Genomic DNA, 56,881 nt, shown 5'->3' with positions numbered 1-56,881 from the left:
GGCGGGCGGGGTCGCGGCGATCCGCGGGGCCGTCATCGACGACGTCAACCTCGCCCGGGCCGTCAAGCGGACCGGCGGCCGCACCTGGCTCGGGCTGGCCGAGCAGGTCGACAGCGTGCGGCCCTACCCGCGGCTGGTGGAACTGTGGCGGATGGTCTCGCGCAGTGCCTACGCCCAGCTGCGGCACTCGCCGCTGCTACTGGCCGGGACGGTCCTGGGGCTGGCCCTGGTCTACCTGGTGCCGGTCGTCGCGCTGGTCGCCGGGGCCGCCGCGGGGTCGACGGCGGTCGCGGCGCTCGGCGGGGCCGCATGGGCGGTGATGGCGGGGACCTTCGCGCCGATGGAGCGGTACTACGGGCGGCCGTGGGCGGAGGCGCTGCTGCTGCCGTTCACCGCGGGCCTCTACCTGATGATGACGGTGGACTCGGCCGTCCAGCACTGGCGCGGCCGAGGAGCGGCCTGGAAGGGCCGCACCTACGGCGGAGAACGCTGAGGCTGGTCAGGGGCTCGGGAACTGCGCAATCCGAACCTGGCCGGCCTGTCAGATACGGCGAAACCAGAACAGGGGCGCGGAGAACTGCGCGCGTCGGGAGAGGCTGACCTCGGGCCCTTCCACTGCGCGCAGTCCCCCGCGCCCCTGATCTGTTGCCGGCCACCACCTGCTGGTGAAGCCGGCCAGAGCGGTCAGGCGGAGAGGCGCTGGGCCTGCTCGGCGACGCGGCGGCCGAGGTGCTCGGCGGTGGCCAGGTCGGACTTGTGCATGGCGTCGGCGCCCTGGTCGCCGTTGGACTGGGCGGCGGCGCCCAGCCAGACGCCGAGGCGGTTGAGGTCGAACTCGGAGGCGGTCGACTTGTTCCAGCCGGGCAGCAGGCCGAGGCTGACCCACACCATGCTGTGCTGGGCGGCGAAGATGGAGAGCGACTGCAGGGCGTGCAGCTTGTCGCCGCTCTTGGCACCGGAGTTGACGAAGCCGGCGGCCAGCTTGTCCTTCCACTGCTGCTGCATCCAGCGTCCGCTGGTCTTCTCGACGAAGGTGCGGAAGGCGGCGGAGACGTCGCCCAGGTAGGTCGGCGAGCCGAAGATGATGGCGTCGGCGGCGTCGAGCTGCGCCCACTGCTCGTCGGTGATCTGGTCGACGGCGATCAGGTGGACGGTGGTGCCGGCGACCTCCTCCGCGCCCTGGCGGACGAACTCGGCCTGCCGGGCGGTGTGGCCGTAGCCGCTGTGGTAGGCGATGGCGACGCTGGTCTCGCGTGACATGCTGTCAGATCCCTTGGATAGAAGGAGGGGCAGAGCGGTCGCCGCGCGCTGCGCCCGCGAACGACCCGACGCTGCGATGCTGCCAGCCGCGGCAACGCCGGGACAACGCCGGATCGACGGGTTCGATCACAGGGAATGACCGACCGGTGGCTCACCGTCCCAGCAGGCGCCGCGCCGTGGGTTTGGTGAACTCGTACCTGGCCATCTGTTCGAGGTCGCGGAGCCAGCGTGCGGGGCCCGGCGGGGCGGCGAGCACTTCGAGGTAGAGCTGTTCGAAGGCGGAGGCGACGCTGTCGAGCGAGAAGCGGCCGACCACCCAGTCGCGTCCCCAGCGGCCGAGTTCGGTGCGGCGGCCGGGGTCGTCGAGGAGGCCGCGGATCTGTTCCGCGAGCGGGCCGGGATCGCGGCTGCCGTCACCGTAGCCGTACATGCAGCGGGAGGCGTGCGGTTCGACGAGCGGACCGGGTTCGTGGAGGGCGGTGTAGCCGGCTGCGCCGTGGACGACGACGGGCTTGGCGAAGGCGAGTCCGCGCAGGGCAGAGCCGCCCATGCCGAGGACGATGTCGGCGGCGTCGTAGGCGGGTCGCGGGTCGGCCAGTTGGCCGGGGACGAGGACGGCCTCGCGGCCGAGGGCGGCGTTGGTCTCGGCGGCGCGCTCGCGGAGCCGCTGCAGGCTGGGGCCGGCGCCGACGACGGCGAGGCGGACCCGGGGATCGTCGAGGGCGCGGACGGCGTCGACGGTGAGTTCGGCCCCGGCGTCCTTCTCCAGGTCGGGCACCAGGCGGGTGACGATGGCGAGCAGCAACTCTTCGTCGTCGATCCCGAGTTCGCGGCGCCAGGCGGCGCCGTCGACCGTGCCGGGGGCGTCGGTGGCGGTGTTGACGGGCGGTTCGACGAGCCGGACGTCGCGGTGGCCGAAGGCCCGGCCGTCGCCCATGAGGGCGCCGAGGCCGAGCACGAGCGGCTGGTGCCGGGGCATGCCGCGCAGCATGCGGATGCCGTAGAAGGTGGTGACGACGGGGATGCGGCCGAGCCGGCCGGGTCCGAAGTAGCCGTTGCGGGCGGCCCGGACCTCCCAGGCGTGGACGAGTTCGCTGCCGTGCCGGTCGGCGAGCTCCTCCAGCCGGCGGCGGACCTCGCGGTGCGGGGTGTCCGGGTCGCCGGCCACCACGACGTCCAGGCCGTGCCCCGCGGCGACGCCGACCAGTGGTGCGTCGCCGGCCACGCCCTGGGCGAAGAGCACCGGGTCGTGGCCGCGGTCGCGCAGGGTGCGGGCGATGTCGACGGCGTTCAGCTGTGCCCCGCCGAGGGTCAGGTTGTTCAGGTGCACGAGCACTCTGACGGGTCTCACGCGGTCACTCCTCCCAGCGGTGCGGGACGAAGACCGGCGCGGCCAGCACCACGGCCCGCGGCGGGGTGTCCAGCACGGGACCGAACACGTCGAACTGGCCGGCGGAGTGCCAGCTCATCAGGGTGCCGCCGTCGGTCTTGCCGATGGAGTAGACGCCCGCCCAGAGCGTGTAGCGGCCGCGGGGCAGCGGCAGGCGGGGGATCACGCAGGCGACGTGGTGGTCGTCGCCGGTGAGCCGGATCTCGTGGCTGATCTGGAAGATCGGGCTGGAGGTGCCCTCGCTGACGCCGAGGTGCAGGGTGGCGTCGCCGCGGTAGTCGCCGCCGAGGGTGAGTTCGACGGTCATCGGCTCGTCGGTGGTGAGGTTCTCCCGGTCCTCGCCGGTGACCTCGTACTTGAGGAGGTGGAGCGGCTCGCCGGAGCGCGCGGAGGCCTCGGACTGGGCCTCGATGGAGTCGCGGTAGCCGGCCAGGGCGTCCTTGATCCCGGCGTCGACCCGGACGGTGCCCTGCTCCAGCCAGACGCCGCGGCGGCAGATCGACTGGACGGCCGGCAGGTCGTGGGAGACGAACACGATGGTGGTGCCCTGTTCGGCGACCTCGCGCATCCGGTCCAGGCAGCGCTGCTGGAAGACGGCGTCGCCGACGGCGAGCACCTCGTCGACGAGCAGGACGTGCGGCTCCAGGTAGGCGGCGACGGCGAAGCCGAGTCGCATCTGCATGCCCGAGGAGTAGAACTTGACCTGCCGGTCGATGGCGCCGCCGAGCCGGGCGAACTCGACGATGTCGTCGAAGCGGGCGGCCACCTCGCGGCGCTTGAGGCCGAGCAGGGCGCCGAACAGGTAGACGTTCTCCCGCCCGGTGAGGTCGGGGTGGATGCCGGCCCGGATCTCGATCAGGGCGCCGATCCGGCCGCGGACGTCGATGATCCCGCCGTACGGGTACATCACCCGGGTCAGCATCTTGAGCAGGGTGGACTTGCCGGAGCCGTTGGAGCCGATCAGGCCGACGGACTCGCCGGGTTCGATGTGCAGGTTGATATCGCGCAGCGCCCAGCGCCAGTCCTCGCCGCGGCCTCCGCGCAGCCGGCGGGCCATCGACTCGACCTTGTCGCGCAGCAGCATCCGCTGCTGGTCGGCCTTGAAGCGCTTCCAGACGTGCTCGGTGCGGATCGTGCCCAGCTCGTACTCACGCGACATCGGCGATCCCCGTTTCCAGCTTCTTGAAGAACAGGTAGCCGCCGACCAGGAAGACCAGCGAGGACACCGCGGCGATCCCGGTGAGCCCGGCGTCGGGGGCCTGGCCGTACAGCAGGGCGCGGCGGTAGCCCTCGATGACGGCGCCGAGCGGGTTGATGCCGCAGTAGATCTCCTGCATCCGGACGGGGATCCGGGCCAGCGGGTAGGCGACCGGGGTGGCGAAGACGCCCATCTGCGTGATGATCGGCAGCAGGTGGCGGACGTCGCGCAGGTAGACCACCGCGACGGAGAGGATCAGCGCCACGCCGTAGGTGAAGGCGAACTGGATCGCGAGCAGCGGCAGCACCCACAGGGCGGTCGCGGCGGGGGCCGTCCAGGTGGCCAGGAAGAGCACACCGAGCACGCCGACGCCGATCAGCATGTCGACGGAGGCGACCAGCATGGTCGCCAGCGGGAAGACCTCGCGCGGGCAGTACACCTTGTTGAGCAGGCTGAGGTTGTTGGCCAGGCTCAGCGCGCCCTGGTTCATGGTGTTGCTGAAGAACTGCCAGACGATCAGGCCGACGTAGGCGAACAGCGGGTAGGACACCCCGCCGGTGTCGATCTTCACGGCGCGGTGGAAGACCAGGGTGAAGATGGCGCAGAGCGCGAGCGGGGTGAGCACCGCCCAGGCGAAGCCGAGCACGGCCTGCTTGTAGCGGGCCCGCAGGTCGCGCTCGGCGAGGGCGCGGACGAGTTCGCGGGCCGCCCAGAGTTCGCGGGCGGTCTGCGCCGGGCGCAGCCGTCGCTTGAAGAGCAGCTCCGGCGGCGGTCCTTCGGGCACGGCGGGCCGGGCCGCCGGCTCCGTTCCGCGCCCGTCGACGACCTGCGCGCTGTGTCCCCCCACGGGCCCCCGCCCTCTCGCATGTGGCTGCCGGTGGGCCGCAGCTCAGCAGGTGCGGCCCGGGCGTCCCACTGTGGCACAAGGTGTGCGCGCCAGGGGCTGGTTCGGTGAAGGTGGATCGGGCAGGGGGCGGGCCGGATCCCGGGCGGGTGCGGGGCGGGTGCCGGGCCGCCGGGTCAGTGGTGTTCGACGAGGGTGTCCATGGCGTCCGGCATCCGTTCGACGCCGCCGGCGCCGGTGGGCGAGGTGCGGCCGGAGCCGACGAGGACGGTGGGGATCTCGGTGATGCGGTTGCGGGCCATCTGCCCGGGGGCGTCGGCGACCAGCCGGTCGACCTCCGGGGAGTGCCAGGCGGCGCGGAAGGCCGCGGGGTCCAGGCCCTGGGCGAGGGCCCAGGCGGCGGCGCCGGACTCGGTGGTGAGGTCCTCGTGGCGCTCACGGACGGCCCGGAAGACCTCGGCCTGCAGCCGGTCGACCGCGCCGAGCCGCTCCAGGGTGTAGTAGAGCCTGGCGTGGCCGAGTTGGCGCTGCTCGTCCGGACCGCCCGGCCAGACGGCGGGCACCCGGCGCAGGACGACGTCGTCGCGGTGCCGGTCCGCCCAGCGCTCCAGCGGCTGCTCGAACTGGGCGCAGTGCTTGCAGCCGTACCAGAAGAACTCGACGGCCTCCTGCCGCTCGGCGGCGGCGGTGCGCTGCGGGTGGCCGGGGTGCAGGGCGTGGGCGCCCTCGCGCGGGGTGTCGGGGGCGGCGGCCGCGGCGGTGGCTCCGGGGGCCATCGCGGCGGTGGCGGCGGTCGCGGCGAGCAGGGCGGTGGCGGTGCGCAGCAGCTTCACGGCGCCAGCCTGGCAGTGACGGGCCGTCAGTCTCCAGCCGGATCCCGGCCGGTGGGGATGGATTCGCCCGATCGGCCGAGCAGTCGGCCGATCGGGCGGTTCGCGGCACAGCCGGCGGGATCAGACCTCGGGGGTCTGCTCGGACTTCGTCAGGGCGGCGGCGTCGGGCGCCTGGGCGGGCCGGGGCAGCGCGGGCGGCTCGGACGGCTCCCCCGCGGGCACCTCGGCGGCGGGCTCCGCGGCCGGGGCGGCCGGAGCGGCGGCGGCAGCGGCCTTGGCACCGGAGTCGAAGAAGCGCAGCAGCTCGACCGGGAAGGGCAGCACCAGGGTGGAGTTCTTCTCCGCGGCGACCTCGACGACGGTCTGCAGCAGGCGCAGTTGCAGGGCGGCCGGGGTGGCGTCCATGACGGTGGCGGCCTCGGCGAGTTTGGCGGCGGCCTGGAACTCGCCGTCGGCGGTGATGATGCGGGCGCGGCGCTCACGGTCGGCCTCGGCCTGGCGGGCCATCGAGCGCTTCATCGAGTCGGGCAGGGCGACGTCCTTGATCTCGACCCGGTCGATGTGCACGCCCCAGCCCACGGCCGGGCTCTCCAGCATGAGTTCGAGGCCTCGGTGCAGGTTCTCCCGGCCGGAGAGCAGGTCGTCGAGCTCGCTCTTGCCGATGATGGAGCGCAGCGAGGTCTGGGCGACCTGGGACATCGCGAACATGTAGTTCTGCACGTCCACGGTGGCCCGGATCGGCTCCACGACGCGGAAGTAGACCACGGCGTCGACCCGCACGGAGACGTTGTCCCGGGTGATGCCCTCCTGGGCGGGCACCGGCATGGTGATGACCTGGACGTTGACCTTGCGCATCCGGTCGACCAGCGGGATCAGCAGCGTCGGGCCGGGGCCGCGGACCTGCCCGCGGACCTGGCCGAGCCGGAAGACCACCCCGCGCTCGTACTGCTGGACGACCCGGACACCGGTGAGCATCCAGAGCAGACCGGCTCCGACGATGATCGCGAGTACTGCCATCGCGCACCTTCCCCCGTCGCGGCGCAGCCGTGCCGGGACCGGGGTGGCCCTGTCGCGCGGTGCGAGCCGCGCAGGCCAGTATGCGCGCACCTGACGGCGGCGGACAGGCGGGGGGCGGATTCGGCGGCGCGTGCCCTCCGGCAGTGCGTCAGGTGCTCCGGGCCGCCCCTGTCCGGACGGTGCGTAAGGCCCCTCCGGACGGCGCGGCGGGCCTGTTCAGACGGTGCGTCGGGGGCGGCGGGCGGTGTCGGCGAGCAGCTGCTGCCAGGCGTCGGCGACCACGGCGAGGTCGAAGCGGTCGAGTGCGTGTCGGCGGGCCGCTGCGCCCAGTGCGCCGTGGGCGTCGGCGAGCAGCTTCTCGACGGCGCCGGCCAGGGCGGCCGGGTCGCCGGGCGGGACGAGGCGGCCCGTGACGCCGTCCAGGAGGACGTCGCGGACCCAGCCGACGTCGGTGGCGACGGCGGGCAGCCCGGCGAGCGCGGCCTCGACCAGGACGCCGGGCACGCCCTCGCTGTCACTGGTGAGCAGCAGGGCGTCGGCCGCCCGGTAGAGCGGTGCCGGGTCGGCGAGCGTGCCGAGGAAGTGCGCCCGGCCTGTGGTGTCGCGGGCGGCCGCCTCGGTGCGCAGCGGTCCGTCGCCGGCCACGGCTAGGTGGACGCCGGGCAGCAGGGCGAGGGCGTCGAGGGCGAGATCGGGGCGCTTCTCGGGGGCGAGGGCGCCGACCCAGGCGAGCAGCGGGCCCTCGGCGGGCAGGCCGAGCGCGGCGCGGGCGGCCTGCCGGTCGGCCTCGCCGGCGCCGGGCGGGTAGCGGTCGGCGGCGCGGCCGTTGGGGATGGTGCGGACGCTGCGGGCGGGCAGCCGGTAGTGGTCGAGCAGGACCTCGCGGGCGCCGTCGGAGATCGCGGCGACGGCGGCGGCGCGGCGCAGCAGCAGGCCGGTGCGGATCCGGCGGACGGGGGAGGACGTCCAGTGCCGCGGGTCGCCGATGTTGACGTAGACGAACGGGGTGCGGCTGCCGAGCAGGGCGGCGGCGCAGGCGGGCAGGGTGGAGGAGCCGTGGGCGACGACCACGTCGGCGCGGCGGGCGGCGCCGCGCAGCGCCCGCAGGGTGGCCGGGTGGTAGCGGCCGGGGCCGAGCGGGTGGGCGTCCTCGGCCCGGGGGGCGTCGGGGTGCGGCTGGAGGGAGCGCAGCTCGGAGCGGTGGCCTCGGTGGAGCAGTTCGGCGTGCAGGTCGCGGGCGAGGTTCTGGGCGCCGCGCCGCCGCGGGTCGGTGACCAGGTGCAGGACGGCGGGGCGCGCGGACTCGGCGGCTGGCATGCCCCGACCCTGGCACAGGCCGCCTGCCGCCCGCAGGCGTTCGAGGTAGCGGGACGGACCTGTCAGGGGCGCGTGGGGGCACCTCCCGGCCGAAGGCTGGGGAGGTGCCCCTGCGCGCCCCTGGGGTCGCGCTCCCGGGCTCGCTGCCCCGTGTCCTGGTGGATTTCCTGGCGGAGGCGGGCCGGGGCTGGGATGCTGAGCGCCTGTCAGGGCGCGGGACGGACGGGAGACCTGCCGCGCCGGTGTTCCCGGGGGGTCGCTGCTGTGCATGTGCTCTATGTGATCGACAGCCTGCACCGCATCGGCGGTGCCGAGCAGGGGCTGGCCGCGATGGCCCCGCACCTGGTCCGTTCGGGCGTGCGCCTGGACGTCGCGTACCTGAAGGACTCACCGGGGGGCTTCCAGCCGGAGCTGGTGGCGGCGGGTGCGCGGGTGTTCGGGGTGCACGGGTCGGGGCGGGCGGGGCGGGCCGCGGCGCTGCGCCGGCTGGTCCGCGAGCACCGGCCGGACCTGGTGCACACCACGCTGTACGAGGCGGACGTACTGGGCCGGGCGGCGGCGCTGGCCGCGGGCACCCCGGTGGTGTCGAGCCTGGTCAACTCCTCGTACGGGCCGGAGCACCTGCACGCGCGCGGGCTGTCGCCGTGGAAGGTGCGGGCGGCGCAGGCGGTGGACGCGGCGACCGCGCAGGGCACCCGGCGCTTCCACGCGCTGACCCGGCACGTCGCCTCGTCGATGGCGCGGCGACTGCGGGTCTCGCCGGACCGGATCGACGTGGTGCCGCGCGGCCGCGACCCGGAGCTGCTCGGGTCGGTGACACCGGAACGGCGGGCGGCGGTGCGGGCCGCGCTCGGGCTGGCGCAGGACACCCCGGTGGTGCTGGCGGCCGCCCGGCAGCAGTACCAGAAGGGGCTGGACGTGCTGGTGGAGGCGTTCGCCGGGGTGCGCCGGCAGGTGCCGGAGGCGGTGCTGCTGCTGGCGGGCGGCCCGGGCGCGGAGACCGCCCGGCTGGAGGAGCTGGCGGCCCGGGCCGGGCAAGTGCGTTTCCTGGGCCCGCGCGGCGACGTGTACGACCTGATGGCGGCCTCGGACGCGTTCGCGGTGCCCTCCCGCTGGGAGGGGCTGGGCAGTGCGGCGATGGAGGCGATGGGGGTCGGGGTGCCGCTGGTGTGCGCGGACGTCCCGGCGCTGCGCGAGACCGTCGGTTCGGAGGACTACGCGCTGCTGGTGCCGCCGGAGCGGCCGGCCGAGCTGGCGGCGGCGCTGGTGTCGGCCCTGGACGACCGGGCGGCGGCCCGGGTGCGGGTGAAGGCGGCCCGGGCGCGGTTCCTCACTTCGTTCACGCTGGCCCAGGTCTGCGGGCAGATGGTCGGCTTCTACGAGCGGTCGCTGCGCCTGGTGCCGGCCGGTCGCTGACGTTGCGCCGGCGGGGCACCGAAGTGCCGCCCTGCACACTGGAGTTGACATGCCACGGAAAGTGGACAAAGCCGCCGCAACCATGGCAGGGCGCGCGGGAGGGCCGAAATGTGCCCCGCCGAGAATCGCCAAAGCGCTTGCGCCGCAGGTCCGGGACGGCAAGCATCGCAGGGGGGAAGCGGGCTGCCGGGGGGTACGGCGATCCGCGCGAGGCATCCGGGCCGGGGCGGCCGGGTGGGCGACGCCGTCAGGGGGCCCGATGTCACAACGACTGCCACGATGCGCCGTCCAGCCGGGCGGTCCGCGCCGGTCGGCCGCGTTACCGGCCGCCGCCACCTGATCGCGTCCGCCCCCGGCCCGCGGCCGGGGCCGCCGCACCCGACCCTGCCGTACCCGGCGGCACCGGGGTCCGCCGAGGCGGGCCGGACCGGTGCGCAGCGTGCCCGCACCACGATCGCGAGGGGATCCAACCGGTGGAACCGGCAAACCACTTCACCGTCCTGCGGCGTTACTGGCGGCTGCTCGTCGGCTGCACCCTCGCCGCACTGGTCATCGGCTTCCTGCTGACGCCGGCGGGCGACGCCGTGGACGACGGCAAGTGGCAGTGCAAGGTGGCGATCACCCCGGTCGCCGGCGCCGGCGAGTCCGTCCGGGCCGATCAGGTGCTCAGCTACGCGCAGGGTTCGGACGTGACCACCACCGCCGCGAAGAAGCTCCACGTCACGGACGTGGCCGCGCTCGCCGCCCGGCGCACCGTGGCCGCGGCCTCCACCCAGATGCTGGTCTTCACCACCACCGGCCCCACCCAGCAGTCCTGCACCGACCTGGCCGCGGCACTGTCCGACGCCACCATCACCGGCTACAGCCAGGAGTCAAAGAAGAGCGCCGACGAGTCGATCAAGCGGCTCCAGGCGCAGGCCGACACCCAGCAGGAGCAAGTCAACAACCTGCAGCACGCCTTCACCAAGGCCGGCTCCGCCGACCAGCCGAAGCTCCAGCCGCAGCTGACCGCCGCGCTCAACGCGCTCACCAAGACGCTCACCGACATCAGCACCCTGCAGAACTACAGCCAGACCGACGCCATCCAGCAGTGGGGCAGCATCGACGCCAAGGAGGCCGGCGGCAGCCTGCTCAGCTCGCCCAGCCGCGGCATGCGGCTCACCCTCGCGGTCGCCCTCGGCCTCGCGCTCGGCATCGTCGCCGCGGTGATGCTCAGCCGGATGGACACCCGGCTGCGCACCCGCAACGCCACCGAGGAGGCGTTCAACCTCCCGGTGATCGGCGAGATCCCGCAGCTCGCCCGGCGGCTGCGCCGGCTGCGGGAGCCGCTGGTGGTGGCCCGCCCGTCCGACCCGGCCGCCGAGGCCTACCGCTCGCTGCGCTCCACCCTGCTGCTCACCGGTCCCGAGTCGCTCTCCGGCCGGCCGGGTGCCGAACCGGCCGGACCGGGCCGCGGCCCCGCACCGGTGATCCTGGTGATGTCCGGGCGCAGCGGCGACGGCCGCACCACCACCGTCGCCAACCTGGCCGCGGCGCTCGCCGAGACCGGCCGGACGGTGCTGGTGCTCGACTGCGACTTCCGACACCCGCAGACCCACCTGCACTTCGGCATCGGCGACGGCCCCGGCATGGCCGAACTCCTCAGCGGCGAGCGGCTGTCCGGGCTGGACGACCTGATCCGGGAGACCGGCACCGAGGGCGTCCGGCTGATCACCGGCGGCAACACCACCGCGTACCCGGCGGCGCTGGTGCTGAGGGCCGGCGAGGTGCTGCGGCGGGCCCGCGAGCACGCCGACGTGGTGCTGATCGACACCTCCCCGCTGCTGCACGCCAACGACGCCTACGACCTCGTCCAGCACGCCGACGCGGTGCTGGTGACGGCGATGGCCGGGAACGTGACGCCGGAGCAGGCCGACCGGGTCTCCGAACTGCTGGCCCGCACCGGTGTACCGGTCGCCGGCGTGGCGCTGCTCGGCACGATCGGCCCCTCCGGCCGCCGGCTGAAGCGGGACGGGCTGCGCACGGGTGCGCTGCTGGTGGGCCGCACCTCCGCCGCCCCGGCACGGTCCGAGGAGGGCCGCCGCTCCCCGGCCGCGGTGCGCGAGGAGTCCCCCGCACGGCCGGAGCCTGCCGAGCGCACCGCACCGCCAGCGCCGGTGGCCGAGGAGCACCACCGGGCGGCGCCCAGCTGGGCCCGCCGGCCCTCCGCCGAGTCGGTGGTGGAGACGACGCTGCAGCTGCGCGAAATCGAGGAGCGGTGAGCGGCCGCAGGCGGGTGCTCTGGCTCGCCAAGGGCCTCGGCCGGGGCGGCGCCGAGCAACTGCTGCTCAACTGCGCCCGGCACGCGGACACCGAGCGGTACGAGATCGAGGTGGCCTACGTGCTGCCGTACAAGGACGCCCTGGTACCCGCGCTGGAGTCGGCCGGGGTACGGGTGCACTGCCTGGGCGGGGCACCGGGCGCGCTCTGGCCGCTGCGGCTGCGCCGGCTGATCGCCGGGCGCCGCTACGACCTGGTGCACTCGCACATGCCGATCCCGGCGGTGGCGGCGCGGCTGGTCGCGGTCGGCCCGCGGACTCCGCGGCTGGTGCACACCGAGCACAACGTCTGGGAGCGCTACCGGACGGCCACCCGGTGGGCCAACGCGCTGACCTACCGGCGCAACGACGCGGTGGTGGCCGTCTCGCACGCGGTGGCGGCGACGATCGCCCGGCGCCGCCCGGACGGGGGCTGGGTCACCGTGGTGCACCACGGCCCGGACCTGGCGGGCGCCCCCGAAGGGCCGGCGGCCCGGGCCGCCGCCCGCGGAGAACTCGGCCTGCCGGCGGATGCGCTGGTGGTCGGCACGGTCGGCAACCTGACGGCCAAGAAGGACCAGGCCACCCTGCTCGCCGCCTTCGGGCTGCTGCGCCGCGAACACCCCTCGGCTGCGCTGGTGCTGATCGGCGCCGGCCCGCTGGAGGCCGAGCTGCGCGCCCGGGCCGGGGCGGGCGTGGTGTTCGCCGGTTCCCGGCCGGACGTGCCCGCCCTGCTGCCCGCCCTGGACGTGTTCACCCTGAGCTCCCGCCAGGAGGGCCTGCCGGTCGCGCTGATGGAGGCGATGACCAGCGGCCTGCCCTCGGTGGTGACGCGGGTCGGCGGGATGCCGGAGGTGGTGGACGACGGCGCCGAGGGGCTGCTGGTGCCACCCGGCGACCCGGCAGCGCTGGCCGCCGCGCTCGGCCGGCTGGCCGCCGACGAGGGGCTGCGCGAGCGCCTCGGCAAGGCCGCCCGGGAGCGGTCCCGGACCTTCGACACGGCCGGGGCGCAGCGCGCGATCGAGCAGGTGTACGCCCGGGTGCTGGCCCGTTGACCGAGACGGTCACCGACCGGCAGTACCCGCCGAGCGAGACGACATGGAGCCGAAGACCCAGATGACCGAGTCAAGCGCCGGGCTGACGTACCGTCCGCTCACGGACGCCGACACGCCCGCCGTGCTGGATCTGCTGACCGCCTCGCTGGCGGGCGGGCCGACCGGCACGCGCAGTGCCGAGTTCTTCGAGTGGAAGCACCGGCGGAACCCGTTCGGAGCGAGTCCGGGCCTGGTCGCCGCGGGCGAGGGCGGGCGGCTGGCCGGGGTGCGGCTGTTCCTGCGCTGGCAGTGGCAGGCCGGTGGGCGACCGGTGCGGGCCGTCCGCCCGGTGGACACCGCGACCCACCCGGAGTTCCAGGGCCGCGGGATCTTCCGCGATCTGACGCTGCGCCTGCTGGAGGAGGTCTCCGGCGACACCGAGCTGGTCTTCAACACACCGAACGGCAACAGCCTGCCGGGCTACCTGAAGATGGGCTGGCGGGAGCTCGGCCGGGTGCCGATCGCCGTCCGGGTGGCCCGGCCGGCGGCGTTCGCGCGCGGCGCACGGGCGGCGCTGGCCCGGCGCGGCGCCGGAGCGGCGGGCCCGCCGGTGTGCTCGCTGCCGACCGCCGGCGACTGGTTCGCCGGCCCGCGCACCGGTCTGGACGAGCTGCTGCGGGAGCGGGCCGCCGCGGACGTCACCGACACCCGGCTGGCCGTCCGGCGCACCGCGGACTTCCTGCGCTGGCGGTACGGCGACGCCCCCGGCCTGGACTACCGGGTGCTCACCTGCCACCGCGGCAACGAGCTGACCGGGGTGGCCTTCGGCCGGCCGCGCCGGCGCGGGCCGCTCGCCGAGTTCACGCTCGCGGACGTGATCGTCCGGCCCGGTGACCGGGGCAGCGCGGCCCGGCTGCTGAGGCGGGCCGCGAAGGCGGGCTGCGACCACGTGGCGGGTCACCTCGCGGCCGGTACCGAGGCCGCCGCGGCCGCCCGGCGCAGCGGTTACCTGACGGCCCCGCGCACCGGGATGGTGCTGGCCGCCCGCTCCCCGTCCGGTCCGCTCACGGCCGGCGGCACCCCGGCCGACTGGCGGTTCAACCTGGGTGACCTGGAGGTCTTCTGATGGCCGCTCCGGCGGTCGGGGCGGCGCGGCCCGCGGTGGCGGCGATGGCCCGGCGGGTGCCCTGGCCGTCCGCGGTGGCCGCCGCGCTGGTGGTCGGCTACGTCACGCTGTTCGTGCTGGCCATGGTGCACACCGGGTACGACACCTGGGGGGCGCTGCTGATCCTGCCCGCGCTGATGGCGATCGGCACGCCGATCCTGGCGCGGGTCGCCGCGGCCAACCCGGAGAAGGACGTCTTCCGGCTGCTGATGCTGGCGATGGCGCTCAAGCTGCTGTGCGCCTTCCCGCGGTACCTGATGGCCTTCGTGCTGTACGGCGGCGCGGCCGACGCCAAGATGTACCACCAGCGGGGCAGTGAGCTGGCGCTGTTCCTGGACACCCACAGCCCGCTCTCCGGGACGTTCCACTACGACCTGGGGATGAAGGTCGCCGGCACGGGCTTCATCATCATCGTGACCGGCGTGGTGTACGCGGTCACCGGTCCGTCGCTGGTCGGCGGCTTCCTGGTGTTCTCCTGGCTGGGCTTCTGGGGCCTGCTGCTGTTCTGGCGGGCGCTGCAGATCGCCTTCCCCGAGGCGGACTCCCGGCGGTACGCGAAGCTGGTGTTCTTCCTGCCGTCGCTGTTGTTCTGGCCGTCCAGCATCGGCAAGGACGCCTGGATGATGTTCTGTCTGGGCCTGACCACCTACGGCGTGGCGCGGCTGCTGGACCGCCGGTTCGGCGCCTTCCTCTGCATCGCGCTGGGCTCGCTGGGCACCGGCATGGTCCGTCCGCACGTCACCGTGCTGGCGGGCGCGGGCCTGACGGTGGCGTACGTGCTGCGCCGGCGGCCGCAGCAGGTGAGCGCGCTGGGGCCGCTGCGCACCGTGCTCACCGTCGTGGTGCTCGGCGTGATGGTGATGCTGATGCTGCAACAGGTGTCGACGTTCTTCGGGACGAGCGGCACCGGCGGCGACAGCGTGAACCAGGTGCTGTCGGAGACCTCGCGGCGCACCTCGCAGGGCGGGTCGGTGATCAATCAGGCGGCGGAGGACGAGTCGCCGCAGTTCAGCCTGAATCCGGCGGGACTGCCGGTGGCGGTGGTCAGCGTGCTGTTCCGGCCGTTCCCGTTCGAGGCGTCGAACGTGCAGAACCTGGTGCAGTCGGTGGAGTGCTTCGCGCTGCTGGTGGTGTTCATCCGCAGCTGGCCGCGGCTGAGCCAGGTGCCGCGGTGGTTCCTGCGCCGGTCCTACATCGCCTTCACGATCGTCTACACCCTGCTGTTCTGCTGGGCGTTCTCGACCATCAACAACATGGGCATCCTGTCGCGCGAGCGCGTGCAGGTGCTGCCGCTGGTGCTGGTGCTGCTCGCCGTCCCGCGTCCGGACGGGGACCGCCCGCGGGTGCGGGCGCACTCCCGGCCGCCGCTGTGGCGGGTGCAGCCCGGCCAGTGGGGCGGCCGGCCCGAACCGCCGCCCGGCGGCGCAGCACGGCCCGAGACCGCACCACCCGACACCGCCGCGGCGGCAACCGGCGCCGCGCGGACACCCGGCACCCGACCGACCCAGGGGGGATCGACCCGACCATGACGACCACCGACCTCGACACGCCCGCCGCCCTCGGCGGCGCCCCGGCCTTCCCCGAGGGACTTCCGCTGACCCGGGTGAAGGTCCCGCACGCCGAGGAGGCGCTGACCCGGATCGCCGCCGTGCTGGAGAGCGGCCAGCTCACCAACGGGCGGACGGTCGCCGAACTGGAGGAGCGGGCCGCCGAGCTGCTGCAGGTGCCGCACGTGGTGGCGGTCTCCAACTGCACGGCCGGCCTGATGCTGGTGCTGCAGGCCGCCGGGGTGGGCGGCGGGCGGCCGGTGCTGATGCCCGGCTTCACCTTCTCGGCAACCGCGCACGCCGCGCACTGGGCGGGCGGCACCCCGCTGTTCGCCGAGGCCCGCGAGCGGGACATCACCCTCGACCCGCAGGACGCGGAGGCCCGCCTGAAGGCCGCCGACCGGCCGGCCGCGCTGATGGCGACCCACGTGTACGGCACGCCCTGCCAGGTGGAGCGGCTCCAGCAGGTCGCGGACGCCGCCGGGGTGCCGCTGGTCTACGACGCCGCACACGGCTTCGGCAGCGCCCGCGGCGGGGTGCCGATCGGCGGGTTCGGGCTGGCCGAGGTGTTCTCGATGAGCCCCACCAAGGTGGCGGTGGCCGGCGAGGGCGGCCTGGTCGCCACCCGGGACGCCTCGCTCGCGGCGACCCTGCGCACGGCCCGCGACTACGGCAACCCGGGCGACTACGACACGCTCTTCCCGGGGCTGAACGCGCGGATGAGCGAGCTGCACGCGGCGGTCGGCCTGGCCTCGCTCACCGGGCTACCCGAGCGGGTGGCGCACCGCGGCGCGCTGGTCGGGGAGTTCGCGGCCGCGGTCGCCGGGCTTCCGGGCCTGCGGCTCGCCCTGCCGGAGCCCGGTGACACCTCGACCTTCAAGGACCTGACGCTGATCGTGGACGCGGCCGCGTTCGGCCTCGGTGCGGCGGAGCTCGGCCGGGCGCTGAAGGCCGAGGGGGTGGACACCCGCCGTTACTTCTTCCCGCCGGTGCACCGCCAGCAGGCCTATGCGCACCTCGGGCAGGCCGGGGCGCTGCCGCTGACGGAGCGGCTGGCCGACTCGGTGCTGACGGTGCCGCTCTGGTCGCACATGGACGCCGCGGCGGTGCGCCGGGTGGCCGGGGCGGTGGTGAAGGTCCAGGGGCGCGCCGAACGGCTCCGGGCGGCCGGGATCTGACGGATCGCCGGCCGTCCCGGCGCGTCGCGGGCGGGCCTGCGGGCCCGTCCGCGGGCCGGTCCGAGGGTGCGGCGGGGCCCAGCCCGGGCCCAACCCGGTACGACGACTGGGCGGAACGGGTGACGGCGGTTGGACCGCGCCGTCCCGGCCTCGGCAGGATGGCCGGCGGGGCCCGAGGGGCCCGGCCGGGCCGGGCCGGCGCGGCCTGACGCATTTCGAGGAGTCACCCGGTGTTCAAGGGATTCCGCAGCTTCCTGCTGCGCGGCAACGTCGTCGACCTGGCGGTCGGCATCGTCATCGGCGCGGCCTTCACGGCCGTGGTGACGGGGTTCGTGACGGCGTTCCTGACCCCGCTGATCGGCATCGCCAGCGGCGCGGTCGGCGACTACAGCAAGGAGGCCTTCACCGTCGCGGGCACCGTGTTCCCGTACGGGGCGTTCCTCAACGCGCTGATCAGCTTCGTGCTGATCGCCGCGGTCATCTACTTCGCCGTGGTGGTGCCGGTCGGGCGGCTGCAGGCCCGCTTCGAACCGCGGAAGGACGTGCCGGTGGCGAAGGCCGACTGCCCGGACTGCCTGAGCACCGTGCCGGTCGCGGCCGTCCGCTGTGCGCACTGCACGACGGAGCTGGCGGGGCGTCCCGGCTTCCCGGCGCAGAGTGTGCACATCGGCTGACGTGCGGTTTCGCCGGCGGGTCCGGTCCCGTCGCCCGGCGGTCGGACCCACCGGCGCGCGGTCCGCACCGCACGCCCTCCGGTTCGGGCGGCGGAGGGTCCGACGAGTCGATGCCGGCGGTTCGCCCGGCGTTCGACCGGCGGTCAGGAGGGTCGGATGGCTTGAACTGGCCGACAATATGTCGGATTTGAACACTTTCGAGCGTTTCGATCGAGCGAAGACTGTGTGAACGGTCGAAATCCCATCCGTTCCACTCTCCTCAGCAGGCACGTTGTGGGCTTACGGTATGCCCCATGACCTCGCCCCGCTCCTACGACGGAGTCGGCTACCCCTCTCCGTCCTTTTCCTCCGGCACGCCCATCTACGACAGCCTTGTCGCAGAACGCGGCGTCCCGCAGATCGCGCCCATCAACGTGCCGGCGGCCCTGCCCCCGGCCACCTACGGCTCGAGCTACGGCAGCAGCTACGGCACCGGCTTCGACAGCCCGTCCAGTGGCCTGCCCGCGCTCCCGCCGGCCCGCCTCGCCCTTGGCCCCGGCCCCAGCAGCGGCCCCGCCACCTCGTACATCCCGGCGCAGACCGCGCCGTCGATGTACGCGGCGGCCCCGCAGCCGGCCGTCCCCGGGTACGGCAGCCCGCAGCCGTACCTCCCCCAGCAGCGCCCGCAGGCGCCGGTCGCCCCCGCCCCCCAGGTCGGGTACCAGACCGGACAGAGCTTCGGCGGCCAGAACGGCTTCGCGTCGGCGCCCACGGGCATGACCGGCCAGCAGTTCGGTGCGCAGGGCTTCGGCCAGGCCCCGCAGCAGGGTTACGCCGATCAGAGCTTCGGCGGCAACCAGCTGCGCCCGGCCGCGCCGGTCGCCCCGGTCCGCCCCGTCCAGCAGCAGTACCCCGGCCCCGCGTACTACCCGCAGGCCGGCTGACCGAAGCCGCACCACCCCGGCGAACGAGGGCGCCGGGCGGAGCAAGGGCACGAGGTCTTCCTCTCCGGGGCCGTCCGGCCCGCCGTACCAGGCGGACCGGGCGGCCTCCGCACATTCCCGGCCGCGGCGCCGGAGCACCGCCGCCGACTGGCAGGATGGGGGCATGCCGCAGCTGACCGCCCTCCACGTCTATCCCGTCAAGTCGACCTACCGGCTGAGCCCGGACAGTGCCGGGGTGGAGCCGTGGGGCCTCGCCGGCGACCGCCGCTGGATGCTCGCCAACCCCGCGGGCCGGGCCGTCACCCAGCGCGACGAGCCCTCGATCGGCCAGTACCGCACCCACCCGCACCCCGACGGTTCGCTGACCGTCACCGACCCCGCCGGTGCGAGCATCCGCGTCCCGGCACCGAGCACCGCCGCCGGCGACCCGGCCGCGCAGGCCGACGTCTTCGGCACCTTCTTCCCCGCCGTGGAGGCCGAGAAGGAGGCGCAGATCTGGTTCGCCGACCGGCTCGGCGACGTCCGGCTGCTGCACCTCGACGACCCGGCCGGCAGCCGGCGGATCGACCCGGAGTACAGCCGGCCCGGCGAGACCACCAGCATGGCCGACGGATTCCCGCTGCTCCTCGCCACCACCGCCTCGCTCGCCGCGCTCAACGAGCACCTCGCCGCCGACCACCCCGCGGGCGACCGGCGGGCCGAGCCGCTGCCGATGGAGCGCTTCCGCCCCAACCTGGTCGTCTCCGGCCCCGAGCCGTGGGCCGAGGACGGCTGGCGGCGGATCCGGGTCGGCGAGGTGGTCTTCCGGGTCGCCAAGCCCTGCGGCCGGTGCGTGGTGACCACCACCGACCAGGAGAGCGGCGAGCGCCGCGGCCCCGAGCCGCTGCTCGCGCTCGGCCGGCACCGCCGCTTCGGCAAGAAGCTGGTCTTCGGCCAGAACCTCGTCCCGGAGCGTCCCGAGGGTGTCACCGGCAGCCTGCTGGGCACCCTGCGGGTCGGCGACGAGGTCACCGTCCTGGAGGAGGGCCCGCGACCGCAGCCGGACGCCCGGCGCTGACCGGCACCGCGCCGTCGCCCACTCGTTGTAGTGCGCGAACGGCCCCGGTACCGCGGCCGGGGGCACCCCCGCGGGCGGCCGACCATCGCAGGGCTTCGACGAAGGTGGGGATGACAGACCGCATGGCAGAGCAGAGGGTCCGGGTCACGCAGGACAGCGGGTCCCGCTGGCGGCGCCGCGCCGGCGAGTACGACACGCTCCAGGAGGCCCTGGCGGCCGCCGAACCGGGCGACACCGTGGCCGTACGGCCGGGCGTCTTCCGCGAGGCGGTGCTGCTCGACAAACCGGTCACCGTGCTGGCCGCCGACGGCCCCGGCAGCGTCCGGATCAGCCCGCCCGCCGGGGTGCCGCTGACCGTCACCGCCGCCGCGACCGTGCAGGACCTGATCGTCGAGGGCTCGGACCGCTCGCTGCCCGCCGTCCTGGTCACCGCGGACGGCGCCCGGCTCACCGGCTGCCGGATCGACACCCAGGCCTCCGCCGGCGTGGAACTCGGCGACGGCGCCTCCGCCGTGCTCCGCTCCTGCACCGTCGCCAACCCGGCCGGCCTCGGGGTGCGGCTGCGCCCCGGTGCCCGGGCCGGCCTCCAGGAGTGCGAGGTCTCCACGGCGGGCCAGGCCGGCATCGCTGTGCTCGGCGGCGCCGCCGCCGTGCTGGACCGCTGCCGGGTCCACCACACCGGCGGCGCCGGACTGCTGCTCACCGGCTCCGGCAGCGGCGCCGAGCTGACCGGCTGCGAGATCTACGAGATCCGCGGCAGCGGCGTGCAGGCCGAGGACGGCGCGGTCGGCCGGCTCACCGACTGCACCGTGCACCGGGTCACCGGGAACGGCCTCACCCTGGACACCGAGGCCGAACTGCTGCTGGCCGGCTGCCGCATCCACGACCTGCCGGAGAACGCCGCCGACCTGCGCGGCCGGGCCCGGCTGCGGTTGGAACGCTGCACCCTGCACACCTTCGGCCGGGGCGCGCTCTCCGTCTGGGACGCCGGCACCGAGGTCGAGGCCGAGGGCAGCGAGATCCACTCCGCCGACGGCGACTACCCGGCGCTCTGGGTCAGCGACGGCGCCCGCCTCGCCCTCGCCGACTGCACGCTGCACGACCTCCCCGACGCCCTGTTCGTGCTGGACCGCGACTCCCGGGCGAGCGCCGCCGACTGCTCGTTCAGCCGGATCCGCTCCTCCGCCGTCTCGGTCAGCGGCGGTGCGACCGCCGACCTGACGGACTGCCGGATCCAGGAGGCCGGCACCGGTCTCTGGTTCCGCGACCACGGCAGCGGCGGACTGCTCACCGGCTGCGAGATCGCCGACGTCGCCACCGGCGTGATCGTCGCCAAGGGCGCCGACCCGGTGCTGCGCGAGTGCACCGTACGCGGCGCGGGCGACGCCGGGGTGTACGTCTCGGCCCAGGGCCGCGGCACCTTCGAGGACTGCCGGGTCTCGCACGGCCGCGGCTTCGGCTTCCACGTCATCGACGGCTGTCGCACCGTGCTGACCCGCTGCCGAACCGAGCAGAACGGCCGGGCCGGCTTCGAGTTCTCCGAGGCGGGCCCGGTCACCGAGGGCTGCGTCTCGGACGACGTGCCCCCGCCGCCGCCCGCACTGCCGGTGCCGCGCACCGCGCTGCCCCCGGCCCCGGCACTCGCCTCCGCGCCGCCGTACCCGCCCCTGCTCGCACCCGCGGCAGGACCCGCCCTGCTGCCCGCGACCGCCCGGCTGACCAGCGCCGGGCCCGCCAACGCAACCGCGGGCGCGATCGCGCCGATCCCCGACTGCCGCCCCGCCGACGAGGCGCTCGCCGAGCTGGACGCCCTGGTCGGCCTGGCCACTGTCAAGCAGGAGGTGCGCACCCTGATCGACCTGATCACCGTCGGCCGGCGCCGCCGCCAGGCCGGGCTGAAGGCGCCCTCGCTCCGCCGGCACCTGGTCTTCACGGGCGCCCCCGGCACCGGCAAGACCACGGTCGCCCGGCTGTACGGCGAGATCCTGGCCTCGCTCGGGGTGCTGCAGCGCGGACACCTGGTCGAGGTGGCCCGGGTCGACCTGGTCGGCGAGCACATCGGTTCCACCGCGATCCGCACCGCCGCCGCCTTCGACCGGGCCCGCGGCGGGGTGCTCTTCATCGACGAGGCGTACGCCCTGGCCCCGGAGGACGGCGGACGGGACTTCGGCCGGGAGGCGATCGACACCCTGGTGAAGCTGATGGAGGACCACCGGGACGAGGTGGTGGTGATCGTCGCCGGCTACACCGCCGAGATGGAACGCTTCCTCGCCGCCAACCCCGGCCTGTCCTCGCGGTTCTCCCGGACGGTCACCTTCCCCGACTACAGCGCCGAGGAACTGCTGGAGATCGCCCGCGCCCAGTGCGCCGAGCACGAGTACGCGCTCGCCGAGGCGACCGAGAAGGCGCTGCAGGAGCACTTCGCCGGCCTGGAACGCGGGCCCGGCTTCGGCAACGGCCGGACGGCCCGGCAGGTGTTCGAGACGATGGTGGAACGCCACGCCGTGCGGGTCGCCCAGCTCGCCGACCCGTCCACCGAGGAGCTGCAGCTGCTCGTCCCGGCGGACCTGCCGCTCTGACCGGGCCGGGCGGCCGCGGGCGTTCCCGGAGTCACGGTGTTCCCGGAGTCACGGCGTTCCCGGAGTCACGGCGTTCCCGGAGTCACGGCGTTCTCGGGGACTTCGGCGGCCGGGCCGCGTGCGAGGATGGGCCGGAGCCGACCGGAGGAGGACCCGTGACCGACAACGCCCAGATGCTCGCCGAACAGCGCCGGGCGCTGATCCTGGACGAGGTGCGGCGGCGCGGCGGTGTCCGGGTCAACGAGCTCACCCGCCAGTTGAACGTCTCCGACATGACGATCCGTCGGGACCTGGACGCGCTGGCCCGCGCGGGCGCGGTGGAGAAGGTGCACGGCGGGGCGGTGCCGGCCGGCCCGGCCCGCACCCACGAACCGGGCTTCGCTGCGAAGTCCGCGCTGGAGCTGTCCGCCAAGGAGCAGATCGCCCGGGCGGCGGCCCGGCTGGTCTCCCCCGGCGCGGCGATCGCCCTCTCCGGCGGCACCACCACCTACGCGCTGGCCCGTGAGCTGACCGGGATCGAGCGGCTGACGGTGGTGACCAACTCCGTCCCGGTGTCGGAGGTGTTCGAGCAGGCGCACCGGGCCGGCGGCCCGGCCGCGACGGTGGTGCTGACCGGCGGGGTGCGGACGCCCTCGGACGCACTGGTCGGCCCGGTGGCGGACCGGGCGATCCGCTCGCTCCGCTTCGACCTGCTGTTCCTCGGCACCCACGGGGTCTCGCCGGAGGCAGGGCTGTCCACGCCCAACCTGGCGGAGGCGGAGACCAACCGGACCCTGGTCGCCTCGGCCCGGCGGACGGTGCTGGTGGCCGACCACACCAAGTGGGGAACGGTCGGCCTGTCCACGTTCGCGGAGCTGTCCGAGATCGACACCTGGGTGACGGACGCCGGGCTGCCGGCCGAGGCGGTGGAGACGGCCCGCGAGCTGATCGACGAGGTCGTCCTCGCCTGAGTCGGCCCGCGGTCGACTCGTGCAGGGTCCCGCCGAGCCATGGCTCCTTGCCTGAACATGGGGGTAGCCGGGGCCGTCACCAGCGCGGGGTGCGCCGCCGGTACGAGGGGTCGGTCCGGCGCAGGTAGCCGGTGTCGTCGCGGGTGCGCAGGCCGCAGGCGAGGTACTGCTCGTGCAGCCGGGCCAGGGCGTCGCGGTCGAGCTCGACGCCGAGGCCCGGGCCGGTGGGCACCCGGACGGCGCCGTCGGCGAGGGCCAGCACGCCGGGCTCGATCACGTCCTCGGTCCGCCAGGGCCAGTGGGTGTCGCAGGCGTGGGTGAGTTCGGGAGAGGCGGCGGCCAGATGGGTCATCGCGGCGAGGCTGATGCCGAGGTGCGCGTTGGAGTGCATGGACAGCCCGAGGCCGAAGGTGTCGCAGATCCCGGCGAGCAGCCGGGAGCGGTGCAGGCCGCCCCAGTAGTGGTGGTCGGCGAGAACGATCCGCACCGACCGCCGGGCGACGGCCGGCGGCAGGTGCTCGAAGGCGGTGACGCACATGTTGGTGGCGAGCGGGATCGCCGTCCCCGCGGCCACCCGCGCCATGCCGTCCAGGCCCGGGGTCGGGTCCTCCAGGTACTCGAGGACGCCCTCCAGCCGACGGGCGGTGGCGAGCGCGGTCTCCGGCGTCCAGGCGGCGTTCGGGTCCAGCCGCAGCGGCAGTCCGGGGAAGGCCTCGTGCAGGGCGAGGACGGTGTCGGCCTCCTCCTGCGGCGGGCGGACCCCGCCCTTGAGCTTCAGTGCGGTGAAGCCGTACGCGTCGACCATGCGGCGGGCCTGAGCGAGGATGCCGGCCGTGTCCACTGCTTCGCCCCAGTCGTCCGGCGGCCCGCCGGGGTGACCGGCCCACTTGTGGAAGAGGTAGGCGCTGTACGGGACCTCGTCTCGGACCCGGCCGCCCAGCAGATCGCTGACGGGCCGTCCGGCGGCGCGGCCCTGGACGTCGAGGCAGGCGACCTCCAGCGGGGAGAAGACCCGGTCCACCGTGGAGGCCGCGGTGATCGGCCCGGTCAGGCCGTGCAGGTCGGAACCCGTCCGGCCGCCGAGCGCTGCGGCGACCCGGGCGCGCATCCGACTGAGGGCGTGCACCGGCAGGCCGGTCACCGCCCCGGCGGCGGTGCGCAGCCGCTCCAGGTGGCCTTCGTCGGCCGTGGTCTCGCCGAGGCCGGTCAGCCCCTGGTCGGTGGCGACCTCCACGACCGCCCGCAGGGCGTACGGCTCGTGCACGCCCACCGCGTTGAGCAGCGGAGGCTCGCGGAAGGCGACCGGGGTGACGGTGACCGTGGTGATCCGCAGCTCGGGCAGGCCCGCCCGGTCCGTCGGGACCGCCCGGTCCGCCGGGGCCACCGGGTGCGCCCGGTCCGCCGGTTCGGGCGAGGGCTGTGCGGTCATCGGTCGGCGTCCTCATCGGGCGCAGTGAGGGAGGTGGGGGCGGCGGGCGAGGTCGTGGCGGACGGGGTGGCGAGGGCGGCGGCCAGTCCGGCTTCGGTGAGGGCGCGCAGCCGGTCGAGGTGCTCGGGCGCGGGGTCGGTGAGCGGGGGCCGGACGCCGCCCACGGCCAGGCCGCGTTGCCGAACCCCCGCCTTCACCAGGGCGACGGCGTATCCGGGCACTTCGGCCCGCAGTTCGACGAGGGGCAGGTAGAAGGCGGACAGCAGACGGCGGACGGTGGCCTCGTCCCCGGTGGCGAGGGCGCGGTGGAAGGCGAGGGCGATCTCCGGGACGAAGGCGAAAGAGGCGGAGGAGTACTGCCGGACGCCCAGGCCGCGGTAGGCGGGTGCGGTCGCCTCGGCAGTGGGCAGCCCGTTGAAGAACCGGAACTGCTTCCCGGAGGGGCGCAGCGCCTCCTCGACGGCCGCGATCATCCGGGCCAGCAGTTCGAGGTCGCCACAGCCGTCCTTGATGCCGACCACGTGCGGCAGCCGGGCGATCTCGACGGCCGTGGCGACGTCGAGCCGGGCAGTGTCACGGTGGTAGGCGATCAGCGGCAGCCCGCCGGCCTCGGCGACCTGGCGGGTGTAGGCCACCAGGCCGGACCGTGGCGGCCGGACGAGGTACGGCGGCATCAGCAGCAGGCCGTCCGCGCCGGCCTCGGCGGCGGACCGCGCGAGGGCACGGGCGGTGGGCAGCGGTCCGCCGGCCCCGGCGTGCACCGGCAGCCGGCCGGCGGCGACCCGGACCGCCGTCCGGATCAGCACGGCGTGCTCGGCGGGGTCCAGGGCGTGGAACTCACCGGTGCCGCAGGCAGCGAAGAGCGCGCCGGGGCCGGCCGCGATCCCGGCCTCCAGGTGCTCGGCGTACACCGCGATGTCGATCTCGCCGTCCGGGCCGAACGGGGTCACCGGGAAGAACAGCGGGCCGTCGTGCATCGTCGCCTCCTGCGGAGCCGGACACCGTTCCGGCCCGTGCGGCCAGCCTGTCCCCGCGGACGGTGCGGTGGTGGGCGGCGCGCCGACGGTCACCCGGCAGGGGCAGCGGGCCGGAACGGTGTCCGGCTCCGGCGTACGGTTGCGGGTGGCCGCCGGCGCGGCCCGGTCGGGCGGGTGCGGGCCGGCGGGTGGGCGTGGACCGGCGGCCCGTACGGATCAGCGGGTCGGCGTGGACCGGCGCCCCGTACGGATCACGGGCCCGTACGGATCAGGGGCCCGTACGGATCACGGGCCCGTACGGATCAGCGCCGGCCGGCGAGGACGAGGTCCTGGCGCAGCGCGGTGTACGCCTGCTTCGGGCGGTAGTCCTCGGTGAGCAGGTTGGCCGCGCCCTGGCCGGAGAAGGTGTTCGGGACCCAGGAGTACTTGTCGGTGAAACCCCAGACCGTGAAGTCGGTGCAGTGCTCGGTGAGCAGGCAGCCCTGCAGCAGCACACTGTACCCCTCCGCCTGGGCCTCGGTCTTGGTGGCGTCGGCGGGCATCACCATCCGGACGTCGGCCTCGGTGATCGCGGTGTCCAGCCCGAGGGCGTCGAAGCGCGCCAGGTTGTCGGCGATGTCGTGCGGTGCGGGGTACTGGACGGCGAGGTGGCCCTGGACGCCGACGCCGTCGATCGGGACGTGCTGCTTCTTGAGGTCGGTCACCAGGGCGAGCAGGGCGGTGCTCTTGGGGTTGACGCCCTCGATGTTGTAGTCGTTGATGTACAGCTCCGCCTTGGGGTCGGCCTCGTGGGCCCAGCGGAAGGCGTCGGCGATGTAGCCCGGGCCGAGGTTGCGCAGCCAGATGGAGTCGCGGAGTGTGCCGTCGTCGTTGAAGGCCTCGTTGACGACGTCCCACTGCCAGATACGGCCCTTGAAGTGCTTCACCTCGTCGGTGATGTGACGGTGCAGGATGTCGCGGAGCTCGTCCGGGGTGAAGCTGCCGGAGGTGATCCAGCCGGGCAGCTGGCTGTGCCAGACGAGGGTGTGGCCGCGGACCAGCTGGTGGTTGTCCTGCGCGAAGTCGACGAGGTCGTCGGCGGGGCCCCAGGTGTACGTGCCGCGGACGGCCTCGACGGACTCCCACTTCATGACGTTCTCCGGGGTGACGGAGCTGAACTCGGTGGCGGCCTTCTCCCGGTACGGGGCGTCGGCGGTCAGGGCGGACATGTCCACCGCCGTACCGATGCGCAGGCCGGCGCGGCGGCCGAGCTCGCCGAGGGTGCTCGCGGCCGGGCCCTTCGCCCGCGCGGCGGCGCTGTCGGCGGGCGTGCCGGTACTGCTGCCTGAGCTGCCGGTGGCGGCTGAGGCGGAGGGGAGGACGAGTGCGGAGACGGCCAGGGCTGTGGCGGTGGCCGCCACGAGGGCGGTACGGGTCGCTCGGATCACGGAAGTCCCTTTCGCGAGATCACATGACTACGGCTCTCGAAACTTTTCGTAGATGTATACGCAAGTTTCAGGCACGCTAGCGGTCCGAATTTTGGGCGGTCAATCCCCGTGCACGGAGGTGTTCAGGCGGGTTGACGCCGACTCATGGGCGCAGCCTTGGGCCAGCGCAAGGAAGGCCGGGCACATTCGGCATTTTCGGAGCAGAGGGGCTGGCCGAAACTCTCGCCCTGTTCTACGATTCTGGCGCCCGGCGGGTCCGTGACTGGCGTCCGGCCGGTGGGCGCTTCGGCCCGGTGTGGGAGTGGCCGCGGCGCGGCTGCGGTGCAAGGGGCACCGCACACGTCGGCCCGGGGAGTACGTGGCGCACTCCCCGGGCCGTCATGAAGCATCGCGAGGTGGGGGCGGTACGGACCGCCCAGGGGCTGCGGGTCAGCCCAGGCCGATGGACGTCCCTGCGAGGAACTCCTCGAGCTCGGTGACGTAGGGGCCGATGTCGATGCCGTGCTCGGCGAGCCAGGCGTCGGAGTAGTACTTGTCGAGGTAGCGGTCGCCCGGGTCGCATATGAGCGTGACGACACTGCCGGCCCGCCCGGCGGCACGCATCTCGGCGACGATCCGCAGGGCGCTCCACAGCCCGGTGCCGGTGGAGGCGCCGGCCTTCTTGCCGAGTGCGTCCTCCAGGATGCGGACGGCCGCTATGGATGCCGCGTCGGGCACCTTCATCATCCGGTCGAGGGCGCCCGGGACGAAGCTCGGCTCCATCCGGGGGCGGCCGATGCCCTCGATCCGGGAGCCGCTGGGGCAGGTGGCGTCGGGGTCCTGGTTGACCCAGCCCTCGAAGAAGCAGGAGTTCTCCGGGTCGGCCACGCAGATCCGGGTGTCGAACTGCATGTAGTGCACGTAGCGGGCGATGGTCGCGGAGGTGCCGCCGGTACCGGCGGTGGCGACGATCCAGGCCGGCTCGGGGTGCGGCTCCAGCTTCAGCTGGGCGAACACGGACTCGGCGATGTTGTTGTTGCCGCGCCAGTCGGTGGCGCGCTCGGCATAGGTGAACTGGTCCATGTAGTGGCCGCCGGTCTCCTCTGCGAGCCGGGCGGACACCTCGTAGACCTCGCAGGGGTCGTCGACGAGGTGACATCGACCGCCGTGGAACTCGATCAGCTCGATCTTGGCCCGGCTGGTCGTCCGGGACATCACCGCGATGAAGGGCACGCCGATCAGCTTGGCGAAGTACGCCTCGGAGACGGCGGTCGAGCCGCTGGACGCCTCGATGACCGGCTTGCCCGGTCTGATCCAGCCGTTGCACAGGCCGTAGAGGAAGAGCGAGCGGGCGAGCCGGTGCTTGAGGCTGCCGGTCGGGTGGGTCGACTCGTCCTTCAGGTAGAGGTCGATGCCCCACTCCTCCGGGAGCGGGAAGCGCAGCAGGTGGGTGTCGGCGGACCGGTTGGCGTCCGCCTGGACCTTCCGCACCGCCTCCTTCAGCCAGGCCCGGTACTCCGGGTCGGAGCGATCCACGTCCACGGTGTGCAGAGCCATCGCGAGCCTCCTTGTCCTGACGCTGTCCTGACGACGTCACCTCCACCAAGCGTAACAGGCGACTACAATAAGTGACTGTTACGGCATCTCCAGCGAACCCTTATCGGGCAGCAGAGTGGTGAGACCGGGCCCAGCTCTGCGCGGCCCCCGTAGGCCGCCGCCCGGGCGGGCGCCCTGCCGGGTGCGGGGCCCTCGGCGGCCCGGGCACCCGGCAGGACGGCGCTCAGTCGGTGGCGGTACTCAGTCCGTGGCGATCGCCCGCAGGACGTCCAGCCTGGCCGCGCGGCCGGCCGGGCGGAGGCCGGCGACGGCGCCGGCCACCAGACCGGCCAGCAGCACCACCGCGAGCCGGCCGGGCGGCAGGGCGAAGGAACCGGTGCCCGCGCTGTCGGAGGCCCGGACCAGCGCCCACCCGAGGAAGGCGCCGAGCCCCAGGCCGCCGACCGTGCCGAAGGCCGCGACCAGCACCGACTCCCAGCGGACCATCGACCGCAGCTGCCCCCTGGTCTGCCCGACCGCCCGCAGCAGGCCGAGCTCGCGGGTGCGCTCGTGCACGGCCAGTGTCAGGGTGTTGGCGATGCCGAGCAGGGCGATCAGCACGGCCAGCGCGAGCAGGGCGTAGACCACGGAGAGCATGGTGTCCACCCCGCCGGCGGCGCTGGCCGCGTACTCGCCGCGGTCCTGCACCTGCGGGTTGCCGTAGGCGTCCGCGACCTTCTGCACGGCGGCCTTGCCGTCGGCGAGCGGGACGCCCGGCCGCAGCGCGACCGCGACCATGGTGTCGCTGTCCTGGACTCGGTGCGGGGCCCACGCCTGGCGGGTCATCAGGTAGTCGCCCGCCACTCCGCCGCCCTCGTACAGCGCCCGGACGGTGAATCGCTCGGTGCCGTCGGTGAAGGCGACGGAGACCGTGGAGCCCAGCTGCCAGCCGCGGGCGGCCGCCTCGCTGCGCGAGACGGCGAGGCCGTCGGTGCCCAGAGCGGCGAGACTGCCGTCGACCCGTCCCAGGTCGACCACGCCGGGCAGCCGGGCCGGATCGGTGATGTCCAGCTCTCGGCCGTGGCCGTCGATCCGGGCGACCCCGCGGCCGAGGCCCACGGCCTGCTCGACCTGCGGCAACTGTCGGACGGCTTCGGCGAGTTTCGGACTGACACCACTGCCGCCGGCGCCGAAGGCGGGGGCGGTGACCGCGAGGTCGCCGGCGAAGGAGCGGTCGACGGTGTCGTTCAGGGTGGCCCGGATCGACGCGGCGAAGACGGTGAACAGGGTCACCACGGCGACGCCCACCATCAGGGCGGTGGCGGTCGCCGCCGTACGGGAGGGGTTACGGGCGGCGTTGCGGCGGGCGAGCGCACCGCTGACACCGCGCAGCCGGGGCAGCGGTGCGCCCAGCACGTGGACGGCGAGCGCTGCGGAGACCGGACCGAGCACCACCGTGCCGGCGAGCGCCGAGACCGCTCCGGTGGCGGTCAGCACCGCCGAGGGCCCGCCGGTCGCACCGCGCACCGTGAGCACCGTCCCGCCGGCCAGCAGGGCCGTACCGAGGACCGCGCGGACCCGGCCGGTACGGCCGGTCGCCGCGTCGTCCACCGTGCTCTCGCGCAGTGCCGCGAGCGGGGCCGTACGGCCGGCCCGGACGGCCGGCAGCAGGGCCGAGCCCAGGGTGACCAGGATGCCGACGGCCAGCGGCAGCGCCACGGAGGCGGTGGCGACGACCATGCCGCCGGTCGGCAGCGAGAAGCCGAGCGCGGCGAAGAGCGCGCTGAGCCCGGCCGCCACCCCGATGCCGCCGGCCAGGCCGGCCGCCGACGCGACCACGGCGACCACGGCCGCCTCGGCGAGCGTGGCGCCGAGGACCTGCCGCCGGTGCGCGCCGAGGGCGCGGAGCAGCGCGTTCTCGCGGGTGCGCTGGGCGACCACGATGGCGAAGGTGTTGTGGATGGTGAAGGTGGCGACGAGCAGCGCGATCCCGGCGAAGACCAGCAGCAGGGTGGTGAACATCGTCAGGAACCGGCCGGAGACGTCCGCGGTGGACTCGGCGGTCGCGGCCTGGCCGGTCAGCGCCTCGACGCCGGAGGGCAGCAGGGGCTTGACCCGGTCGACGAGCTGTTGCTGCGTCAGGGTGTCGGAGCGGAGCCGGATCGCGGTCGCCTGCCCCTCGCCCTTGGGGGTGAGGTGGCGCTCGGCGTCGGCGAGGCTCAGCCCGGTGAAGGTGGAGGGTCCCATGCCGTCCGCGTCGGCGCCGAAGGTGGCGATGCCGACGACGGTGATCCGCACCGGGTCGGGGGTGCGCAGCATGGTGGTGTCGCCGATCCGGAGATCTCCGGCCTCGGCCGCGCCGCGGTTGATGACGGCCTCGCCCGGGGCTGCGGGCGCCCGGCCCTCGGCGAGCCGGTAGGGGTTGAGCGTGCCGTCGGTGAGCCAGTTCCCGGCGAGGGTCGGGGGGCCCTTGCCGCCGATCGGCTCGCCGTTCCGGCCGACCAGTTGGCCGGCGCCCTGGACGGACGGCTCGGCCGCGCTCACCCCTGGGACGGTGCGCAGCCGGTCGGCGAGTGCGGTGTCGACCGGCGCCCGGACGCCGCCGGGAACGTTCTGCGCGGGCAGCACGTCGGCGCTGCGGACGACGGCGCCGGTGCCCGCGTTGGCGTCGGCGAACAGGGTGTCGAAGTTGGCCCGCAGGGTGTCGCCCAGCACCATCGTGCCGGTCAGGAACGCCACGCCGAGCAGGACGGCGAGGACGGTGCCGACCAGGCGGCGCCGGTGGGCGCGGGCGGAGCGGAGCCCGATCCGCAGGGCGGTGTTCATCGTCGGTCACTCTCCCGTGGGCCGGCCGCCGCGCTCCTGGCGGTGTCCGGGGTGGCAGCGCGGGCGGTGGCGGCGCGGGCGGCGGTGCTGCCGGTGCCGGCGGGGCGGCCGGTGGCGGCCGGGGCGTCGAAGGCCTTCATCCGGTCGAGGACGCGGTCGGCGGTGGGCGTGTCCATGCTGTCGACCAGCCGGCCGTCGGCCAGGAACAGGACCCGGTCCGCGTAGCCCGCGGCGGTCGGGTCGTGGGTGACCATCACCACCGCCTGGTCCATGGTGTCGACGGCCTGCCGGAGCAGGCCGAGCACCTCGGCACCGGAACGGGAGTCCAGGTTGCCGGTCGGCTCGTCCGCGAAGACGACCTGCGGCCGGCCGGCCAGGGCGCGGGCCACGGCCACCCGCTGCTGCTGGCCGCCCGACAGCTCGGCGGGCCGGTGGTGCAGCCGGTCGCCCAGGCCGACCACCTCGACGAGGGCGTCCACCCAGGCCGCGTCGGGTGCCCGGCCGGCGAGGTCGAGCGGCAGGGTGATGTTCTCGCGGACGGTGAGCGTGGGCACCAGGTTGAAGGACTGGAAGACGAACCCGATGCGCTCGCGGCGGAGTTCGGTGAGCCGGCGGTCGTTCAGGGTGCCGAGCTCGGTGCCGCCGATGTGGGCGCTGCCCGCGCTGAGGGTGTCGAGGCCGGCGGCGCAGTGCATCAGTGTGGACTTGCCTGAGCCGGACGGGCCCATGATGGCGGTGAACCGCCCGGCCGGGAACTCGACCGTGACGTGGTCGAGCGCCCGGACCCGGGTGGCGCCGATGCCGTACACCTTGACCGCGTCGGTGACCGCGGCGGCGGGGTGCAGCTGGACGACGGTCATTTCGCACCGCCGGGACGGTCGGTCCGCTCGGTGAGCACGGCGCGCTTGGCGCGGTACTCGTCCTCGTCGATCTCGCCGCGGGCGTACCGGTCGCCGAGCGTGGCGAGCGGGCCGCCGCCGTGGTGCCAGCCGCCGGGGCCGTAGCCGCGGCGCCAGACGGTGCGCCGCAGGATCAGCACGACGAGGAGGATCACGGCTGCCCAGAAGAGCGGGATCAGCAGGATCCACGGGCCGGGCCAGTGGCCGTCCGCGTGGGCGAGCAGGGTGTCCATGGTGTCCATCTCCTCGGTGCAGGCCTGTTGTGGGGACTGCACCGAGCCTCTCGCCGCGGGCCCCTGCCGCGCGTCGTCCCACCAGCGGCACCTGCGGTACTCCCGACGTAGTACCGCGTGCCGTAGTACAGGGCGCGCCGGTACCGGGTGCCGCAGTACCGGGGCCGGGTGGAGCACCGCCGTGGCCCGGGCCGAAACGACGGACCCACGACGGGCCGATGGCAACGGCAGCGGCCGTCGCGACGGCCGGCAGAAGGAGGAACGGGACCAGGGTTCGCACCACGGCGCGCAGCAGGGTTCGCATGCGGTGAAGTCTCCTCGGCCGCCGGAGCCGTCACCATCCCCCTGGCACCCCAGTCCGACCTGAACCGTGCTGCAGGACCGACGGTGAACCCAGGACCACCGTCACCGTCACCGGCCCGCACCGGGCCTGGTCCGGGTCCCGCACGGGCGCCGGTAGGCCGGCCCCGCACGGCGCCCGCTGCCCGGACGACAAGCTCCCGCGCTACCCCAGCCAGCCGGGCCGGACGAGTCCCGACTCGTAGGCGAGGACGACCAGTTGGGCGCGGTCGCGGGCGCCGAGCTTCACCATGGCCCGGCTGACGTGGGTCTTGGCGGTGAGCGGGCTGACCACCAGGCGCCGGGCGATGTCCTCGTTGGAGAGGCCGAGGCCGACCAGCGCCAGCACCTCGCGTTCCCGGTCGGTGAGTGCCGCGAGCGCGGTCGGGCCGCCCGTGGCCGGTGCCTTGGAGCGGGCGGCGAACTCGCCGATCAGCCGCCGGGTCACCCCGGGCGACAGCAGGGCGTCGCCGGCGGCGGCGACCCGGACGGCACGCAGCAGTTCGGCCGGTTCGGTGTCCTTGACCAGGAAGCCGGCCGCGCCGGCCCGCAGCGCCTCGAAGACGTACTCGTCGAGTTCGAAGGTGGTGAGGACGACCACCCGGACACCGTCGAGCGCCGCGTCCTCACCGATCCTGCGGGTGGCGGCGAGCCCGTCCAGCCTCGGCATCCGGATGTCCATCAGGACGACGTCGGGCCGCAGTTCGGCGGCGAGGGCGACCGCCTGCTCGCCGTCGTCGGCCTCACCGACCACCTCGATGTCGGGTTGGGCGTCGAGCAGTGCACGGAAGCCCGCCCGGACGAGCACCTGGTCGTCCGCGAGCAGCACCCTGATCACCGGGCCTCGCCTCCTGTCGGGTCCTGCGGGACGCCGCCGCGGATCGGCAGCCGGGCCAGGACCCGGAATCCGCCGTCCGGCCGCGGCCCCGCCTCCACCGTGCCGCCGGCCGCCGCGACCCGCTCCCGCATGCCGATCAGACCGCTGCCGGAACCGCCCGGATCGCCCGCTCCGGCCGGACCGGGGTCGTCGATCCGGACGACGAGCCCGTCCCCCGCCCAGTCGAGCAGGACCTCGGCGCTGCGGGCCGCCGAGTGGCGGATGACGTTGGTCAGGGCCTCCTGGACGATCCGGAAGGCGGTCAGGTCGAGCCCGGGCGGCAGGCTGCGGGCCCGGCCGCGGCTCTGCACCACAACCTCCAGCCCGGCCTGGCGGGCCTGCTCGGCGAGCTCGTCCAGCCGGTCGAGGCCGGGGGCGGGGCTGCGCGGTGCGGCGGCGTCCGGGCCGCGGAGCGTGCCCAGCACCTGCCGCACCTCGCCGAGGGCCTCCTTGCTGGCGGCCTTGATCGTGGTGAGTGCCGTCCTGGCCTGCTCGGGCCGGGTGTCGAGGAGTTCGAGGGCGACGCCGGCCTGTACGTGGATCAGCGAGATGCTGTGGGCGAGGATGTCGTGCAGTTCGCGGGCCATCCGCAGCCGCTCCTCGTCGGTCCTGCGCCGCTGGGCCTGTGCGGCGGCGGCCCGGACGGCCTCCATCCGCTCCGCGCGGAACCGCAGGATCTCGGCGACGGCCATCACCAGGAGCAGCCAGGCCGCGATGCCCAGCTCCTGCCAGCCGTTGGGCTGTGCGGCCGGCCCGCGCAACCAGTCCTGCGGCACCACGAAGGAGATCAGCAGGTGAGCGGCGTAGAAGGCGCCGGCGCACGCCCAGGCGGCCCGGCGGTGGCCGCGTTTCACCGCCGCGCAGAAGGCCACCACGAGGCTGAGGAACACCGGCCCGTACGGGTATCCGGCCAGCAGGTAGGCCACGGTGACGACGGTCGTGCCGACCACCACGGCGACCGGCCGGCGCTGCCGCAGGACGAGCAGCGCCGGGCCGAGCAGGAGCAGCAGGTAGCCGAGGGCGTCCAGTGGGAGGCGTCCGCCCTGGTGGCGGGCGGCCGCGCCCGTCCCGGCCAGCTGCGCGACCGCGACCAGCACCGAGGAGGCGACCGGCCAGCCCGCCTTCGCGGCGCGGACCCACGGCGGCTGCCAGGGCGGCGGTTCGTCGGTCATGCCGGGAAGGCTAGCCGCCGACCGGCCACCGGGGCGTCAGCCTGCCGGGGTGGGCGTGCCTACTCCCCCGGGAGTAGGCACGCCACCGGAGGAGGCCCGCCCGTGCCCGCTGCACGGCAGTGAACGGGCGGAGCGGGGGCCGGTCAGTCCTGCGGGTCGGGGATCCGGACGGCGGCGCCGCTGACCCGCACCCGCCGGTCCCCCTCCCGCAGCTCCACGCGGAGCACGCCGGGACGGCCCATGTCCTCGCCCTGGTGGAGGGTGAGGACGGCCTGTCCGAGGCCCTCCAGCTCGCTCAGGTAGGCGCCGAAGGCGGCTGCGGCGGCGCCGGTGGCCGGGTCCTCGACGACTCCGCCGACCGGGAAGGGGTCGCGGACGTGGAAGACGGTGTCGGAGACCCGGTGGACCAGCTGCACGGTGGTCAGGTCGAGCCGGGTCATCAGCCGGGCCAGCCGGTCGAAGTCGTAGGCGAGGTCGGCGAGCCGCTTGCGGGTGGCGGCGGCCAGCACCAGGTGGCGGGCGCCGGCGTAGGCGATCCGCGGCGGCAGCGTCTCGTCGAGGTCGTCGGCGCTCCAGTCGAGGGCGGCCAGAGCCTCGGCGACGTCCGCGTCGGAGACCGGCTCGACGGCGGGCTCGACGCTGGTCAGGGTGGCGACCGGCCGGCCCTCGGGGTCGGCGGCGACCTCGACCGGCACCGGGCCGGCCTTGGTCTCGAACAGCAGCGGGCCGGGGCCGATCCGTTCGGCGAGGGCGACGGCCGAGGCGATCGTGGCGTGGCCGCAGAACGGCACCTCCGCGAGCGGGCTGAAGTACCGCACCGCGAAGGCCCGCTCGCCGAGGGCGGTGAGGAAGGCCGTCTCGGAGTAGCCGAGTTCGGCGGCGACGGCGAGTTGCGTGTCGTCGTCGAGGCCGGCGGCGTCGGGCACCACTCCGGCCGGGTTGCCGCCGGCCGGGTCGGCGGTGAAGGCGGCGTAGCGCAGGACCTCGGTACCGGGGGGAAGCGTCATGCCCGGCAGAACGTGCCGGGCGGTCCGGAGATTCCCGCCGGGCCGGCCGGTCACGGCGGCCGACCGGTCCTGACCGCCGAGCCCGTCACCGGCCGCCGGACCGCCCGTCAGACCTGCTGTCGGAGCCGCCCGCGACACGGGCCGTGACACCGGCCGTGACACGGCCCGGCGGCGGGTCACCGGGGCGTAACCTCCGGTCCCCGATCCGCCATGAGAGCGAGACCCGCCTGCAAACCTGCTGTCATGACGGGCCGCCATCCTTGAGGTCAGAGGTAATCAGCCGAAAGGAACTCAGAATGAGCGACTACTCCGTCCTTGTTGCCGCCCTCGTCGAGCTGTCCGGCGAGCGCGACCTCGGCATCGGTGCGCCCGTCGCGGTGCGCGGTCACGAGGCCGACCGGCTCGCCAGCCTGGCCCGGGGCAGCAGTGAACCGCCCGCCGACCGGCCGGCCCCGCTGCTGCGGCTGCTGCGCCGGCGCACCACCGGTCGCCTCGGCCTCTCGGTGTGAGCCGCTGCGGCCGTGAGCTGCGGCGGACGGCGGCCGCGGCACGTCCCGCGATCCGCCGAGCGCCCACCTGGCCGCCTCCGCGGCGGACTCCCGCAGCGGGCTCCCCGACGACGTCCCGACAGCGCTCCCGACGGCCCGTCACCGGTCATCCGGTGGCGGGCCGCCGTGCGTCCACCTCGATCTCGATCCTCATCCGCGGGTCGGCGAGTCCGCACACCATCATGGTGGCGGCCGGGCGGACGTCGCCGAACGCGCGGCGCAGCACCGGCCAGCAGGGTTCGAAGTCCTCGCGGTCGGGCAGCAGGTAGCGCACCCGGACCACGTCGGCGAGGGTGCAGCCGGCCTCGGCGAGTGCGGCGGTGATGTTGCGCAGGCACTGCTCGGCCTGGGCGACGACGTCCTCGGCGATGGTCATGGCCGCGTAGTCGAAGCCGGTGGTGCCGGAGACGTGCACCCGGTCGCCGTCGACCACCGCCCGGGCGTACCCGATCTTTTCCTCGAAGAGCGATCCGCTGAGGATCGTCCGGCGTTCTCCCATGGCCGGGACGGTAGGCGCACCGGTGTCGATACGTCCAATACCCCGGTGGCATCGCTGTGATATCCCAGGAGATATGGAGGACCGTCCCGAGCTCGCCCTGAACCAGTTGCACGCCTTCGCCGTGCTGGCCGAGGAGTTGCACTTCGGCCGGGCCGCGGAGCGGTTGGGTGTGGCGCAGCCGCCGCTGAGCCAGCAGATCCGGCGGCTGGAGGAGCGGGTCGGCCATCCGCTGTTCGACCGGCGGCCGGGGCGGGTGGCCCTGACCGCGGCGGGCGAGGAGTTGCTGCCGGCGGCCCGGCGGGCCCTCGACGAGGTCGCGGCCGGGCTGGCGGCGGCCCGGCGGGTCGCGACGGGCGAGACGGGCCGGCTGCGGATCGGTTTCGCCGCCTCGCTGGCGCCGACCGTGCTGCCTGACCTGCTGCGCACCTTCCGCGAGCACCGGCCGGGGGTGGAGCTGGAGATCCGCGAGATGACGACGGCGCCACAGGTCGCGGCGCTGCGCGAGCGCTCCCTCGACGTGGGGTTGATGCGCGAACCTCCGGAGGATCCGGAGCTGGTGGTGGAGCCGCTCTGGTCGGAGGGGTTCGTCGCCGTCCTCCCGGCCGGGCACCGGTTGGCGGGCCGGCGGGCCGTCCCGGTGGCCGGACTGGCGGAGGAGCCGTTCGTGCTGCTGCCGCGCGACTGCGGGCCGACGGTGCACGACCGGATCGTCGGGGTGTGCCGGGAGGCCGGGTTCGAACCGCGCGTCGCCCAGCGGGCGGTGGAGTGGCAGACGGTCGCGGCGCTGGTCGGCGCGGGGCTGGGGGTGTCGCTCGCCCCGGCGGGCGTGCGCCGGGTGCGGATGCCGGGCGTGGTCCACCGTCCGATCACGCCCGGCGAGGCACGCACCGGTGTCGGGTTGGTCCACCGGCGCGGCGACCGCAGTCCGCTGGTCGCCCGCTTCACCGCCGAGGCCCGGGCCCTCGCCGGGGGCACCGCGGGGTGGCGACGGGCCGGCGCGGCTCACCCGTAGTGGCGCGCCTCCAGGACGTTGCCGTCCGGGTCGGCGAAGTAGTACGTCCGCGGGGCGGTGCCGCGGGCTCCGAACGAGTTCTCCGCGTACGGGGTCACCGGGTGCCCGCCGGCCTCCAGCCGGGACCGCAGCGCCTCGAACTCCTCCTCCGAGGTGGCCAGGCAGACGTGGTTGAGCCGGTTGCCGGCGCTGCCCTCGGCGCCCGGCGCCGCGTTGAGCTGCGGCGCGACCGTCAGCGGCACCAGGTCGATCAGCGTCCGCTCCGTCACCCGCATGCTGACGAACGGCGCGAGGCCCTTCTCGAACTCGGCCAGCCGGACCGGTTCCAGCCCCACCACGTCACGGTAGAAAGCGGCCGACCGCACCGGATCGGCCACCCACAGCACCACATGGTCCAGTTCGTACGGCATCGGCTCGCCACCCCTTCGTTCCACCCGTGCCCGACCCTCCCATCGTGCCATCGGCCGCCGCGGCCCGACCGCCGTTCCACGGTGCGGCCCGGCCCGCCGTACCACGGTGCATTCCGGCGGCCGCACGGTGCACCGGGAGACCGGGTGGCCGGCGCGGCGGAGGTCCGGCTGCCCGCCGCGGCGCAGCGGCGGGCAGCCGCGTGGACGGCCGGACCGGGCAGCACCGGGGCGGCTCCGGTCCGCGGGGGCCGTCAGCCGCGGCCGGCGTAGACCGCCTGCGGGTCGTGGAGGTAGGGCTGCCAGGCGAGTTCGGCGGCTCCGGCGAGGCCCGCGTGGTCGACCTGCGCGGGCACGATCGGGACGCGTCCGCTGCGCCCCCACAGGCAGCGGTCGGCGACCACCGCGGCGAGCCGTTCGGGCGCGGCGGCGAGCAGGTCCAGGTGGAGGCCGCTGAGCACGATCCGGTCCGGGTTGAGGATGTTGACCAGGCCGGCGAGGCCGAGGCCCAGCCGGTCGACGACGTGGGCGACGGCGTCCGCGGCGCCGGCGTCGTCGGCGGCCGAGCGGGCGAGCCGGCGGGCCTGGTCGAGGATCGGGCCGCCGGGGTCGGGGGTGCGGCCGGCGGCGACGAACAGCGCCTCCGGGTCGGTCTCGGCGTTGAGGCAGCCGCGGTTGCCGCAGACGCAGCGGCGCCCCTGCGGGTCGACCGTCAGGTGGCCGACCTCCAGGGCGAGTCCGGCACTGCCGGTGTGCAGTCGGCCGTCGATCACCAGCGCGCCGCCGACGCCGCGGTGGCCGGAGGTGACCAGCAGCAGGTGGCGGGCGTCCCGTCCGGCGCCGTGGCGGTGCTCGGCGAGCGCGGCGAGGTTGGCGTCGTTGGCGACGGCGGAGGGCAGCGGGCTGCGGGCGCGCCGGCCGAAGTCGGCGCGCTGTACCTCCTCGGCGAACAGGTCGGCCACCGGGGTGCCGCTCGGCCAGGCGAAGTGCAGGGCGGCGAGGGCGGTGCCGTCCGGTTCGGTGACGGGGTTCGGCAGGGCGAGGCCGACGCCCAGGCAGCGGCGGGTGGCGGAGCGGGCGAGCTCGGCGCCGGCCTCGGCGACGGCCCGCAGCATCCGCGCCGGGTCGGTCGCGTCCGGCAGCGGCAGGTAGCGGACCTCCTCCAGGCGGCCGCCGAGGCCCGCCAGGGCGACGCTCAGGCTGTCCGCGTGGATCTGCGCGGCGACGACGACCGGCCCGGCCGGGTTGACGGCGAGGCGGTGCGAGGGGCGGCCGCGTCCGCCGCCGGCCGGCCGGGAGTCGACGGTGATCAGCCCGAGGGACTCCAGTTCGCCGGTGACCGCGCCCGCGGTGGCCCGGGTGACGTCGAGGGCGCTGGTCAGCGCGGAGCGGGTCGGTGCCCGTCCGGTGTGGACGAGTTCCAGGGCCGGGCCCAGCAGGCTGCGGCCGCGGTCCGGCGCCGGTCGGCGGTGCTCGGCTGCGCTCCGTCCTCCGGCAGCCGTCCGGCCGGGCGGGTCGGAGGCGGCCGGAGGACGGACGTCGTCGGCGTCCGGCGCGGGTCGGCGCTGCGGCCCGGTCGGCTGCTGGGCACTTGTGGGTGAGGTCGGCACTCCTCTATTCTGACTTTGTGCCGCTACTGAACAAAACAGAAGCCCGATCCACCGCCGCCGACACCCCCACCGACCCCGCCGCGGTCCGCGCCCCGCGCACCTGGTCCGCCGCCCGACTCGCCCTCACCGCGTTCTTCGCGATCGACGGCTTCCTGTTCGCCGCCTGGGTGGTACGCATCCCGGACGTGCGCGCCCAGGTGCACGCCTCGCACAGCGCACTCGGCCTCGCCCTGCTCTGCATCTCGGCCGGCGCCGTCGCCACCATGGCCCTGGTCGGCCGGCTCTGCCTGCGGTACGGCAGCCGCCGCGTCACCGTCGGCTCCCTCGCCCTGCTGAGCCTCGCCGTGCCGCTGCCGGCGCACACCCACTCGGTGGCCGCGCTCGGCGCCGTCCTGTTGCTCTTCGGCGCCGGGTACGGCGCCGCCAACGTCAGCATGAACAGCGCCGCCGTCGACCTGGTCGCACGGCTCCGGCGCCCGGTGATGCCGAGCTTCCACGCCGGGTACAGCCTCGGCGGCCTGCTCGGCGCCGCGGTCGGCGGACTGCTCGCGGGCACGCTCAGCGCCGCCTGGGCGCTCGCCCTCGGCGGCCTGCTCGGCCTGCTGGTCACCGCGGCCGCCGGCGCCGTCCTGCTGCGCGACCCGGACGGCGGCGGGCCCGCCCCCACCGCCTCCCCCGTGCCCGGGACCGCCCAGCCGGCGACCTCGGCGCCCCGGCACGCGCGCCTGCTGGTCGTCCTGCTGGGCCTCACCGCCCTGTGCACCGCCTACGGCGAGGGCGCGCTCGCGGACTGGGCGACCCTGCACCTGACCGACGACGTGCACGCGGGCGCCGGCCTGGCCGCCGCCGGCTACGCCTCCTTCGCCTTCGCGATGACCGCCGGACGGGTCAGCGGCACCTGGCTGTCCATCAGGCTCGGCGCGACCAGGGTGATGCTCTTCGGCGGCCTCACCGCGGCCACCGGCATGCTGATCGCGGCACTCGTCCCGTCGGTGCCCGCGGCGCTCGGCGGCTTCGTCCTGGTCGGCGTCGGCCTGGCGAACATCTTCCCGCTGGCCATCGGCCGGGCCGGCGCCACCGGCGGCCCGCAGGGCGTGGCCACCGCCTCCGCCCTCGGCTACGCGGGCATGCTGATCGGCCCGCCGGTCATCGGCTTCCTCGCCGACGCGGTCGGTCTGCCGCTCGCGCTGACCAGCGTCGCCGCAGCAGCCGCCCTGGCGGGCCTCCTCGCCCTCACCGTCGGCCGCCCCGCCCGCACCGCCTGACCGTCCGCACACACCGGCACCCCCGCAGGGCCGGCCCTCCCACCCGGGACGGCCGGCCCTGCGCGCACCACCGCACACCCGCCCCGGAGCCGTGCCGCAGGCTGCGGACGCCGTGGATCCCCACACACCCACACCGCGGACGTGCGCACCGACCCGGACGATCCGCCGCACGGGGAGACCCCCGCCGGCGTCGCCCCTGCACCGCGTCGGTCGGCGGCGAGCAGGACCTCCTCGGCGACGTCCGGGTCGGGGTGGTCCTGTCAGACGGCGAGCTCGGCCCGCAGGCCGCCGGAGGTCCCGTGGTGGTGCGCCGTCAGCAGCCGCACGCCGACCAGTCCGGCCGCGGCGCCGCCGTCGGCGCGCAGCCCTTCGGTGACCCGGCGCAGCAGCGCCTCGTCCGGTCACCGGGACTGCGCGATGCCGGCCTTTCGAATCGTCATCGCGGTGCGCGTGGCAGCATGGCGGCGGAGGTGCAATCGGTTTTCGTCTGCTCCGGGAGGGGTGCGTGCGGGTCCTGGTGACGGGGGCGTTCGGTTTCGTCGGGCGGGCGGTGGTGCGGCGGCTCGCCGCGGCCGGGCACGAGGTGCGGGCGCTGAGCAGCAGCCGCACCGGGGCCGGCGGGCTGCCCGTCGCGCGGGTGTTCCGGGCGGACGTGCGGGACGCGGCGGCGCTGGCTCCCGCGGTGGCCGGGGTGGACGCGGTGTGCCACCTCGCGGCGCTCACCCGCGGCCGGGAGTCGGTGGCGGACCCGCAGGCGCACCGCGAGGTCAACCTCGGCGGCACGATCGCCCTGCTCGACGCTTTGCGCGGACGGGCCGGGGGCGGCCGGCCGCTGGTGGTGTTCGGTTCGACGGCGGCGGTGTACGGCGCGCCGGAGCGGCAGCCGATCGACGAGTCGGCGGAGCCGTCACCCGGTAGCCCGTACGGCGAGTCCAAGCTGGCGGCCGAGCGGGAGCTCGCGAACCGTGCCGCGGCCGGCGAGGTCCTCGCGGTGGTGCTGCGCTGCTTCAACGCGGCGGGCGCCGGCGACGTGGACGAGGCCCGGATCCTGCCGCGGGCGCTGGCGGTGGCCGCCGGACGGCACCCGTACCTGGAGCTGAACGGCGACGGCGGCGTCGTGCGGGACTTCGTGCACGTGGACGATGTCGCCGAGGCGTACCTGCGGGCGCTCGGGGCGCGCGAGGTGGCGGCGGCGCACGGCGGCTGCCGGGTCTACAACGTGGGGGCGACGCCGGCGAGCATGCGGCAGATCGTCGCGGCGGTGGAGCGGCTGACCGGCCGTCCGGTGCCGGTGGTGCGGCGGCCCGCGCTGCCGGAGGCGCCGCGGCTGGTGTCGGACTGCACCCGGATCGGGCGGGAGCTCGGCTGGCGGGCGGAGCGGTCGGCGCTCGACCGGCTGGTGCTGGACGCCTGGGAGGCGACCGGGGCCGGGGCCTGACGCCTCCTCCGTCGAGGCGAACTCCCGACACCCCGGCGCCGCTGCCCGGTCGGCGCCCGGCCGGGATGGGAAGCTCGACGGATGATCGACCTCATCCGCCGGGTCCTCGTCCAGTGGACCGTCGCGGTGCCGGTACTGGCGCTGGTGATGCTGGTCCTGACCTGGGGGCGCTCGCTGCCGGGCGCGCTGGTCGCCGTGGTGGCGCTGTTCCTGGCCGGGGCCGTGCTGGCCGCCGTGCACCACGCCGAGGTGATCGCCCACCGGGTGGGCGAGCCCTTCGGCTCGCTGGTGCTGGCGGTCGCGGTGACCGTCATCGAGGTGGCCCTGATCGTGACGCTGATGGTGGACGCCCCGGTGAAGAACGACACCCTCGCCCGGGACACCGTCTTCGCCGCCATCATGATCACCTGCAACGGGGTGCTGGGCCTGTCGATCCTGCTCACGGCGCTGAAGCACCGGGTCGCGGTCTTCAACGCGGAGGGCACCGGCGCCGCGTTCGCCACCATCGCCACGCTCGCCACCCTCAGCCTGGTCCTGCCGACCTTCACCACCAGCACGCCCGGCCCGCAGTTCAACACCGCGCAGCTGACCTTCGCCGGGATCGCCTCGCTCGGCCTCTACGGACTGTTCGTCACCACCCAGACGCTGCGCCACCGCGAGTACTTCCTGCCGGTCAGCGCCGAGGGCGAGCCGCTGGACGAGGACGACCACGGCGACCTGCCGAGCCGCCGGTCCGCGTGGGCCAGCCTCGGCATGCTGGCGATCGCACTGGTCTCGGTGGTCGGCCTGGCCAAGGGGGTCTCCCCCACCATCGAGTCGGCGGTCGCCGACGCGGGCCTGCCGGCCTCGGTGGTCGGTGTGGTGATCGCGCTGCTGGTGCTGCTGCCGGAGACGATCGCCGCGCTGCGCGCCGCGGCGGGCAACCGGGTGCAGACCAGCCTCAACCTGGCGCTCGGTTCCTCGCTGGCGTCCATCGGGCTGACCGTGCCCGCGGTCGCCGTGGCCTCGATCTGGCTGAGCGGGCCGCTCGTCCTCGGCCTCGGCGCCTCGCACATGGTGCTGCTGGCGCTGACCGTCGCGGTCGGGACCCTCACCGTGATCCCGCGCCGGGCGACGCCGCTGCAGGGGGCGGTGCACCTGGCGGTCCTCGCGGCCTACCTCGTCCTCGCGGTCAGCCCCTGAACGCCAGCGCCGGGCGGCCGGGAGGGCTTACTCGGCGGTGCGGGCGGCGCTCTCGTCGGCGGGCCCGGCCTGGCCGGGGATCCGCAGGTCCCAGCCGACCAGGGCGCGCAGCTGCTCGGCGGTGACGCCGTCCGGGATCGGCTGCGGCGCGTCGTGGCGCAGCGGCGGCTGCCAGCCCTCGTCCTCCGACCAGCTGCGGACGACCTTGGCGGGCGCACCGGCGACCACGCTGTGGTCGGGGATGTCGCCGCGGACGACCGCACCGGCGGCGACCACGACGTTGCGGCCGATCCTGGCGCCGGGCAGGATCACCGCGCCGGTGCCGATCCACGAACCCGCACCGATCTCCACCGGTTCGTTGCGCGGCCACTGCTTGCCGATCGGCAGGTCGGTGTCGCGGTACTCGTGCGCCTGGTCGGTGATGTAGACGTTCGGGCCGGTCCACACGTCGTCGCCGAGGACGATCGACTGGTGGCCGACGATGTGGCTGCCGCGGCCGATGACGCACCCACCGCCGATCCTGACGATCGGCTCGGGGCCGAGGTCCAGGCCGGGCAGGAAGCCGGCGGAGATGGTGACCCGCTCGCCGATGATCGAGAACGGCCCGATGGTGATCCACTGCTCGTTGAAGACCGCGCCGAGCGGGAAGGCCAGCTTGGTGCCGTCGCCGAGCTCGCCGAACCGGTACGGGCCGGGGGTGCGGTTGGTGACCGCCCCCGTCTCCTGCACCCACTTCCACGCCCGGTGCACGACGTGTCCGGCGGCGCGGCGGCCCCTGAGGCGGGCGGCGGCGAGGAGGGTACGGGCGGTCGGCATGCGATCACCGTATCGGGCGGGCGCCCCCGGCGAGGCGCCGGGCGATCAACATCACACCGGGCCCGCGCCGGGCCTGGCAGACTCGCGCCCATGGAGATTCCCGAGCTCGTCGACGTCCTGCGCAACGAGGGCGCGCTGCTGGCCGACACCGCCGCCGGGACGCCGCTGGACGCCCCCGTTCCGACCTGCCCGGACTGGCGGCTGCGCGACCTGGTCCTGCACACCGGGCAGGTGCACCGCTGGGCCACCGCCCACGTCAAGGGCGGCCTGACCCGGCCGCTGGACGGGGCCGGCCAGCAGGCGGCCTGGGGCCCGGCGCCCGCCGACGCGGACCTGGTGGAGTGGTTCCGCACCGGGCACGCCGACCTGGTGGCCGTCCTCCGGTCCGCCCCCGCCGACCTGGAGTGCTGGAGCTTCCTGCCGGCGCCCTCCCCGCTCGCGTTCTGGGCCCGCCGCCAGCTGCACGAGACCACCGTGCACCGGGTGGACGCGGAGGCCGCCGCCGGAACCGCCGCGCGCCGGGTCGTCCCGGCCGTCGCCGCGGACGGCCTGGCCGAACTGCTGACCGGCTTCCTTCCCCGGCCCAAGTCCCGGCTGCGCAGCGGGACGCCGCGCACCCTGGCCGTCCGGCCCACCGACCGGCCGGAGAGCTGGCTGGTGACGGTCGGTCAGGAGCCGCCGCAGGTGGTGCCGGGCGCAGGGCCCGCCGACTGCACCGTCAGCGGCCCCGCGCACGACCTCTACCTGCTCCTGTGGAACCGCCGCGAGGCGGACGCCGCGACGGTCTCCGGCGACGGCTCGCTGCTGGACCTCTGGCGGACGGGCGCCGCCGTCAACTGGAGCTGACGGCAGCGCTGCCCCGCACCGGCCCCCTGCCGGCTACTGCGCCCAGGGGGCCGGGCGGCGCTCCAGGAAGGCCCGCATGCCCTGCTGCGCCTCCTCCGAGCCGAACAGCCGCGCGGACTGCGCGACCCGCTCGTCGGCGTCCCGCTCGAAGGAGTCCACCACGGCCGCGTTCGCCAGTCGCTTGGACTCGGCGAGGCCCTGCGGCGAGCCCTGCCGGACGGCGTCCAGCAGCACCTTCAACGCGCCGGCGACGTCCTCGGTCGCCTCGGTGATCAGGCCGATCCGGGCCGCCTCGGCCGGGCCGAAGGTCTCACCGGTCAGGTAGTAGCGGGAGGCGGCCCGCGGGTCCAGCTTGGGGCGCAGCGGCAGCGAGATCACCGCGGGCGCGAGGCCGAGGCGTACCTCGGTGAAGGCGAAGGTCGAGGCGGGGCCGGCGATCGCGATGTCCGCGGCGCCGAGCAGGCCGAGGCCGCCCGCCCGGGCGTGCCCGTCGATCGCGGCGATCACCGGCTTGGGGCAGTCGACGACCGCCCGCTGGATGTCCACCAGGCCGCGCGGGCCCACCGTCGGGTCGCTGCCGGTGGCCTCGGAGAGGTCGGCGCCGGCGCAGAACACCTTGCCGGTGTGGCCGAGCACCACCGCCCGGACGGCCGGGTCGGCCGCGGCCTCGGTGAGGCCCTTCACCAGCTCCGCCATCAGGCGGGTGGAGAGGGCGTTGCGGTTGTGCGGGGAGTCGAGTTCGAGGGTCGTCACCGCATCGGCGGTGGTGATGCGGACGAGAGGGCTCTCGCTGGTCATCGTGGATGGCCTGCTTTCCGGCTGAGGGTGGGTCGGACGCTCGGGAGGACTCTGGCACGCCGACCGTCCGGTCGGCCAGTACGACCCGGGAAATCCGCTGGCAGCGGCGGGTGCGGCTGCGCCAGCATGACGACCCATGACGCTCCTCCTGCTCGCCCCGCGGATCAACGAGACCGGTCTGCAACTGCTCACCTCCGCCCGCCGCCGAGGGCTGCGGGCGCACACCGCCGTCCGCTGGGAGGTCCCGGAGGAGCTCGCCGGCCTGCGGCCCGCGCACCTGTACGGCGGGCCGCTGTTCGCCGACGCGGCCGCCGGGGCGCTGGAGGTCGCACCGCTGGAGCCGCCGGCCGACTGGCTGGCCACGCTGCCCGCCGAACTGCTCGGCCGCAGGGTGGAGTGCACCACGCTCGCCGAGGCCCGCCGGCTGCGCCGCCCCGCCTTCCTCAAGCCGCCGGTCGACAAGCTCTTCCCGGCCCGGGTCTACCCGGACGGCAGCGGACTTCCCGGCCCGGACGCCCTCGACGACGACACCCTCGTGCAGATCAGCGACGTGGTGGCGTTCGCCTCCGAGTACCGGCTGTTCGTCCTGGACGGCGAGGTGCGGACGGCGAGCCGGTACGCCGTGGACGGCAACCTCGCCGTCTCCCCGGAGGTCGCCCCCGAGGTGCTCGCCTTCGCCGCCGACGCCCTGACCGCCGGCGGCCTGCCGAGCGCCGCCGTTGTCGACGTCGGCCGGCTCACCGACGGCACCTGGGCCGTGGTCGAGGCCAACCCGGCCTGGGCGAGCGGCGGCTACGCCTGCGACCCCGAGCACGTCCTCGACGTCGTCCTCCGCGCCGCCGGGCCCACCACCGCCGTCACCCCCGCCGACCGCCCCTACACCCGCCCGATCCCCGAGGTCGTCCGCTAGCGGGGGTGCGGTGCTGCCGGGACGAGGCGGTACGTGGGACAGGCGGGAAGCGGCGGTCGCCACGGTTCCGGGCCGAGCCCGGCCGCATCAGCGCTCTTCCGAGCGGCGGAGCAGCACGGCCAGCGTGGCTCGCGCCTCGCGGCGCCGCGCAGCACTCCGCGCGAAGGTCGATGCCAGGGCGGTGACCGAGACGGTGGCGGCGTAGGCCGCACCTGCCCATCCGATCAGAGCAGAGCCGCCGGCCAGAACGTCGTGCAGGAGTGGCATGGGAGAAGCCTCCGGTGGTGCGGTGCTGGATCACTGACAGCACCGTTGTGTCACGTCCCGATGCGTCCAGCGACCGCCGAGGGGGCCGCCCATGACCAAATCCGCTGCTCCGATGCCTTTCTGACGACCTTTCCAGGGGTATGGATCGCTGGAACCGTCGCTGGAAAACCGAGGGCACATCATGGGCAACGAGCAAGCGGCCAAGCGATTCTGGACCGAGCTGCGCGATCTCTGGGAGGCCGCCGGCCGCCCGCCGTTGAAGGCGCTCGTCAGGATCGGCGAGCGAGAGCAGCCACCCGTCACCGTCTCCGACGCGACCCTGAGCAGTTGGCTGACCGCGGTGTCCGTGCCCGGCCCCAGGTCCTCCGCCTACTTCCGGCTGCTAGTACGTCGGCTCCACGAGGATGCCGGGCGGGTCCACACCGTGGCCTTCGATCGAGGCTGGGAGCGGTTGCTGACGGATGCCGTGGCCGAGCGGAAGGCGAAGCAAGGCCGTCCGTCGACCACCGCTACCGTGGCTGCCCAGGCCCGGCCCGCGCCGGCGGCGCCGAGCAACCGTCCGTTGCTGTATTTCCGCGCCGGCTGCAGCGCGGGCTGGAAACTCACCATGGTCCCCGTGGGGGACGAAGCGAGTTCCGACACGCGACTGGCCGAATTCCTCGGCGTGCTCGGCAACTTGGGCTTCTCCGCCGCCGAGCTCGCTCCGCTCCACGAGCTCACGCAGCGCATCCGGACCGCCGAGTCCAAGGAGGAACTGACCCGGCTCCTCTACGCGTTCTCGGACGCCGTCGGCGCGATCGGCGATCTGGCCCGGCAGCGCGCGACCTCGGGGGAGTTCATCTGGTTCACGCTCGGCCGCCTGCTGTACACGATCTGCTTCATTGCGGTCGGTACGTGGCCGGACGAGGAAGGGCGGGAGCTTGCCGAACTGCGCAGTGAGCTCTTCGAGCTGGGTGATCTGCTCGACGGCCCCGACCGCCTCGTGTCGGCGATCCGGAGCTACGCCACGATGCCGCTGCCCACTACAGCGCGTGAGAACATCGCGACCCGGCTGGACCTGCTCGACCAGGCCTGCACCGCCCATCTCTCTCCGTACGGCCCCACTGAGTGACCGCGAGTACACCCCCGAGCGGCGCCGGCCGACCCGGGGGTGCCCACAGCTCCTCAGGCGGCTGCTGCTGCCGTGGCGGCCTTGCGGCGGAGCGCCCAGGCCACGGCCGGGACCATCGCTGCGCTCGCCGCGGCGAAGAGGACGGCGAGGGCGGCCCAGCCGAGGGCGCCGTGGCCGATGACGGCGGTGGTGATCAGGACCGGTCCGAGCATCATCGCCGCGGAGAACCCGGTGTTGAAGACGCCCTGGTACTCGCCGTGCGCGCCCTCCTCCGCGAGGTCGTAGCCGAGGGCCCAGCCGGCCGCCTGGCCGAGCACCTCGCCGAGGGCCTGCAGCGAGGCACCGGCCAGCAGCACCAGCACCGCACCCCACGCGGGCAGCCCGCCGGCGAGGGCGAAGGCGGCGCAGGAGAGCGCGACGAGCAGGCCGCCGCGGCGGAAGATCCGGGCGGCGGCGGCCGGCTCCTCGGTGCCGCAGGTGGCCCGCACCTGCAGGGCGACGACGAGGATCGTGTTGACGACGAGCGTGCAGGCGACGAGGACCCGCGGCGCCTCGGTGCGGTCGACGATCCACAGCGGCACGCCGACCTCGATCATGGCGAACTGCAGGCCGAGGAGGCCGCTGAGTCCGGCGACGACGAGGTAGGGCACGTTGCGCAGGGCGGAGCCGGTCCGCTGCCCCGGCTCGTCCGCGGTGCCGCGCGGTCCGGCCTGCGGGGTGGGCAGCAGGGCGTACATGGCGAGGACCGCGGCGAAGGTGGCGACGTCGGCGAGGATCGCGGCGGTGTAGGCGCCGCGGGTGTCCGCGACGAGGACGAGCGCGGCGACTCCGGTGCCGACCCCGATGCCGACGTTGGTGACGACGCGGAGGTAGGCGCGGCCGGCGACCCGGCGGTCGGGCGGCAGGACCTCGGCGTACAGGGCGTTGCGGACGGTCGCGGTGCCGCGGTCGGTGGCGGTGACGGCGCAGGCGAGCAGCACGAAGGCGGTGAAGCCGGACACCAGCGGGTAGCAGGCGGTGCCGACGGCCTCGGCGCCGACCAGGGCGAGCAGGACGGGCTTGGTCCCCCAGCGGTCCGCGGCGCGGCCGGCCGGCACGCCGACCAGGACGCCGCAGAGCCCTGCCGCGGTCAGGCCGATGCCGACCTGGGCGGCGGGCAGGCCCAGCATCCGGGTGAAGTACAGCGCGCCCAGGGTCATGAAGAGTCCGTTGCCGAGCGTGTTCACCAGGGTGATGACGGCGAGCCTGCGGACCGTCGGGTCGGGGTGCAACAGGCGTGAGGATGCCCGGGACGCGGCAGGCGCCCCCGTGGAGGTCGTGGTCATGGCATCATCGCACCGCATGCGGATCAGTCGCCGGTATTGATTTAGCCCGGAGCTGACGAATGGGGGATCACGTGCACCGTTTCCGGCTGGGCCTGGAGGACCTCGCGGCGGCCTCCTTCGCCTGCTCACCGCTGCAGGAGACGGTGCTCAGCCTGCGGATGTGGACGCACCCGGGGGCGTACGTCCACCAGACGCCGGTCTTCGAGGGGATCCGGCCGGCGTTCGAGCGGCTGCCCTGCGGACCGCTGCTCCGCTCGCTGGTCGCCTCCAACCGCTACGTGCCGGACTTCCTGACCCCGCGGCCGAGCACGCCCTTCCCCGAGTTCCCGGCCGAGATCGCCCTCGTCCGGGCGGTCGCGCCGGAACGGCTGCGCGGGGAGCTGGAACGCACCTTCCTGCCGCACGACCGGCGGCTGCCGCCGCCGCTGGCGAACGGGCTGGCCGATCCGGCCGGGCTGCTCGCCCGGATCGCCGACGCGCTGGAGGCGTACTGGACGCACTGCCTGGCGCCGCAGTGGTGGCCGCGGGCCCGGTCGGTGCTGCACGCCGACATCGTGCACCGCTCCCGGGTCCTGGCGGAGCGCGGCGCGGCGGCACTGTTCGAGGACCTGGACCCGCGGCTGCTCTGGCAGGACGGCGTGCTGACGATCCGCCGGGACTGGTGCGACGGCGACACCGACATCGAGGTGGGCGGCCGCGGGCTGGTCTTCACCCCGACCTTCTTCGCCCGTGGCGCCATCACCAACATCAGCGACGAGCACCCGCCGGTGATCAACTATCCGGCGCGCGGGCAGCGGACCATGGCCGGCCCGGCCGCGCCGCCGCCCACCCGGCGGGCCCTGGAGCAGCTGGTGGGGGTGCCCAAGGCGCGGCTGCTGACGATGCTGGACGAGCCGACCAGCACCACCGAGCTGGCCCGGCGGCTCGGCGTAACCCCGGGCGCGGTCAGCCAACACCTCGCGGTGCTCTCCGAGACCCGCCTGGTCAGCCGGGCCCGGCACGGCCGGGTGGTGCTGTACGCGCGCAGCCCGCTCGCCGACGAGCTGCTCCGCTAGTTCCCGACAGCAGTTCCCGACAGATCGTCAACTCATGGGCGCAGCCGCCCTGTTGACCCGATTGGTCCATACCACCTACAGTCGTCGACGGCTTCCCGGCACCCCTGTACGGCACCCCCACACCAGACAGGGAGACCACCATGCACGTCCGGTCGCCACGGCGCGCCAGGGCCAGGATCACCGCCCTGCTCGCCGTGCTCGCACTGCCGCTCGCCCTGCTCGCCGCGGCCCCGGCGCACGCCGCCGGCCGCCTCACCGCGAGCTTCACCAGCGCCGACAACGGCTCCTGGTGGAAGGGCACCTTCGTCGTCCGCAACGACAACGCCACCGCCGTCACCGGCTGGACCCTCGAGTTCGACCTGCCCGCCGGGGTGACGGTCTCCAGCAGCTACAACGGCCAGGCCACCGTCACCGGCCGGCACGTCACGGCCGTCAACGCCTACTACAACGGCACCGTGCAGCCGCACGCCACCACCGAGCCGTACAGCTTCTGGTTCGTCGCCAACGGCCCGATCGGCACCCCCACCGGCTGCCGGATCAACGGCGACAAGTGCGACGGCAGCGCCGACGCCCCGCCCGGCGCGCCCGGTACCCCGCAGGTCACCGACACCACCGCGCACACCGTCGCCCTGAGCTGGCCCGCCGCCGGCGCCGGGGACTTCCCGGTCGCCTCCTACGAGGTGCTGAACGGCTCGACCGTGCTCGGCACCTCGGCCACCACCTCGGCCACCCTGACCGGCCTCACCCCGGCGACCGCGTACACGCTCACCGTGCGCGCCAAGGACACCCGCGGCACCACCGGCCCGCTCAGCCCCGCGGTGACCGCCCGGACGGTCGACCCGGCGAGCGACACCGTGCCGCCCACCGCGCCGACCGCTCTCCACAGCACCACCGTCACCTCCAGCAGCGTCGCCCTGGCCTGGACGGCCGCCACCGACAACCAGCGGGTCGCCGCCTACGACGTGTACCGCGACGGCGTGCTCACGCAGACCGTCACCGGCACCACCGCCACCGTCGCCGGCCTCTCCCCCGCCACCGCCTACGGCTTCACCGTCCGCGCCCGGGACGCCGCCGACAACGCCTCACCGGCCACCCCGGTGCTGAACGTCACCACCGCCGACCTCGTCGGCCCCGGCACATACGCCCGGGTCGGCTACTTCACCCAGTGGGGCATCTACGGTCGCCAGTACTTCGTGAAGAACCTCGACACCTCGGGCAGTGCCGCCAAGCTCGACGTGATCAACTACGCCTTCGAGAACATCGACCCGGTCAACCTGACCTGCCTGGCCGGCGTCACCAAGGGCACCACCGCCAACCCGCAGGACCCGGACCAGGGCACCGGCGCGGGCGACGCGGACGCCGACTACTCCCGCCCGTTCAGCGCCGCGCAGTCCGTCGACGGGGTCGCCGACGACGGCTGGGCCCCGCTGCGCGGCAACCTCAACCAGCTGAAGAAGCTCAAGGCCAAGTACCCGAACCTCAAGGTGGTGGTCTCGCTCGGCGGCTGGACCTACTCCAAGTACTTCTCGGACGCGGCCGCCACCGACGCCTCCCGCAAGAAGCTCGTCTCCTCCTGCATCGACGTCTGGATCAAGGGCAACCTGCCGCTCTACAACGGCGCGGGCGGCCAGGGCACCGCCGCCGGGATCTTCGACGGCATCGACCTCGACTGGGAGTGGCCCGGCTCGCCCGACGGCCACGCCGGCAACCACTGGTCGGCGAACGACAAGGCCGACCTGACCGCGCTGCTCGCCGAGTTCCGCACCCAGCTGGACGCCCTCGGCGGCCCGCACCGGCTGCTCACCGCCTTCACCCCCGCCGACCCCGCCAAGATCGCCCAGGGCTGGGACCTGTCCAAGATCTTCCGGTCCCTCGACATCGCCAACGTGCAGGGCTACGACTTCCACGGCGCCGGCAGCGACAACTCCTGGGAACCGAACCGCACCGGCCACCAGGCCAACCTCCACACCGACGCCCAGGACCCGTACGGCTTCCACTTCTCGGTGGAGTCGGCCGTGCAGACCTACCTGGACGCCGGAGTCAACCCGCGCAAGCTGACCATCGGCCTGCCCTTCTACGGCCGCGGCTGGCAGAACGTCACCGACGGCGGGGCGAACGGCGAGTGGCAGGCCGCGGGCGGCGCGGCCCCCGGCCAGTTCGCCGAAGAGGCCGGCACCCGCGGGTACAACAACCTGCTCACCAGCGTGCCCAACCTGACGGTCCGCCACGACGAGCAGTCGGTCTCCACCTACGGCTACACCGGCGCCGGCGGCCAGTGGTGGACCTTCGACGATCCCTGGTCGATCGGCAAGAAGACCGCCTGGCTGAAGTCCAAGGGCCTGCTCGGCGCGATGATCTGGGAAATGTCCGGCGACACCCCGTCCGGCGCCCTGATCACCGCCCTCGACACCGGCCTCAAGCAGTAGCCCGGTCACCAGCCCAGGGAAGCCGCCAGGGGCGCAGGAACCGGCGGGTACACCCACAGGGGCGCGGGGAACTGCGCGACCCGAGACCGGGCCACCGCACGAGGTCAGGCCCACCCGAGTCCGCAACAGCTCCCCGCGCCCCTCAGTCCCTACCGCCCCGCACGGTACTCCCGCAGACCACCGCCAGGCCCCCGGCGAACACTCACAGAGGCGCAGGAACCGGCGGGTACACCCACAGGGGCGCGGGGAACTGCGCGACCCGAGACCGGGCCACCGCACAAGGTCAGGCCCACCCGAGTCCGCAACAGCTCCCCGCGCCCCTCGAACACGCATCTCCGGCCGGAGGCTACCGCCCCGCGACCGCCGCCAGCTTCCGCGCCGCCCGGTGCTCCCGCATCACCTGCGCGAACGTGGTGTGCCCCTGCGTGGTCCGGGCGAAGGCCCGCCACGCGGGGGTCACCAGGCACACCGCCGCGTGGAACAGGTGCGGACGGCGCTCGAACGCGCCGAGCATGACCTTGCCGGCCCGCATCTCCACGCCCAGCCCCGCCTTGATCGCGAAGGCGTAGTTGAGCGCCTGCCGCCGCACGTCCGCGTTGCCCTCGGCCTCGGCGACCTTCACCGCCCACTCGCCCGCCAGCCGGCCGGACCGCAGGGCGTACGAGATGCCCTCGCGGGTCCACGGCTCCAGCAGGCCGGCCGCGTCGCCGGCCACCAGCACCCGCCCGCGGGAGAGCGGGGAGTCCTCGGCACGGCAGCGCGTCAGGTGGCCGGACTCGATGCTCGGCTTGAACCCGGAGAGGCCCAACTGCCGGATGTACTCGGCCAGGTACTGCTTGGTGCGCTCACCGTCGCCGCGCGCCGAGATGACGCCGACGGTCAGCGTGCCCGAGTCGGTCTTCGGGAACACCCAGCCGTACGAGCCGGGCAGCGGGCCCCAGTCGAGGTGGATCCGGCCGGCCCAGGCCCGGGAGACCTCCTCCGGCACCGGGATCTCCGCCTCCAGGCCGAGGTCGATCTGGTCGAAGGAGACCCCGACGTGGCGGCCGATCCGACTGGCGGAGCCGTCGGCGCCGACCACCGCGCGGGCCTCGATCCGGCGGCCGTCGGCGGTGGTGACGAACACCGTGCGGCGGTCGCCCACCTGCTCGATGCCGGTCGCGGTGACGCCGGTGACCAGCACCGCGCCGGCCTGCTCGGCGGCCTGCACCAGGCGCAGGTCGAACTCGTCGCGGTTGACGAGGCCGAACAGCATCCGCTTGGAGCGGCGGGTCCGGGTGAAGCGGCCGCCGAGGGCGAAGGTGACGGCGTGGATGCGGTCCTGCAGCGGCAGCTTGAAGTCCGGCGGGAGGGTGTCCCGGGAGGGGCCGATGATGCCACCGCCGCAGGTCTTGTAGCGGGGGTGCTCGGCCTTGTCGAGGAGCAGCACCCGGCGGCCCTGGGCGGCTGCGGCGTACGCGGCCGAGGAGCCGGCCGGGCCTGCGCCGACCACGACCACGTCCCAGACGCCGCCGAGCGGGTCGGGCCCGGTGGCCTCCAGGTCCACGGCGGTCTGGTCGGAGGCCGCGGGAACGGCCTCGTGCCCGACGGCCTCGTGCTCGTCGGAGTGCGGGTCGAGGGAGCTACCGGTGTCAGTCACGATCGCATCCTAGACCCGTCCGCCACCGCCGCGACCAGGGATGACGCGGGTCACGGCGAGGCGCCAACCTATGATCGGACAAATCACCCGCACCTCGTCAACAGGAGACACCTGATGACCCAGCAGCACCTGGCGGCGGCAGTCCGATCCCTGATGCCGCGCGCCAAGGCCGACCTGGCCGAGCTGGTCGCCTTCCCGTCCGTCGCCGACCCCCGGCAGTTCCCGGTCGAGGAGTGCCGGAAGGCCGCCCGCTGGGTCGCCGACGCGCTCGCCGCCGAGGGACTCACCGGCGTGCGGCTGCTGGACACCCCGGACGGTACGCAGTCCGTCTACGCCGAGCTCCCCGGCCCGGCCGGCGCCCCGACCGTGCTGCTGTACTCGCACTACGACGTCCAGCCGCCGCTGGACGAGGCCGCCTGGCTCAGCCCGCCCTTCGAGCTGACGGAGCGTGACGGTCGCTGGTACGGCCGCGGCGCCGCCGACTGCAAGGGCAACATCCTCATGCACCTCACCGCACTGCGGGCGCTGCGCGCGGTCGACGGCGGCCTGCCGGTCGGCCTCAAGGTGATCGTCGAGGGCTCCGAGGAGCAGGGCACCGGCGGCCTGGAGCGCTATGCAGAGGCTCACCCGGAGCTGCTCACCGCCGACGTGATCGTCATCGGCGACACCGGCAACTTCGCGCCCGGCCTGCCCACCGTCACCGCCAGCCTGCGCGGGATGACGGTGGTCGAGGTCGCCCTCACCACCCTGGGCGGCAACCTGCACTCCGGTGCCTTCGGCGGCGCCGCCCCGGACGCCCTGCAGGCCATGGTCCGGCTGCTCGGCACCCTGCACGACGAGCACGGCGACGTCGCTGTGGCGGGCCTGACGGCCGACCAGGTCTGGCCGGGCGTGCAGTACGACGAGGAGCAGTTCCGGGCGGACGCCAAGGTCCTGGACGGCGTCGGGCTGACCGGCACCGGCACCGTCGCCGACCGGCTGTGGGCCCGCCCCTCGGTCACCGTCCTCGGCATCGACGCCCCGCCGGTGATCGGCGCCACCTCCTCCGTCCAGGCCGCCGCCAAGGCCCTGGTCAGCCTGCGCATCCCGCCGGGCATGGAGCTCAAGGCCGCCCAGCAGGCGCTGACCGCCCACCTGGAGGCTGCGGTGCCGTGGGGCGCGCACGCCACCGTCACGGTGCTCAGCGGCGGCGAGGCGTTCAGCGCCGACACCACCGGCCCGGCGTACGAGGCGATGGGCGAGGCCATGCAGGAGGCCTTCGGCCGCGCGATGGTCACCTCCGGCGAGGGCGGCTCGATCCCGCTCTGCAACACCCTGCGCACGCTCTACCCGCAGGCCGAGATCATCCTGATCGGCGTGGAGGAGCCGACCACCCAGATCCACGCGGTGAACGAGAGCGTCGACCCCGAGGAACTGGAGCGGATGGCCCTCACCGAGGCGCTCTTCCTGCGCGCCTACGCCCGGCTGCGCTCGGCCTGACGCACCGCCACCCGGTCCCGGGTGCCGTCCCGCCGGACGGCACCCGGGCCCGGACCGCGGACAGCACCGCGTACGCCGTCGCCCCGACCGCCAGACCGGCCCCCGCGCCGAAGCAGAACTCCGGGACCACCGAGCGCTGCCGCCGGGCCAGCCGGTGCACCGCCCCGACGGCCGCAGCCGCCACCAGACCCACCGCCGCCCGGCCCGGCTCCCGCACGGGCGGCTCCCGGCGCACCCGCGCCCGCAGCACGGCCAGGCCCAGCAGCGACGTCCCGTACTGCAGCACCGTGCAGAGCGGCAGCCCCGCCGCCACCGGCCGGCCCAGCACCGGAAACGCCCGCACCCCGGCCCGCCCCGGATGGGTGAACGAGTCCCAGAGCACATGGCTCGCCGCCCCGACCGCCGCCGACAGCACGAACGCACCGGCCCCGGCGGCACCCCGCGGCAGCGGCCCCTCCGCCGGCACCGGCCACAGCCCGGTCAGCGGCTCCCGCAGCAGGCCGTGCCAGGCCGCGACCATCCCCGCCGCGAGCCCCGCGTCCACGGTCGGCACGGCCCACCAGCGGTGCGTGATCGCCCCGTACCGGTAGACGCCCGGCAGCAGGGAGTCGGCGAAGAACGGCACGTCGGGCGCCATCGACCCCGCCACCAGACCGGACGCCACCCACACCCCACCGTCGCCCCGCCCGATCAGGGGCACCACCGCCGCAACATGGCTCAACGTGAACGGCATCCCTCCATCCTCCCCGCCGGGGCGACCGCCAGCGCGTGCAGCGCCGGGACGGGCCCTCCCGGCAGCGCGAACCGGCACCATCGCGCCCGCCCCGGGGCAGCCCCACCACCCCCGCACTCCCACACGCCCGGCCCG

49 protein-coding genes (1 of these 49 cut by a window edge) are annotated in these 56,881 nt (G+C 74.9%); 23 read left to right on the top strand and 26 right to left on the bottom strand.

Annotated elements, in window-relative coordinates; all coding sequences use genetic code 11:
* Nucleotides 1-493, top strand: the 3' portion of a protein-coding gene (locus tag KSNIM_RS30085) for a glycosyltransferase (protein ID WP_263106273.1). 656 nt of this gene lie to the left of the window's left edge; 493 of the gene's 1,149 nt are visible here — the last part of the coding sequence; its start codon lies off the left edge, out of view; the stop codon is at nt 491-493.
* 191 nt (nt 494-684) lie between these two features.
* Here KSNIM_RS30085 and KSNIM_RS30080 read toward each other — a convergent pair whose 3' ends face one another.
* The 7 genes from KSNIM_RS30080 to KSNIM_RS30050 form a co-directional block, all read right to left on the bottom strand.
* The gene (locus tag KSNIM_RS30080) at nt 685-1,260 is read right to left on the bottom strand and encodes a flavodoxin family protein (RefSeq protein WP_263106272.1); all 576 of its coding nucleotides are present in this window, start codon (nt 1,258-1,260) and stop codon (nt 685-687) included.
* A gap of 151 nt (nt 1,261-1,411) precedes the next feature.
* Entirely contained in the window at nt 1,412-2,611 is a 1,200-nt protein-coding gene (locus KSNIM_RS30075; RefSeq protein WP_263106271.1) for a glycosyltransferase family 4 protein, read from the bottom strand.
* A 4-nt stretch (nt 2,612-2,615) separates the two neighbouring features.
* Entirely contained in the window at nt 2,616-3,809 is a 1,194-nt protein-coding gene (locus KSNIM_RS30070) for a polysaccharide ABC transporter ATP-binding protein (RefSeq protein WP_263106270.1), read from the bottom strand.
* Nucleotides 3,799-4,695, bottom strand: coding sequence for an ABC transporter permease (locus KSNIM_RS30065; RefSeq protein ID WP_263106269.1), 897 nt, complete (start codon nt 4,693-4,695; stop codon nt 3,799-3,801). The genes KSNIM_RS30070 and KSNIM_RS30065 overlap by 11 nt, the downstream gene beginning before the upstream one ends.
* A gap of 173 nt (nt 4,696-4,868) precedes the next feature.
* Nucleotides 4,869-5,525: a thiol:disulfide interchange protein DsbA/DsbL gene (locus KSNIM_RS30060; protein ID WP_263106268.1), complete on the bottom strand. Its 657-nt coding sequence runs from the start codon at nt 5,523-5,525 to the stop codon at nt 4,869-4,871.
* A 120-nt stretch (nt 5,526-5,645) separates the two neighbouring features.
* Nucleotides 5,646-6,542: a slipin family protein gene (locus tag KSNIM_RS30055; RefSeq protein WP_263106267.1), complete on the bottom strand. Its 897-nt coding sequence runs from the start codon at nt 6,540-6,542 to the stop codon at nt 5,646-5,648.
* Nucleotides 6,543-6,758: 216 nt separating this feature from the next.
* Nucleotides 6,759-7,859: a glycosyltransferase family 4 protein gene (locus KSNIM_RS30050; RefSeq protein WP_263106266.1), complete on the bottom strand. Its 1,101-nt coding sequence runs from the start codon at nt 7,857-7,859 to the stop codon at nt 6,759-6,761.
* 279 nt (nt 7,860-8,138) lie between these two features.
* On the opposite strand from KSNIM_RS30050, the gene KSNIM_RS30045 reads away from it, so the two are divergent.
* The 11 genes from KSNIM_RS30045 to KSNIM_RS29995 all read left to right on the top strand — a co-directional run bounded on the left by KSNIM_RS30045 (nt 8,139) and on the right by KSNIM_RS29995 (nt 22,679).
* Nucleotides 8,139-9,275, top strand: a complete 1,137-nt coding sequence (locus tag KSNIM_RS30045; protein WP_263106265.1) for a glycosyltransferase family 4 protein — start codon at nt 8,139-8,141, stop codon at nt 9,273-9,275.
* 473 nt (nt 9,276-9,748) lie between these two features.
* Entirely contained in the window at nt 9,749-11,536 is a 1,788-nt protein-coding gene (locus KSNIM_RS30040) for an AAA family ATPase (protein WP_263106264.1), read from the top strand.
* The gene (locus KSNIM_RS30035; RefSeq protein ID WP_263106262.1) at nt 11,533-12,627 is read left to right on the top strand and encodes a glycosyltransferase; all 1,095 of its coding nucleotides are present in this window, start codon (nt 11,533-11,535) and stop codon (nt 12,625-12,627) included. The genes KSNIM_RS30040 and KSNIM_RS30035 overlap by 4 nt, the downstream gene beginning before the upstream one ends.
* 61 nt (nt 12,628-12,688) lie before the next feature.
* The gene (locus KSNIM_RS30030; protein ID WP_263106261.1) at nt 12,689-13,732 is read left to right on the top strand and encodes a GNAT family N-acetyltransferase; all 1,044 of its coding nucleotides are present in this window, start codon (nt 12,689-12,691) and stop codon (nt 13,730-13,732) included.
* Nucleotides 13,732-15,300 (top strand): hypothetical protein, encoded by a 1,569-nt coding sequence (locus tag KSNIM_RS30025; RefSeq protein ID WP_263106260.1) that lies wholly within the window; start codon nt 13,732-13,734, stop codon nt 15,298-15,300. Before KSNIM_RS30030 ends, KSNIM_RS30025 begins: the two co-directional genes overlap by 1 nt.
* Entirely contained in the window at nt 15,297-16,496 is a 1,200-nt protein-coding gene (locus tag KSNIM_RS30020) for a DegT/DnrJ/EryC1/StrS family aminotransferase (RefSeq protein WP_263106259.1), read from the top strand. Before KSNIM_RS30025 ends, KSNIM_RS30020 begins: the two co-directional genes overlap by 4 nt.
* A 230-nt stretch (nt 16,497-16,726) precedes the next feature.
* Nucleotides 16,727-17,170, top strand: coding sequence for a large conductance mechanosensitive channel protein MscL (mscL, locus tag KSNIM_RS30015; protein ID WP_263106257.1), 444 nt, complete (start codon nt 16,727-16,729; stop codon nt 17,168-17,170).
* Between the two features lie 293 nt (nt 17,171-17,463).
* Entirely contained in the window at nt 17,464-18,093 is a 630-nt protein-coding gene (locus KSNIM_RS39185) for a DUF6643 family protein (protein ID WP_317634071.1), read from the top strand.
* 163 nt (nt 18,094-18,256) lie between these two features.
* Nucleotides 18,257-19,150 (top strand): MOSC domain-containing protein, encoded by an 894-nt coding sequence (locus KSNIM_RS30005; RefSeq protein WP_263106256.1) that lies wholly within the window; start codon nt 18,257-18,259, stop codon nt 19,148-19,150.
* A 122-nt stretch (nt 19,151-19,272) separates the two neighbouring features.
* Complete coding sequence (locus tag KSNIM_RS30000; protein ID WP_263106255.1) at nt 19,273-21,729, top strand: right-handed parallel beta-helix repeat-containing protein; 2,457 nt, start codon at nt 19,273-19,275, stop codon at nt 21,727-21,729.
* Nucleotides 21,730-21,884: 155 nt separating this feature from the next.
* Nucleotides 21,885-22,679, top strand: a complete 795-nt coding sequence (locus KSNIM_RS29995; RefSeq protein ID WP_263106254.1) for a DeoR/GlpR family DNA-binding transcription regulator — start codon at nt 21,885-21,887, stop codon at nt 22,677-22,679.
* A 76-nt stretch (nt 22,680-22,755) separates the two neighbouring features.
* Here KSNIM_RS29995 and KSNIM_RS29990 read toward each other — a convergent pair whose 3' ends face one another.
* From KSNIM_RS29990 to KSNIM_RS29945, 10 genes are all read right to left on the bottom strand, one after another.
* Complete coding sequence (locus tag KSNIM_RS29990) at nt 22,756-24,012, bottom strand: glucarate dehydratase family protein (RefSeq protein ID WP_263108173.1); 1,257 nt, start codon at nt 24,010-24,012, stop codon at nt 22,756-22,758.
* A gap of 92 nt (nt 24,013-24,104) precedes the next feature.
* Nucleotides 24,105-25,085 (bottom strand): 5-dehydro-4-deoxyglucarate dehydratase, encoded by a 981-nt coding sequence (locus KSNIM_RS29985; protein WP_263106253.1) that lies wholly within the window; start codon nt 25,083-25,085, stop codon nt 24,105-24,107.
* Nucleotides 25,086-25,387: 302 nt separating this feature from the next.
* Entirely contained in the window at nt 25,388-26,512 is a 1,125-nt protein-coding gene (locus KSNIM_RS29980; RefSeq protein WP_263106252.1) for an endo-1,4-beta-xylanase, read from the bottom strand.
* 429 nt (nt 26,513-26,941) lie between these two features.
* Entirely contained in the window at nt 26,942-28,048 is a 1,107-nt protein-coding gene (locus KSNIM_RS29975) for a PLP-dependent cysteine synthase family protein (protein ID WP_263106251.1), read from the bottom strand.
* 240 nt (nt 28,049-28,288) lie between these two features.
* Nucleotides 28,289-30,853, bottom strand: coding sequence for an ABC transporter permease (locus KSNIM_RS29970; RefSeq protein WP_263106250.1), 2,565 nt, complete (start codon nt 30,851-30,853; stop codon nt 28,289-28,291).
* Entirely contained in the window at nt 30,850-31,713 is an 864-nt protein-coding gene (locus tag KSNIM_RS29965) for an ABC transporter ATP-binding protein (RefSeq protein WP_263106249.1), read from the bottom strand. The genes KSNIM_RS29970 and KSNIM_RS29965 overlap by 4 nt, the downstream gene beginning before the upstream one ends.
* Complete coding sequence (locus KSNIM_RS29960; protein WP_411543797.1) at nt 31,710-32,027, bottom strand: SHOCT domain-containing protein; 318 nt, start codon at nt 32,025-32,027, stop codon at nt 31,710-31,712. Before KSNIM_RS29960 ends, KSNIM_RS29965 begins: the two co-directional genes overlap by 4 nt.
* A 463-nt stretch (nt 32,028-32,490) precedes the next feature.
* Nucleotides 32,491-33,162: a response regulator gene (locus KSNIM_RS29955; protein WP_263106248.1), complete on the bottom strand. Its 672-nt coding sequence runs from the start codon at nt 33,160-33,162 to the stop codon at nt 32,491-32,493.
* Complete coding sequence (locus tag KSNIM_RS29950) at nt 33,159-34,373, bottom strand: sensor histidine kinase (RefSeq protein WP_263106247.1); 1,215 nt, start codon at nt 34,371-34,373, stop codon at nt 33,159-33,161. The genes KSNIM_RS29955 and KSNIM_RS29950 overlap by 4 nt, the downstream gene beginning before the upstream one ends.
* 143 nt (nt 34,374-34,516) lie before the next feature.
* A complete protein-coding gene (locus KSNIM_RS29945) occupies nt 34,517-35,380 on the bottom strand; it encodes a PhzF family phenazine biosynthesis protein (protein ID WP_263106246.1) in 864 nt (287 codons plus the stop codon).
* 296 nt (nt 35,381-35,676) lie between these two features.
* Between KSNIM_RS29945 and KSNIM_RS29940 the strand changes: the two genes are divergently transcribed.
* Entirely contained in the window at nt 35,677-35,889 is a 213-nt protein-coding gene (locus KSNIM_RS29940; protein ID WP_263106245.1) for a hypothetical protein, read from the top strand.
* A gap of 145 nt (nt 35,890-36,034) precedes the next feature.
* Here KSNIM_RS29940 and KSNIM_RS29935 read toward each other — a convergent pair whose 3' ends face one another.
* A complete protein-coding gene (locus KSNIM_RS29935; RefSeq protein WP_263106244.1) occupies nt 36,035-36,427 on the bottom strand; it encodes a RidA family protein in 393 nt (130 codons plus the stop codon).
* Between the two features lie 73 nt (nt 36,428-36,500).
* Between KSNIM_RS29935 and KSNIM_RS29930 the strand changes: the two genes are divergently transcribed.
* Nucleotides 36,501-37,439: a LysR family transcriptional regulator gene (locus KSNIM_RS29930; RefSeq protein WP_263106243.1), complete on the top strand. Its 939-nt coding sequence runs from the start codon at nt 36,501-36,503 to the stop codon at nt 37,437-37,439.
* Here KSNIM_RS29930 and KSNIM_RS29925 read toward each other — a convergent pair.
* Nucleotides 37,430-37,849 carry a VOC family protein gene (locus KSNIM_RS29925; RefSeq protein ID WP_263106242.1) on the bottom strand — a complete coding sequence of 140 codons (420 nt, stop codon included), beginning with the start codon at nt 37,847-37,849 and terminating at the stop codon, nt 37,430-37,432. The two genes, KSNIM_RS29930 and KSNIM_RS29925, sit on opposite strands and share 10 nt — an antisense overlap.
* A gap of 251 nt (nt 37,850-38,100) precedes the next feature.
* Nucleotides 38,101-39,285, bottom strand: a complete 1,185-nt coding sequence (locus KSNIM_RS29920; RefSeq protein ID WP_263108171.1) for an ROK family protein — start codon at nt 39,283-39,285, stop codon at nt 38,101-38,103.
* 188 nt (nt 39,286-39,473) lie between these two features.
* Here KSNIM_RS29920 and KSNIM_RS29915 point away from each other — a divergent pair, with 188 nt between their 5' ends.
* From KSNIM_RS29915 to KSNIM_RS29905, 3 genes are all read left to right on the top strand, one after another.
* Nucleotides 39,474-40,721 (top strand): MFS transporter, encoded by a 1,248-nt coding sequence (locus KSNIM_RS29915; protein WP_263106241.1) that lies wholly within the window; start codon nt 39,474-39,476, stop codon nt 40,719-40,721.
* A gap of 505 nt (nt 40,722-41,226) precedes the next feature.
* Nucleotides 41,227-42,159, top strand: coding sequence for an NAD-dependent epimerase/dehydratase family protein (locus KSNIM_RS29910; RefSeq protein WP_263106239.1), 933 nt, complete (start codon nt 41,227-41,229; stop codon nt 42,157-42,159).
* Nucleotides 42,160-42,240: 81 nt separating this feature from the next.
* Nucleotides 42,241-43,341, top strand: a complete 1,101-nt coding sequence (locus KSNIM_RS29905) for a calcium:proton antiporter (protein ID WP_263106238.1) — start codon at nt 42,241-42,243, stop codon at nt 43,339-43,341.
* Between the two features lie 27 nt (nt 43,342-43,368).
* Here KSNIM_RS29905 and KSNIM_RS29900 read toward each other — a convergent pair whose 3' ends face one another.
* Entirely contained in the window at nt 43,369-44,157 is a 789-nt protein-coding gene (locus tag KSNIM_RS29900) for an acyltransferase (RefSeq protein ID WP_263106237.1), read from the bottom strand.
* A gap of 90 nt (nt 44,158-44,247) precedes the next feature.
* Here KSNIM_RS29900 and KSNIM_RS29895 point away from each other — a divergent pair, with 90 nt between their 5' ends.
* Nucleotides 44,248-45,003, top strand: coding sequence for a maleylpyruvate isomerase family mycothiol-dependent enzyme (locus KSNIM_RS29895; RefSeq protein WP_263106236.1), 756 nt, complete (start codon nt 44,248-44,250; stop codon nt 45,001-45,003).
* A 33-nt stretch (nt 45,004-45,036) separates the two neighbouring features.
* Here the strand turns inward: KSNIM_RS29895 and KSNIM_RS29890 are convergent, their stop codons facing one another.
* Nucleotides 45,037-45,801 carry an enoyl-CoA hydratase family protein gene (locus KSNIM_RS29890; protein ID WP_263106235.1) on the bottom strand — a complete coding sequence of 255 codons (765 nt, stop codon included), beginning with the start codon at nt 45,799-45,801 and terminating at the stop codon, nt 45,037-45,039.
* Between the two features lie 136 nt (nt 45,802-45,937).
* On the opposite strand from KSNIM_RS29890, the gene KSNIM_RS29885 reads away from it, so the two are divergent.
* Nucleotides 45,938-46,711: an ATP-grasp domain-containing protein gene (locus KSNIM_RS29885; RefSeq protein ID WP_263106234.1), complete on the top strand. Its 774-nt coding sequence runs from the start codon at nt 45,938-45,940 to the stop codon at nt 46,709-46,711.
* An 87-nt stretch (nt 46,712-46,798) separates the two neighbouring features.
* On the opposite strand, the gene KSNIM_RS29880 is transcribed toward KSNIM_RS29885, so the two are convergent.
* A complete protein-coding gene (locus tag KSNIM_RS29880) occupies nt 46,799-46,978 on the bottom strand; it encodes a hypothetical protein (RefSeq protein WP_263106233.1) in 180 nt (59 codons plus the stop codon).
* Between the two features lie 181 nt (nt 46,979-47,159).
* Between KSNIM_RS29880 and KSNIM_RS29875 the strand changes: the two genes are divergently transcribed.
* Nucleotides 47,160-48,089, top strand: coding sequence for a hypothetical protein (locus KSNIM_RS29875; RefSeq protein ID WP_263106231.1), 930 nt, complete (start codon nt 47,160-47,162; stop codon nt 48,087-48,089).
* Between the two features lie 53 nt (nt 48,090-48,142).
* On the opposite strand, the gene KSNIM_RS29870 is transcribed toward KSNIM_RS29875, so the two are convergent.
* Nucleotides 48,143-49,360, bottom strand: coding sequence for an MFS transporter (locus tag KSNIM_RS29870; protein ID WP_263106230.1), 1,218 nt, complete (start codon nt 49,358-49,360; stop codon nt 48,143-48,145).
* A gap of 113 nt (nt 49,361-49,473) precedes the next feature.
* Between KSNIM_RS29870 and KSNIM_RS29865 the strand changes: the two genes are divergently transcribed.
* Nucleotides 49,474-50,469 (top strand): ArsR/SmtB family transcription factor, encoded by a 996-nt coding sequence (locus KSNIM_RS29865; RefSeq protein ID WP_263106229.1) that lies wholly within the window; start codon nt 49,474-49,476, stop codon nt 50,467-50,469.
* A gap of 140 nt (nt 50,470-50,609) precedes the next feature.
* Complete coding sequence (locus KSNIM_RS29860) at nt 50,610-52,895, top strand: glycosyl hydrolase family 18 protein (RefSeq protein WP_263106228.1); 2,286 nt, start codon at nt 50,610-50,612, stop codon at nt 52,893-52,895.
* 346 nt (nt 52,896-53,241) lie between these two features.
* Here KSNIM_RS29860 and KSNIM_RS29855 read toward each other — a convergent pair whose 3' ends face one another.
* The gene (locus tag KSNIM_RS29855) at nt 53,242-54,441 is read right to left on the bottom strand and encodes a geranylgeranyl reductase family protein (RefSeq protein WP_263108170.1); all 1,200 of its coding nucleotides are present in this window, start codon (nt 54,439-54,441) and stop codon (nt 53,242-53,244) included.
* Between the two features lie 207 nt (nt 54,442-54,648).
* Between KSNIM_RS29855 and KSNIM_RS29850 the strand changes: the two genes are divergently transcribed.
* Nucleotides 54,649-56,013, top strand: a complete 1,365-nt coding sequence (locus KSNIM_RS29850; RefSeq protein ID WP_263106227.1) for a dipeptidase — start codon at nt 54,649-54,651, stop codon at nt 56,011-56,013.
* Here the strand turns inward: KSNIM_RS29850 and KSNIM_RS29845 are convergent.
* Nucleotides 55,964-56,746, bottom strand: a complete 783-nt coding sequence (locus KSNIM_RS29845; RefSeq protein ID WP_263106226.1) for a DUF4184 family protein — start codon at nt 56,744-56,746, stop codon at nt 55,964-55,966. The two genes, KSNIM_RS29850 and KSNIM_RS29845, sit on opposite strands and share 50 nt — an antisense overlap.
* Nucleotides 56,747-56,881 lie beyond the last annotated feature (135 nt).

The sequence above is a fragment of the Kitasatospora sp. DSM 101779 genome (assembly GCF_025655475.1).
Taxonomy (GTDB): Bacteria; Actinomycetota; Actinomycetes; order Streptomycetales; family Streptomycetaceae; genus Kitasatospora.
This window is presented reverse-complemented; position numbering and strand designations above follow the sequence as displayed.

Coding starts and splice junctions, on each gene's coding strand:
- KSNIM_RS29935 (WP_263106244.1), bottom strand. CDS start 36,427: ATGGGAGAACGCCGGACGATCCTCAGCGGATCGCTCTTCGAGGAAAAG.
- KSNIM_RS29985 (WP_263106253.1), bottom strand. CDS start 25,085: ATGCACGACGGCCCGCTGTTCTTCCCGGTGACCCCGTTCGGCCCGGAC.
- KSNIM_RS29970 (WP_263106250.1), bottom strand. CDS start 30,853: ATGAACACCGCCCTGCGGATCGGGCTCCGCTCCGCCCGCGCCCACCGG.
- KSNIM_RS29930 (WP_263106243.1), top strand. CDS start 36,501: ATGGAGGACCGTCCCGAGCTCGCCCTGAACCAGTTGCACGCCTTCGCC.
- KSNIM_RS30030 (WP_263106261.1), top strand. CDS start 12,689: ATGACCGAGTCAAGCGCCGGGCTGACGTACCGTCCGCTCACGGACGCC.
- KSNIM_RS30080 (WP_263106272.1), bottom strand. CDS start 1,260: ATGTCACGCGAGACCAGCGTCGCCATCGCCTACCACAGCGGCTACGGC.
- KSNIM_RS29900 (WP_263106237.1), bottom strand. CDS start 44,157: ATGCCGACCGCCCGTACCCTCCTCGCCGCCGCCCGCCTCAGGGGCCGC.
- KSNIM_RS29895 (WP_263106236.1), top strand. CDS start 44,248: ATGGAGATTCCCGAGCTCGTCGACGTCCTGCGCAACGAGGGCGCGCTG.
- KSNIM_RS30005 (WP_263106256.1), top strand. CDS start 18,257: ATGCCGCAGCTGACCGCCCTCCACGTCTATCCCGTCAAGTCGACCTAC.
- KSNIM_RS29940 (WP_263106245.1), top strand. CDS start 35,677: ATGAGCGACTACTCCGTCCTTGTTGCCGCCCTCGTCGAGCTGTCCGGC.
- KSNIM_RS30000 (WP_263106255.1), top strand. CDS start 19,273: ATGGCAGAGCAGAGGGTCCGGGTCACGCAGGACAGCGGGTCCCGCTGG.
- KSNIM_RS29905 (WP_263106238.1), top strand. CDS start 42,241: ATGATCGACCTCATCCGCCGGGTCCTCGTCCAGTGGACCGTCGCGGTG.
- KSNIM_RS30050 (WP_263106266.1), bottom strand. CDS start 7,859: ATGCCAGCCGCCGAGTCCGCGCGCCCCGCCGTCCTGCACCTGGTCACC.
- KSNIM_RS29885 (WP_263106234.1), top strand. CDS start 45,938: ATGACGCTCCTCCTGCTCGCCCCGCGGATCAACGAGACCGGTCTGCAA.
- KSNIM_RS30020 (WP_263106259.1), top strand. CDS start 15,297: ATGACGACCACCGACCTCGACACGCCCGCCGCCCTCGGCGGCGCCCCG.
- KSNIM_RS29945 (WP_263106246.1), bottom strand. CDS start 35,380: ATGACGCTTCCCCCCGGTACCGAGGTCCTGCGCTACGCCGCCTTCACC.
- KSNIM_RS29925 (WP_263106242.1), bottom strand. CDS start 37,849: ATGCCGTACGAACTGGACCATGTGGTGCTGTGGGTGGCCGATCCGGTG.
- KSNIM_RS29950 (WP_263106247.1), bottom strand. CDS start 34,373: ATGACCGACGAACCGCCGCCCTGGCAGCCGCCGTGGGTCCGCGCCGCG.
- KSNIM_RS29975 (WP_263106251.1), bottom strand. CDS start 28,048: ATGGCTCTGCACACCGTGGACGTGGATCGCTCCGACCCGGAGTACCGG.
- KSNIM_RS39185 (WP_317634071.1), top strand. CDS start 17,464: ATGACCTCGCCCCGCTCCTACGACGGAGTCGGCTACCCCTCTCCGTCC.
- KSNIM_RS29845 (WP_263106226.1), bottom strand. CDS start 56,746: ATGCCGTTCACGTTGAGCCATGTTGCGGCGGTGGTGCCCCTGATCGGG.
- KSNIM_RS30055 (WP_263106267.1), bottom strand. CDS start 6,542: ATGGCAGTACTCGCGATCATCGTCGGAGCCGGTCTGCTCTGGATGCTC.
- KSNIM_RS29860 (WP_263106228.1), top strand. CDS start 50,610: ATGCACGTCCGGTCGCCACGGCGCGCCAGGGCCAGGATCACCGCCCTG.
- KSNIM_RS29890 (WP_263106235.1), bottom strand. CDS start 45,801: ATGACCAGCGAGAGCCCTCTCGTCCGCATCACCACCGCCGATGCGGTG.
- KSNIM_RS29850 (WP_263106227.1), top strand. CDS start 54,649: ATGACCCAGCAGCACCTGGCGGCGGCAGTCCGATCCCTGATGCCGCGC.
- KSNIM_RS30070 (WP_263106270.1), bottom strand. CDS start 3,809: ATGTCGCGTGAGTACGAGCTGGGCACGATCCGCACCGAGCACGTCTGG.
- KSNIM_RS29875 (WP_263106231.1), top strand. CDS start 47,160: ATGGGCAACGAGCAAGCGGCCAAGCGATTCTGGACCGAGCTGCGCGAT.
- KSNIM_RS29865 (WP_263106229.1), top strand. CDS start 49,474: ATGGGGGATCACGTGCACCGTTTCCGGCTGGGCCTGGAGGACCTCGCG.
- KSNIM_RS29880 (WP_263106233.1), bottom strand. CDS start 46,978: ATGCCACTCCTGCACGACGTTCTGGCCGGCGGCTCTGCTCTGATCGGA.
- KSNIM_RS29965 (WP_263106249.1), bottom strand. CDS start 31,713: ATGACCGTCGTCCAGCTGCACCCCGCCGCCGCGGTCACCGACGCGGTC.
- KSNIM_RS30025 (WP_263106260.1), top strand. CDS start 13,732: ATGGCCGCTCCGGCGGTCGGGGCGGCGCGGCCCGCGGTGGCGGCGATG.